At 44.8% G+C, this 57,671-nt stretch carries 44 protein-coding genes (2 of these 44 cut by a window edge); 27 read left to right on the plus strand and 17 right to left on the minus strand.

All coding sequences use genetic code 11. From position 1 onward, the window contains the following. Positions 1 to 205 carry the 5' portion of a sensor histidine kinase gene (locus OCV24_RS16110; RefSeq protein ID WP_150877752.1) on the minus strand. It extends 1,703 nt beyond the left edge of the window, so the window shows 205 of its 1,908 coding nt (coding positions 1-205); the start codon lies at positions 203 to 205; its stop codon lies off the left edge, out of view. A 190-nt stretch (positions 206 to 395) separates the two neighbouring features. Here OCV24_RS16110 and pdxH point away from each other — a divergent pair, with 190 nt between their 5' ends. Further along, the gene (gene pdxH, locus OCV24_RS16115; protein WP_017057710.1) at positions 396 to 1,031 is read left to right on the plus strand and encodes a pyridoxamine 5'-phosphate oxidase; all 636 of its coding nucleotides are present in this window, start codon (positions 396 to 398) and stop codon (positions 1,029 to 1,031) included. A 122-nt stretch (positions 1,032 to 1,153) separates the two neighbouring features. Here the strand turns inward: pdxH and OCV24_RS16120 are convergent, their stop codons facing one another. Both OCV24_RS16120 and OCV24_RS16125 read right to left on the minus strand, forming a co-directional pair. After that, positions 1,154 to 2,980: an SUMF1/EgtB/PvdO family nonheme iron enzyme gene (locus OCV24_RS16120; protein WP_150877574.1), complete on the minus strand. Its 1,827-nt coding sequence runs from the start codon at positions 2,978 to 2,980 to the stop codon at positions 1,154 to 1,156. Between the two features lie 189 nt (positions 2,981 to 3,169). Continuing rightward, positions 3,170 to 4,273 carry a PEGA domain-containing protein gene (locus tag OCV24_RS16125; protein WP_017057712.1) on the minus strand — a complete coding sequence of 368 codons (1,104 nt, stop codon included), beginning with the start codon at positions 4,271 to 4,273 and terminating at the stop codon, positions 3,170 to 3,172. A gap of 481 nt (positions 4,274 to 4,754) precedes the next feature. Between OCV24_RS16125 and OCV24_RS16130 the strand changes: the two genes are divergently transcribed. The 5 genes from OCV24_RS16130 to OCV24_RS16150 all read left to right on the plus strand — a co-directional run bounded on the left by OCV24_RS16130 (position 4,755) and on the right by OCV24_RS16150 (position 12,835). Continuing rightward, complete coding sequence (locus OCV24_RS16130; protein WP_017057713.1) at positions 4,755 to 5,579, plus strand: AraC family transcriptional regulator; 825 nt, start codon at positions 4,755 to 4,757, stop codon at positions 5,577 to 5,579. Positions 5,580 to 5,760: 181 nt separating this feature from the next. Next, complete coding sequence (gene putA / locus OCV24_RS16135) at positions 5,761 to 8,898, plus strand: bifunctional proline dehydrogenase/L-glutamate gamma-semialdehyde dehydrogenase PutA (protein WP_017057714.1); 3,138 nt, start codon at positions 5,761 to 5,763, stop codon at positions 8,896 to 8,898. 11 nt (positions 8,899 to 8,909) lie between these two features. After that, positions 8,910 to 9,614, plus strand: coding sequence for a 1-pyrroline-5-carboxylate dehydrogenase (locus tag OCV24_RS16140; protein WP_017057715.1), 705 nt, complete (start codon positions 8,910 to 8,912; stop codon positions 9,612 to 9,614). 100 nt (positions 9,615 to 9,714) lie between these two features. Continuing rightward, the gene (putP, locus tag OCV24_RS16145) at positions 9,715 to 11,241 is read left to right on the plus strand and encodes a sodium/proline symporter PutP (protein WP_017057716.1); all 1,527 of its coding nucleotides are present in this window, start codon (positions 9,715 to 9,717) and stop codon (positions 11,239 to 11,241) included. Positions 11,242 to 12,346: 1,105 nt separating this feature from the next. Continuing rightward, positions 12,347 to 12,835, plus strand: coding sequence for an Lrp/AsnC family transcriptional regulator (locus OCV24_RS16150; protein WP_017057717.1), 489 nt, complete (start codon positions 12,347 to 12,349; stop codon positions 12,833 to 12,835). A gap of 125 nt (positions 12,836 to 12,960) precedes the next feature. On the opposite strand, the gene OCV24_RS16155 is transcribed toward OCV24_RS16150, so the two are convergent. Both OCV24_RS16155 and OCV24_RS16160 read right to left on the minus strand, forming a co-directional pair. Next, entirely contained in the window at positions 12,961 to 13,665 is a 705-nt protein-coding gene (locus OCV24_RS16155) for a DUF445 domain-containing protein (protein ID WP_017057718.1), read from the minus strand. 288 nt (positions 13,666 to 13,953) lie between these two features. After that, positions 13,954 to 15,804 carry an ABC transporter ATP-binding protein gene (locus tag OCV24_RS16160; protein WP_136997455.1) on the minus strand — a complete coding sequence of 617 codons (1,851 nt, stop codon included), beginning with the start codon at positions 15,802 to 15,804 and terminating at the stop codon, positions 13,954 to 13,956. A 480-nt stretch (positions 15,805 to 16,284) separates the two neighbouring features. Here OCV24_RS16160 and OCV24_RS16165 point away from each other — a divergent pair, with 480 nt between their 5' ends. Beyond that, a complete protein-coding gene (locus tag OCV24_RS16165; RefSeq protein ID WP_029627169.1) occupies positions 16,285 to 17,259 on the plus strand; it encodes an arginine deiminase-related protein in 975 nt (324 codons plus the stop codon). Positions 17,260 to 17,347: 88 nt separating this feature from the next. Here OCV24_RS16165 and OCV24_RS16170 read toward each other — a convergent pair whose 3' ends face one another. The 4 genes from OCV24_RS16170 to OCV24_RS16185 all read right to left on the minus strand — a co-directional run bounded on the left by OCV24_RS16170 (position 17,348) and on the right by OCV24_RS16185 (position 20,851). Next, positions 17,348 to 17,977 carry an esterase/lipase family protein gene (locus tag OCV24_RS16170; protein WP_102506685.1) on the minus strand — a complete coding sequence of 210 codons (630 nt, stop codon included), beginning with the start codon at positions 17,975 to 17,977 and terminating at the stop codon, positions 17,348 to 17,350. Between the two features lie 214 nt (positions 17,978 to 18,191). Continuing rightward, entirely contained in the window at positions 18,192 to 18,767 is a 576-nt protein-coding gene (locus tag OCV24_RS16175; RefSeq protein ID WP_017057722.1) for a mechanosensitive ion channel family protein, read from the minus strand. Further along, on the minus strand, positions 18,767 to 19,702 hold the full coding sequence (locus tag OCV24_RS16180; protein ID WP_150877572.1) for a zinc transporter ZntB: 936 nt from the start codon (positions 19,700 to 19,702) through the stop codon (positions 18,767 to 18,769). The genes OCV24_RS16175 and OCV24_RS16180 overlap by 1 nt, the downstream gene beginning before the upstream one ends. Before the next feature lie 579 nt (positions 19,703 to 20,281). Beyond that, positions 20,282 to 20,851, minus strand: a complete 570-nt coding sequence (locus OCV24_RS16185; RefSeq protein WP_150877570.1) for a porin family protein — start codon at positions 20,849 to 20,851, stop codon at positions 20,282 to 20,284. Between the two features lie 215 nt (positions 20,852 to 21,066). Here OCV24_RS16185 and OCV24_RS16190 point away from each other — a divergent pair, with 215 nt between their 5' ends. The 5 genes from OCV24_RS16190 to OCV24_RS16210 all read left to right on the plus strand — a co-directional run bounded on the left by OCV24_RS16190 (position 21,067) and on the right by OCV24_RS16210 (position 25,342). Next, positions 21,067 to 21,606: a hydrolase gene (locus tag OCV24_RS16190; protein ID WP_136980079.1), complete on the plus strand. Its 540-nt coding sequence runs from the start codon at positions 21,067 to 21,069 to the stop codon at positions 21,604 to 21,606. Between the two features lie 283 nt (positions 21,607 to 21,889). Further along, the gene (gene slyA / locus OCV24_RS16195) at positions 21,890 to 22,363 is read left to right on the plus strand and encodes a transcriptional regulator SlyA (RefSeq protein ID WP_060469163.1); all 474 of its coding nucleotides are present in this window, start codon (positions 21,890 to 21,892) and stop codon (positions 22,361 to 22,363) included. A gap of 17 nt (positions 22,364 to 22,380) precedes the next feature. Then, entirely contained in the window at positions 22,381 to 23,439 is a 1,059-nt protein-coding gene (locus OCV24_RS16200; protein WP_077681195.1) for an HlyD family secretion protein, read from the plus strand. 12 nt (positions 23,440 to 23,451) lie between these two features. Then, entirely contained in the window at positions 23,452 to 24,495 is a 1,044-nt protein-coding gene (locus tag OCV24_RS16205) for a DUF2955 domain-containing protein (RefSeq protein WP_046222940.1), read from the plus strand. Between the two features lie 304 nt (positions 24,496 to 24,799). Next, positions 24,800 to 25,342 carry an AAA family ATPase gene (locus tag OCV24_RS16210; protein WP_137008004.1) on the plus strand — a complete coding sequence of 181 codons (543 nt, stop codon included), beginning with the start codon at positions 24,800 to 24,802 and terminating at the stop codon, positions 25,340 to 25,342. A 122-nt stretch (positions 25,343 to 25,464) separates the two neighbouring features. Here OCV24_RS16210 and OCV24_RS16215 read toward each other — a convergent pair whose 3' ends face one another. Both OCV24_RS16215 and OCV24_RS16220 read right to left on the minus strand, forming a co-directional pair. Next, positions 25,465 to 26,328 (minus strand): MurR/RpiR family transcriptional regulator, encoded by an 864-nt coding sequence (locus OCV24_RS16215; protein ID WP_146443290.1) that lies wholly within the window; start codon positions 26,326 to 26,328, stop codon positions 25,465 to 25,467. Positions 26,329 to 26,417: 89 nt separating this feature from the next. Next, positions 26,418 to 27,692 (minus strand): amino acid deaminase, encoded by a 1,275-nt coding sequence (locus OCV24_RS16220; protein ID WP_146443288.1) that lies wholly within the window; start codon positions 27,690 to 27,692, stop codon positions 26,418 to 26,420. 176 nt (positions 27,693 to 27,868) lie between these two features. Here OCV24_RS16220 and OCV24_RS16225 point away from each other — a divergent pair, with 176 nt between their 5' ends. The 9 genes from OCV24_RS16225 to galM all read left to right on the plus strand — a co-directional run bounded on the left by OCV24_RS16225 (position 27,869) and on the right by galM (position 39,605). After that, positions 27,869 to 29,302 carry an N-acyl-D-amino-acid deacylase family protein gene (locus OCV24_RS16225; protein ID WP_150877568.1) on the plus strand — a complete coding sequence of 478 codons (1,434 nt, stop codon included), beginning with the start codon at positions 27,869 to 27,871 and terminating at the stop codon, positions 29,300 to 29,302. 104 nt (positions 29,303 to 29,406) lie between these two features. Then, entirely contained in the window at positions 29,407 to 29,799 is a 393-nt protein-coding gene (locus tag OCV24_RS16230) for a RidA family protein (protein WP_017065166.1), read from the plus strand. A gap of 207 nt (positions 29,800 to 30,006) precedes the next feature. Next, complete coding sequence (locus OCV24_RS16235) at positions 30,007 to 31,521, plus strand: sodium:solute symporter family protein (RefSeq protein WP_136997443.1); 1,515 nt, start codon at positions 30,007 to 30,009, stop codon at positions 31,519 to 31,521. A 92-nt stretch (positions 31,522 to 31,613) separates the two neighbouring features. After that, positions 31,614 to 32,582 carry a sugar kinase gene (locus tag OCV24_RS16240; RefSeq protein WP_150877566.1) on the plus strand — a complete coding sequence of 323 codons (969 nt, stop codon included), beginning with the start codon at positions 31,614 to 31,616 and terminating at the stop codon, positions 32,580 to 32,582. A 14-nt stretch (positions 32,583 to 32,596) separates the two neighbouring features. Next, the gene (locus OCV24_RS16245) at positions 32,597 to 33,226 is read left to right on the plus strand and encodes a bifunctional 4-hydroxy-2-oxoglutarate aldolase/2-dehydro-3-deoxy-phosphogluconate aldolase (protein ID WP_017057736.1); all 630 of its coding nucleotides are present in this window, start codon (positions 32,597 to 32,599) and stop codon (positions 33,224 to 33,226) included. A 108-nt stretch (positions 33,227 to 33,334) separates the two neighbouring features. Next, positions 33,335 to 35,785: a family 20 glycosylhydrolase gene (locus tag OCV24_RS16250; protein WP_150877564.1), complete on the plus strand. Its 2,451-nt coding sequence runs from the start codon at positions 33,335 to 33,337 to the stop codon at positions 35,783 to 35,785. Positions 35,786 to 36,117: 332 nt separating this feature from the next. Then, positions 36,118 to 37,512 carry an MFS transporter gene (locus OCV24_RS16255; RefSeq protein WP_017057738.1) on the plus strand — a complete coding sequence of 465 codons (1,395 nt, stop codon included), beginning with the start codon at positions 36,118 to 36,120 and terminating at the stop codon, positions 37,510 to 37,512. 9 nt (positions 37,513 to 37,521) lie between these two features. After that, on the plus strand, positions 37,522 to 38,460 hold the full coding sequence (locus OCV24_RS16260; protein ID WP_150877562.1) for a glycoside hydrolase family 43 protein: 939 nt from the start codon (positions 37,522 to 37,524) through the stop codon (positions 38,458 to 38,460). Positions 38,461 to 38,516: 56 nt separating this feature from the next. After that, positions 38,517 to 39,605: a galactose-1-epimerase gene (galM, locus tag OCV24_RS16265; protein ID WP_150877560.1), complete on the plus strand. Its 1,089-nt coding sequence runs from the start codon at positions 38,517 to 38,519 to the stop codon at positions 39,603 to 39,605. Positions 39,606 to 39,801: 196 nt separating this feature from the next. On the opposite strand, the gene OCV24_RS16270 is transcribed toward galM, so the two are convergent. Then, positions 39,802 to 41,868: an ATP-binding protein gene (locus OCV24_RS16270; RefSeq protein ID WP_150877558.1), complete on the minus strand. Its 2,067-nt coding sequence runs from the start codon at positions 41,866 to 41,868 to the stop codon at positions 39,802 to 39,804. Between the two features lie 230 nt (positions 41,869 to 42,098). On the opposite strand from OCV24_RS16270, the gene OCV24_RS16275 reads away from it, so the two are divergent. The 4 genes from OCV24_RS16275 to lhgO all read left to right on the plus strand — a co-directional run bounded on the left by OCV24_RS16275 (position 42,099) and on the right by lhgO (position 48,388). After that, on the plus strand, positions 42,099 to 43,439 hold the full coding sequence (locus OCV24_RS16275; protein WP_150877556.1) for a sigma-54-dependent transcriptional regulator: 1,341 nt from the start codon (positions 42,099 to 42,101) through the stop codon (positions 43,437 to 43,439). A gap of 321 nt (positions 43,440 to 43,760) precedes the next feature. Beyond that, positions 43,761 to 44,774 (plus strand): TAXI family TRAP transporter solute-binding subunit, encoded by a 1,014-nt coding sequence (locus OCV24_RS16280; protein ID WP_017057743.1) that lies wholly within the window; start codon positions 43,761 to 43,763, stop codon positions 44,772 to 44,774. A gap of 195 nt (positions 44,775 to 44,969) precedes the next feature. After that, the gene (locus OCV24_RS16285; protein WP_150877553.1) at positions 44,970 to 47,147 is read left to right on the plus strand and encodes a TRAP transporter permease; all 2,178 of its coding nucleotides are present in this window, start codon (positions 44,970 to 44,972) and stop codon (positions 47,145 to 47,147) included. A gap of 26 nt (positions 47,148 to 47,173) precedes the next feature. Continuing rightward, positions 47,174 to 48,388 (plus strand): L-2-hydroxyglutarate oxidase, encoded by a 1,215-nt coding sequence (gene lhgO, locus OCV24_RS16290; protein WP_150877551.1) that lies wholly within the window; start codon positions 47,174 to 47,176, stop codon positions 48,386 to 48,388. Between the two features lie 183 nt (positions 48,389 to 48,571). On the opposite strand, the gene OCV24_RS16295 is transcribed toward lhgO, so the two are convergent. The 5 genes from OCV24_RS16295 to OCV24_RS16315 all read right to left on the minus strand — a co-directional run bounded on the left by OCV24_RS16295 (position 48,572) and on the right by OCV24_RS16315 (position 55,670). Further along, positions 48,572 to 50,107 (minus strand): M28 family metallopeptidase, encoded by a 1,536-nt coding sequence (locus OCV24_RS16295; protein WP_150877549.1) that lies wholly within the window; start codon positions 50,105 to 50,107, stop codon positions 48,572 to 48,574. A gap of 157 nt (positions 50,108 to 50,264) precedes the next feature. Continuing rightward, complete coding sequence (locus OCV24_RS16300) at positions 50,265 to 52,634, minus strand: M4 family metallopeptidase (RefSeq protein WP_150877547.1); 2,370 nt, start codon at positions 52,632 to 52,634, stop codon at positions 50,265 to 50,267. A 563-nt stretch (positions 52,635 to 53,197) separates the two neighbouring features. After that, positions 53,198 to 53,473, minus strand: a complete 276-nt coding sequence (locus tag OCV24_RS16305) for a hypothetical protein (RefSeq protein ID WP_017057749.1) — start codon at positions 53,471 to 53,473, stop codon at positions 53,198 to 53,200. Between the two features lie 136 nt (positions 53,474 to 53,609). Further along, positions 53,610 to 54,929 (minus strand): sensor histidine kinase, encoded by a 1,320-nt coding sequence (locus tag OCV24_RS16310; RefSeq protein WP_150877545.1) that lies wholly within the window; start codon positions 54,927 to 54,929, stop codon positions 53,610 to 53,612. 36 nt (positions 54,930 to 54,965) lie between these two features. Then, positions 54,966 to 55,670 carry a response regulator gene (locus tag OCV24_RS16315; RefSeq protein ID WP_150877543.1) on the minus strand — a complete coding sequence of 235 codons (705 nt, stop codon included), beginning with the start codon at positions 55,668 to 55,670 and terminating at the stop codon, positions 54,966 to 54,968. A gap of 623 nt (positions 55,671 to 56,293) precedes the next feature. Here OCV24_RS16315 and betI point away from each other — a divergent pair. Further along, positions 56,294 to 56,902, plus strand: coding sequence for a transcriptional regulator BetI (gene betI / locus OCV24_RS16320; RefSeq protein WP_017057752.1), 609 nt, complete (start codon positions 56,294 to 56,296; stop codon positions 56,900 to 56,902). A 74-nt stretch (positions 56,903 to 56,976) separates the two neighbouring features. Beyond that, positions 56,977 to 57,671: the 5' portion of a betaine-aldehyde dehydrogenase gene (gene betB, locus OCV24_RS16325; RefSeq protein WP_150877541.1), read on the plus strand. Its footprint extends 766 nt past the window's final position; only the first 695 of its 1,461 coding nucleotides appear in the window; its start codon is at positions 56,977 to 56,979; the stop codon falls past the right edge of the window.

Raw genomic sequence — 57,671 nt, forward strand, 5'->3', positions numbered from 1 at the left:
AAGAAAGTAGGCGTGGATCGTGACTGAGTAAATCTGGGATTTGTTTGAACTTATCCAACTCAGAATCGATTTGCAGATTGGCTTTATTGGCAGCTTCGTTAAGTTGCTGTGTAACGGCTTTTTCTTGAAATTGCACTGCTAAAAAGTGAGTGGCGGTGAGTCCTGCTGTTCCCAATAACAATGAGAGTAAAACAAAAGGGGTCATCAGGTTAGACAGTATATTAGTCACTAGGATCTCAGCTTATAATCGGTTTATATAAAGATTATCAATATGGTGTCTAGAGTACCGAGATCTCGTTAACACAGCGAACCTTCTTTGACACAAAACCAAGGCTGAGACTTGTGTTTCAAAGCATTACGGCGCAAAATCACAAAAAATTAAAAGGAGCAATCAAATGGAACTTACAGACATTCGTCGCGAATACGCTAAGGGTGGGTTGAGACGTAAAGACTTGGCCGCAGACCCGATTGAGCAGTTCAATCTATGGCTAGAGCAAGCCATTGAAGCTAAGTTGACTGACCCTACTGCCATGACAGTTGCTACGGTTGATGAAAATGGTCAGCCATTCCAACGAATTGTTTTGCTGAAGAATGTGGATAAAGATGGCTTCGTTTTTTATACCAACTTAGGTAGTCGTAAGGCGCACCAACTTGAGCACAACAGCAAGATCAGCCTGCACTTCCCTTGGCATCCGTTAGAACGACAGGTTCACATTACCGGCACGGCGGAAAAGTTGACTGCGATGGAAAACATGAAGTACTTCTCGTCTCGTCCGAAAGAGAGCCAGTTAGCCGCTATTGCCAGTAAACAAAGTAGCCGTATTTCTGCTCGTGGGATTCTAGAGGGTAAGTATCTAGAGTTAAAGCAGAAGTTTGCGAAAGGAGAGATCCCAGTCCCTTCTTTCTGGGGGGGATTTCGAGTGCGCGTTAATAGCATCGAGTTTTGGCAGGGTGGCGAACACCGTCTGCATGACCGCTTCTTGTTCTCACGTCAAGACAACCGCTGGGACATTGATCGCCTAGCGCCTTAGTCTCATTAACCTTAGTTTGCTTCATCGAAATAAAAATACCGTTGATTTTGTGTTTACTCACATCAACGGTATTTTTTCGATATAGAGACACTATTTGGCTACTTAAAGTAAACCCTGAGAGTTTACAGCTCTCGTAATACTCTGAATCCTAGATAGTTGGCTGCGGTTGAAGGTGCAACGTTCAGTTCGTTATACACTTTCGCCTCTTCTGGAGAGAAGCTCCATGCGCCACCTTTCGCTAAGCCTTTCTGAGTGGCTGTCCATTCCCATACGTTCCCCACCATGTCGTAGAAGCCCGTTGGTGTTGGTAAGAATGATTTAACCGGGGATGTACTGACGTTTGACCAAGGAGTACCAGCCCAGCCGGTATTGGCTTTACCTGAACGAAATTCATTGCCCCACCAGAAGTTGGTATTCTGACCTGCTCTTGCAGCAGCTTCCCATTCTTGTGGCGTTGGTAAGCGGTAGGTGAAACCTGTGTTGTCAGATAGCCAACGAGTGTAAGCCTTGGCATCGTTTTGGCTCACACAAACGACAGGAGAGTTATTTGCTTGCATAAAGCCAGGGCTCTGCCAGTCGTTGTCAGAAACCGTCGTGATCTCGGCATTGACGAACTTATCACAAGTATTCATCAGCTCTGCGTCAGTCTGGTAGCCAGTGCTTTCAACGAACGCTTTAAAATCTTGAACACGGGTTGGCGTTGCTGCTAAAGCAAATGGTTGTTTGATTGTGACTTGCTTGGCGTTGTGTTCGCCCAACAGGTAACGACCAGAGCCGACAACAATCATTTCTGGGCTCTGAATGTTGCTCCCCATTGGGTCGGCAAACTTAGTGCCAACGTTCAATGAGTTCTGTTTGGCTTGTAATACCGCTCTTAGGTTGTGATCGCGGGTTATCTTCAATTCTTGATTGAAAGGAAGGTATCCTTCTTTCACTATCGTGACTATGTGTGGGCCCGTTGGTAACATCACTTCAACCGGAGTACTGCCATAGTTCACGCCGTTGATAGAAACTTTGTCGTTGTACTTATTTGAGCGAACCACTAAGTTGACCCAAGCGACTTCTTTTTGTTGATCGTTGGTTTGTTGCTCACTTTGCGTGAAACAGTTGGACGATTGAATATCAAGTAGGCGGCAAGGTGTATTTTTGTCTGGACGCGTTTCTAGGTTTGCAGTAATAACCGCTCGGTAACGATTATTTTCAGAGAAGCCAGAGGATTTTACTTTGTGCTGCAGAACGTGAATGTTTAGTGAAGCAGATGCGAGATGTTCTCTCACCGCTTTTGATTCAGTCGCGTTGTCCACAAGGCTTTTCTGAAATTGTTTCACCGCTTTTTGAAGCGCTAAGGTCACGGTTTGCTCTGAACATTGTGCCAATGTCATGTCATGGCTACAACGGTTAGTAAAGCTGACCGTTTGTTCTACGGCTTGAGTTATCTCGTTTCTTAGTCGCTCAGCTCTTGCTCTTAACTTGTCTTGACCTAGATTTGCTATTGAAGCCTCTACAGCTGTTTTCTCTGCTTGAATAGCTTCTAACTCCATAGCTAAGCCTTGCTGTTTCTGTTCTGCGTCTGAAATCGCAAGCTTGCTCTCTTTTACGGCCTTCCAAGCGTCTTGGAATCGGTTTTGAGCTGGCGAAATATCGAAATCTGGCTCATCAATCATGCGCGAGTAATCTTGCTCTAGGTCAGTTTTTGCCTTTGCGAGTGCTTGCTCTGCTTGAGCTGATAACTTAGCGAGACGCGCGGTTTGCTGTGCCTGATTGTCGACTAGGTTTTGTTTCTCAGACATTTTCTTTTCAACAGACGTTAAATCGGCATGTTTTTCGAAAAGTAAGCTTTCAATATCGGTGACAGACGCTGCGATCGCTGGTGGCGTCTCAGCAAAAACAGCAGGCGTCATTAAGCAGGGAGCAAGTGCAAATAGTAGAGTGGGGAAACCTTGGCGCATGTTGGGCTACTTCAATCGTAAGTTAGGTTAATCGAATAATCTAAACTAACACGCCATTTCGTCTGTAGCTACTTTCTATAACTATCAACAAAATGGCGAGTCATCATTCAGCTTTGTGAAATAGGCACGGCTATTTATATCGACTGAGCTTTTTATGTCGGCTGAGCTCTCTCTCACTATAGAGAGGGTTTAACTTTCCTTGCTAGGAAGGAGTTTAACCCAAATAGTATCGCTGCCGCTGATGGTTACAGTGCGGTTGTAAGACTCATAACCTTCTTTTGAAATAGTTACTTGGTGACGACCGCTTGGTAGAGCAACCTCAATAGGTGTGCTGCCGTACTTAATGCCGTTGATGGTGACTGAGTCATTGTATTGATCAGAGCGCACTGTCACATTAGCCCACTGTTTGTCACTTTTTTTAACCACAGCTGCGTCACTGCCTGTTAAACAGTAGCGTGTTGAGACATTCAATAAGTTACACGCTGCAACCGCTTCAGGTTTAGCTTGAAGTTGAGCCTGCATCTGCATGAAGTAAGAATTATTACCGGAGAAGCCGCTCTTGATCGCTTGGCTATCTTGAACATGGATATTCAGTTGAACACCTTGTAAATTTTGCTTCGCGAGTGCACTTTCTGTGAGCTGATCAAGTAATTGAGACTTAAACGTCTGTACTGCTTTTTGGTTTGTTAAGTGCTTGCCTTGAGCAGTACACTCACCCAGTGTCATTGTTGATGAACATGTGGTGGTGTAGCTGGTTTCAAGAACAGCACTTTCACGAAGTTCTGTGGCGATACGTTTAACTCGAGCTGCAACTTTGGACTCTCTCAAGTTAGCCAACTCATTATTTAGACGAGCTTGTTTTTGCTTGATTTGAGAAAGGTGAATCTCGCTCTCGTTCATCGCTTGTTGGTTATCTAGCTGAGACGATTGGTTTTCTTTCACGGCTGCCCAAGCATCTTGGTAGCTTTTCTGAAAAGAAACCAAATCTGTTTCTGGATCTTCAAGTAAGCGGCTGTACTGTTTGTCTAGCACAGACTTAGCTCTGTTGCGTTTTGCCTTTAGTTCTTCACCTTCGCGTAACAACTTGCTGTTTTGGTTCTGTAGTTGTTTTAAGTTTTCAGTCGCCGATACTTTGGTTGCTGAAATACGCTCAATATCTGAGTTTTTCTCTGTTAGCTTTGCATCGATAGCTGAAACGGGATCGACTTGATTCAGTTCTTCAGCGGATAACGATGCAGATACCCAAAGAGGGGATAGCGCAAGTAAAAGCGCTGAAATTCGAAAGTTAGTCATAGGTCCCTGCAACTTATAGATTGAAATTGGCTCGTTAATAAAGTGTCAACTTTCTAGTTGTGAGTCACTAGTTATTATCAATTGACACAGTACCCATCTTTATACCGTTTTATTGCCATCCAATCTACTCAAAAGCCAAGTTTCGGTACTTCGGATACACTTTTTACGGGTTAAAGGTTAATTATTTGAGCTCTATAAGAAAATTCTGATGTGATTGTGCTGTTGTTACGTTCTCATCTATGAACCACTCTGATGGTCTGTGTGAGTGCTTTTAAGCCCCTAAAATTACCGGAACGATTGGTTCTACAATGGCCGTAGTTTATACACTCATGATCATCTTTCCGGAGGCATGATCACAACGATCACGGTCGTGATCTTTTCGTAAAGTGTGAAGAAATGACTCTCATGATCATTTACAAATTCATCTTAAGTAGATTTCAGAGTAGTATTATTAATATGTCGACTTCAGTATTTTGATGCCATGCCAAAACCTTTACCTTTGCCAAACCTAGATTTGTCTCCGATAGGCCTTACTGTGCCTCGTCCGGCTGAGATCATTACTTTGCCATCTCACATGGATTGCCACGATCACCATTATTCGCAGGTAGTCATTGGTTTAAAAGGACGGGCTGAGTTTGAGATCAACGGGAAAGGTAATCTTGTCGGGCCTGGGCAAGGTTGTGTGGTGACGGCTAGCTCTGATCATGCTTTCGGGGGAGTGGTCGGTCAATCGGATATTCTAGTGCTTAATATGCCAATGCCAACCGATGATGACCCTCTGATGCTAGAGAAAATTAACCAGTTAGCATCATCGAATGTCTACTTCCAATTAGACGCGCAAATTCAAAAGCTTATTCATATGCTAGTGCAAGAGATGCAGGCGAGCCCTGATGATCTCCTGTTGAGTCGTGCGTGTAATGATACGGTGATAGCGTTGATGCAAAGACATATTTCAGCATTTGAAACCTTAATAAAAGACTCGCGTTTTGATCTTGATGCATTGGATCGGTACATCGAGCAGCACCTAGTGAACAAGATCTCGGTCGCGCAACTTGCGGGTAGTGTGTTCTTAGGTGAAAGTCAGTTCCACATGCTATTTAAAGCTCAAATGGGTATTACTCCACATCAGTATGTTTTGGGTAAACGCATCGATCGCGCCCGCCGCTTAATCGAACAAGGTAATCTTAGCCTTGGTCAGGTAGCAGAACTTGCTGGTTTCTCCGGTCAATCCTCTTTTACTCACACCTTTTCGCGCCTTCAAGGCATGTCACCATCTCAATACAAAAAGCAAATTTCTGTTAAATAATGGAATGAAATACCAGGTTATATTAAAGTTTCATATGTGACGTTGTGTTTGTTTTGTTAATAAAGCGAGCTTTTGGCAAAAACCCCGGAGTTTTTGACAAGTAATCCTTATATACTCAAAATACACTGCTGCCATTGTAGAGAGCCCGAACTCTTTTCGGGTGTGAGATTAAGGAAAACGCATGTTTACAGCTACTGATGTGTTAAAACCAGAATTCAATGAGCAATCGCTTGATGATCTATGGTCGCTTATCTCACCATTGTATATGGTGGATGAAACCCAATGGCTAGAGCAGCTCCTGCCACTAGCTACCCCTTCTGAGTCTGAAAAGAAGCAAATCGCAGACAAAACGACATCATTGATCGAATCTATCCGCGCGGATAAGACTTCTATCCAGATGATCGATGCCTTGTTGCTTGAATACAGCTTAGATACTCAAGAAGGCATCTTGCTGATGTGTCTGGCGGAAGCTTTGATGCGTATTCCTGACTCAGCAACGGCTGATGCGCTGATTCGTGACAAACTCAGTGTTGCGGATTGGAAATCTCACCTGAAGAATTCTGACTCGGTTTTTGTTAACGCATCAACTTGGGGCCTAATGCTAACAGGCAAGGTGGTTGGACTTTCATCTAATGAGCAGAGTGCGGGTCAAGCCGTTAACCGTTTAGTCAACAAGCTTTCTGAGCCGGTAATTCGTAAAGCGATGCACCAAGCGATGAAGGTGATGGGTCACCAATTCGTTCTTGGCCGCAGCATTGCTGAAGCGCAAAAGAACGGTAAATCTATGCGTGACAAAGGTTTTACCTACTCATACGACATGCTAGGTGAAGCAGCGCTGACTACGGCAGACGCAAACAAATACTTCAAAGATTACCTCATGGCGATTGAAGCCGTGGGTCGAGATACCTACGTATCTTCAAAATCGAGTCCTGCTCCATCGGTTTCTATCAAGCTTTCTGCGCTTCACCCACGTTATGAAGTGGCGAACGAAGATCGCGTATTGACTGAACTTTGCGACACGCTAGAGCAGCTATTGCGCCGCGCCGTAGAGCTTGATGTTGCGATTACGATTGATGCTGAAGAAGCGGATCGCCTAGAGCTTTCTCTTAAATTATTCGAAAAACTGTACCGCACTGACCTTGTAAAAGGTTGGGGTAAATTTGGTCTGGTTATTCAAGCCTACTCAAAGCGTGCACTGCCTGTTTTAGTATGGCTAAATCGCTTGGCGAAAGAGCAGGGTGATTTAATCCCGCTTCGCTTGGTGAAAGGCGCTTACTGGGACAGCGAGATCAAATGGTCACAACAGGCTGGTTTCACTGATTACCCAGTTTATACACGCAAAGAAGCGACAGACGTAGCTTACCTTGCATGTGCGCGTTACCTATTGAGCCCAAGTGTTCGTGGCAATATCTTCCCGCAGTTTGCGAGCCACAATGCTCATACGGTTTCTGCTATCGCAGTGATGACTGAGCACAAAGATTTTGAATTCCAACGCTTACACGGCATGGGTGATTCTCTTTACAATCATGCGATGGAAGCTTACCAACAGTCAGTACGTATCTACGCACCGGTTGGCAGCCATAAAGACCTTCTGCCATACCTAGTACGTCGCTTGCTAGAAAACGGCGCAAACAGCTCGTTTGTACACCGTTTGGTTGATGCTCGCTGCCCAGTTGCTGAGTTGACACAACACCCTGTCGATATGCTTCTGGCATTTGATACGCTAAACAACACTAAGATTCCTCTGCCTCCAGCGGTATTCCCTGAGCGTAAGAACTCTTACGGTGTGAACATTGATATCGAAAGTGAAGCTCACCAGTTTGAAGAGCAGGTTAAGTCTTACCTTAACAATCAATGGACTGCAGGCCCTGTGATCAACGGTGAATCTCTTGCCGAAAGCATGATCAAGGCTGATCAGAACGTTGAGCAAGTAACCGCACCTTACGATCGTCGTATTAATGTGGGTCAGGTGGCTTTCGCTAACCTTGATCATGTTTCCGCAGCGATCACTGGCGCAGATGCGGCATTCGCTGATTGGAACGCAACATCGGTTGAAACCAAAGCGGCTGCGCTTGAGAAGTTGGCTGACCTGATGGAAGACAACCTTGCTGAGCTAGTGGCGATTTGTCATCAAGAAGCGGGTAAGACGATTCACGATAGCGTTGATGAAGTACGTGAAGCGGTCGACTTCTGTCGTTACTACGCAAAACAAGCAAACAACCTACAAGGTTTCGAACTAAAAGGTTTTGATGGCCAAACACGAATCGCTTCACGACAAGGTCGCGGTGTGTTCGTTTGTATCAGCCCTTGGAACTTCCCTCTCGCTATCTTCCTAGGCCAAATTACAGCGGCACTAGTCGCGGGTAACACGGTTGTGGCGAAACCTGCTGAGCAAACAAGTTTGATTGCAGCTCGCGCCGTTGAACTGATGAATGAAGCGGGTTTCCCTGCTGGCACCATTCAGTTACTTCCAGGTCGTGGTGCTGAGATCGGCAGTGCGCTAACTAGTCATGATGCGATTGCGGGTGTTGCCTTTACTGGTTCAACACCAACGGCACAACGAATCAACGTGTCTTTGGCAAGCCGTAACGCTAAGCCTGTTCCGTTTATCGCGGAAACCGGTGGCCAGAACGCGATGATCGTCGACAGTACCGCACTGCCTGAACAGGTGGTTCGTGATGTGATTCGTTCTGCATTTGCTTCGGCAGGTCAACGTTGTTCTGCACTGCGTGTGCTTTACATCCAAGAGGACATTGCAGACCGCGTGATTGCATTGATTCATGGCGCGATGGACGAGCTTAGTGTTGGCATCCCACATCTTCATAAAACGGATGTTGGTCCTGTTATCGACCAAAATGCGAAGCAGAAGTTGTTGGCGCACTTAGAAAACATGACCAATACCCAGAAGAAGGTGGCTCAACTTTCTCTAGGTACGGATTGTGAACATGGTGATTTTGTTCCACCAAGTGCATTTGAAATTGATGACATCAGCTGCTTAAAAGAAGAGCAATTTGGTCCTGTGCTGCATATTGTTCGCTTCAAAGCGAGTGAGTTAGCGCAAGTTGTAGATCAAATTAATCAAACAGGTTTTGGCCTAACTATGGGGATCCACAGCCGTAACGAGACTACTTACCGTTGGATCGAAAAACACGTTCGTGTGGGGAACTGCTACATCAACCGTGACCAAGTGGGTGCTGTTGTTGGTGTTCAACCATTTGGTGGCCAAGGTTTGTCGGGTACTGGCCCTAAAGCGGGTGGTCCTCACTACCTGTATCGCTTTACCGATGTTCATTTTTCTCAATCACAAGACAAGGCATAAGGAGCAGTATCATGGTTCATCAAGTGACAGGTTTTTCTGATGCTTTGCTAGCGTGGGAACAATGGAATCTTACTGACTTTGATTATAAGAGTGCTCAGGTACTTTCATTTAAATCAGAGATCGAAAGCCAATCTGCACCTTTGGCAGCAGTAGCGACTTATCATCTAGAGCAAGCGTCAGCATTACTTGCAGAACACCACCTCATGCCAGGTCCTACGGGCGAAACCAACGAGTTGTATGCTGCAGGTCGTGGTGTGGCTTTGGTGATTGTTGATGATTGCGAAGAGAAAGTGCCAGCACTGCAAACCGCAATGGCAATGATTATTGCGGCACTATTGGCTGGGAACAGCGTTCAGTTGTGCAGTGATGACGTGCAGTTCAACACCTTAATTGCCGATGCGGCGACACAAGCGAATCTGCCAACTAACTTGGTGCAAGTTGCCTCGTATGACGCTGCACAACAGCTGCTGTCTTGCGATGTACGAAGCGTAGGTTATGTAGGTAACTCAAAATCTGCACAAGCTATCAATTTACAGCTTGCTAAGCGTGACGGTGCAATCGTTGGTTTAGTAGCTGAAACGGATCTTACGGCAATGAATGTTGCTAACGATCCACACTTATCGCTGCGTTTTATTACTGAGCGTACGCGAACTATAAATATAACAGCCGTGGGTGGTAACGCGACCTTGCTCGAACTGGGAAGCGAAGCTCACTAACCTTCAGTAAAACGGGCTTTGAGGTTCCTCAAAGCCCTATATCTCCTAACTAAATGATTAACCTTTTCTCTCATGGCGAGATTAATCCATATAGTCAGGCATGGAAGGCATTCTACAAAATGAGGACTATCAAATGATAGAAAACAGCTTTGCAATAACGACGACGTTTATTGCGTATCTAATTATGATGCTAGCAATCGGTGTTATTGCTTACAAACGTACATCTAACTCAACTGACTACTTCCTAGGTGGTCGTTCGTTAGGCCCATGGCCTGCTGCACTTTCTGCTGGTGCATCAGACATGAGTGGTTGGTTGCTACTTGGCCTACCAGGTTACGCTTACGCTGCTGGCTTTGAAGCATTCTGGCTTGCTGGTGGACTACTTGTTGGTACTTGGGCGAACTGGTTAATCAGTGCTAAACGTCTACGTACTTACAGTATTACAACAGAATCACTGACGTTGCCTGAGTTCCTATCTCGTCGTTTCAATGATAATTCGAAGTTGATTCAAACGATCTCTGCTTTCTTTATCCTTTTATTCTTCCTTTTCTACACAAGTTCAGGACTAGTAGCGGGTGGTAAATTGTTTGAAACGGTATTCGGCCTAGATTATACAACAGCGGTTATTATCGGCACGGTATGTGTGGTTTCGTATACCCTGTTTGGTGGTTTCCTTGCGGTATCTTGGACTGACTTGGTTCAAGGTCTGTTGATGTCTGCTGCGCTATTGATTGTACCAATCGCAGCTATGAACGGTGGCCTTGGTCAGCTATCTACTGACCTTCATAACATCAACCCAGAGCTACTCACGCTATGGAATGATGCGAAAGGTGAGCCTCTTTCTGCTATCGCGATCATCTCGCTAGCTGCATGGGGTCTAGGTTACTTTGGTCAGCCACACATCCTTGCTCGTTTCAAAGCAACGCGTAGCAATAAAGACCTAACAACAGCGCGTCGTATCGCTGTGGTATGGACTGCACTGTCTATGATTGGTGCAATGTTGGTTGGTCTTGTTGGTTTAGTTTACGTGACTAACTCTGGCGCGCCTAAGCTAGAGGATGGCGAGAAGATCTTCATGCTTCTTGTGAACGCGATGTTCCACCCAGTAATCGCAGGTATCCTACTGGCGGCAATCCTAGCGGCAATCATGAGTACTGCGGATTCGCAACTTCTTGTTTCTTCATCTGCAATGGCAGAAGATCTGTACAAGCAAGTACTTAAGAAAGATGCGACGTCTGAAGAGATCGTTCGTGTAGGTCGCTTCGCGGTAATCCTAATCTCTCTTATTGCACTTGCTCTAGCAATGACACCAGACAGTTCAGTACTTGGCCTTGTGTCTTACGCATGGGCTGGTTTTGGTGCTGCATTCGGTCCTGCTATCGTATTGAGCCTGTATTGGTCTCGTATGAACCGCAACGGCGCTCTAGCGGGTATCGTGGTTGGTGGTGTAACGATTGTTCTTTGGAAACAGTTCACGGGCGGTTGGTTCGATGTTTACGAAATCGTACCGGGTATCATCCTATCGACTATCTCTATCGTTATCGTGAGTCTAATCACTGGCGAGCCAGAAGACCAAGTTAAGAAGCAACACGCTGAGTTCGAGAAAAACCTTGTTGAACTAGACTAATCGTCTGGACTGAGGTTTTCAGCTAAGTCATAGGGCTGGATGCTCACTAGCTCAATGATGACAAGAGTTTACAATGTAAACCCTAGAATAGAGTCACTTCGGTGGCTCTATTTTTTTTGTCTATTTTCTAATGCCTTGAGTTCTTACTGGTCAATATTAGATGGAGATAATACCTTTCATCGAGCTTAGCGTGATAAGAACGTGGTGAGAGCATTCAGCGCGTGGAGGACTGATATTAGTGACGTTTGATGTCAAAAATATAATAGAAAAATGATTGTTTTTTGAACTTGGCGCCCACTTTTGTATTTAGCTCCGTGAATTGTGGAACCTAATTAGACATGATGTGTCAATTGTCAGTAACTACTAAAGACCTATAGGACAAAGGTATGCCTGATCTCTATTGCAAAGGATGTAAAAAAACAACACCACATAAGTCGGTAATGAAACGTTGTGAATCAGAGCCTGAGACCGTTTCCGGTCGTATGATGCAATGGACGTCAAAACTATTTAGTGGCAACCTTCACTATAATATGGAAACTCAGCACTTCTGTCGCACGTGCAATTGCCGCAGTGAAACTGGAAGCACAGTTCCCCGAGTTGGTCTCGCTAACGTATAGTAAGTGTTTACTAACCTAGAGAAAAACCTCCGCTAGGGAGGTTTTTTGTTTTCGATGTCGTTTTGAATTCAAGTTCTGCTTCAATGCTATTGTCATCATTTTTCACTTTCCATCCACAATTTGAGTGCTCGATTTATTAGTGCTTGAGTAACATGCTTTGATTCTGCCCTTCAGCTAACACAGTACGGTTGGTACGCAATTTTTTGTGTTTTAATCATAGAATTATCCCTGACCTTTGCTCATTTTATTATTCACTTTGGTATTTTCCCTTCTTTCTTTTCTGGCTCAATTTATGTGTTAATCGGGTCATGGCTATAATAGTTTGTTAATAACTTAATATTGACAGGGGCTACTACCATTTTTCGGGTATTTACATTTTCTTTGAATGTTGTTGATGTATTTAGTTTTTAAATGTGTGAGCAGGGTTTTGCCCGATTGCTCTTAGTATGGAATATACTGAGCCGAATTTAGAATGTTTAAGGAATGTTATGTCTCAGCATCAACTTGATCGTATCGATAAAGAGATACTAAGAATTCTGCATATAAAAGGGCGCCTGCCAGTTGTTGAATTAGCGAAACAGGTAAACCTAACAACTTCTCCTTGCTCTGATAGACTGAAACGACTGGAAAAAGAGCGTTACATAACGGGTTATCACGCTGAATTGTGCTCAGAAAAGTTAGGGCTTGATGTGCAAGTCTTTATCCATATCCGTCTCGATCAAACCAGTTTTTCGATTTTTGATAAATTTGCTCAAGCGGTTGAGTTGATGCCTGAGGTGGAAGAGTGCTATTCATTGTCTGGTGACTTTGACACCATGATCAAGGTTCGAGTTAAAGATATGAAGGCATACCAAGCCTTTATGGCAACCAAACTAGGCACCTTGCCAGGCGTTATTCAGACGCGTAGTGAAGTCGTGATTGAAGAGCATAAAAAGGGTTTTGGTGTAAACCCTGAGTTGTTGGCAACCTTGAAGTAGAGCGACGTCTTCGCGGCTTCATAGCTAAAGTGGGTGTTGATTGGATATAAAAATGGAAGCTGATGAGCTTCCATTTTTTGTTGGGTGCCAGAAAAAAGCAATCAGATAAACTGAGAACGAGCAGACTAAAGGGTAATCGCCGCAGAAATTAAACCGATTATACCGCCGAACACACCACCCCAAACGACTAGCCAGCCAAGGTGTTTCTTGATCATGGTTTGAACCATCTCTTTAACGAGTTTTGGTGTTAGTTCATTCAAACGCTGATCGATTATCGCTTCAATGTTCTCTTTGATTTCATCCATCATTGCAGGCGACTCAAGTTCATCTTTAATGGCATTTTTTACAGAGTCACTCTTGCTGATTTCAATCACAGATTCTTGCATCTTCTCCACAAATGGCGCTTTCATCGGTTGTAGTGCTTCTGTGCCGCCAACCATTGCCAACATGCCACCAAACTGTGAGTTCTCGATTACATGAACCAGTGAATCGAACGCAGGATTAAAGTCGATCTTCTTAATCACTGGCTCTAGATTGAGCGATTTGCCAGTCATCTCACTGCTAAGGAAGCGGTCGATGTTACTTTCAGTAAAGAACTGTTCCATCATCAGTTGCTTAATGGCGGCCTTGAACTCTTCAAAACGCGCAGGAATGACGCCTGAGCCATATAGGCCGGGTACTTTTTCGAACAACATATGGATCGCAAGCCAGTTGGTGATGGCGCCTGAAAATGCAAATAGGCCAGCATAAAGCAAGTATTGGTTTGCTGTCGCATAGCCGCCAGCAAGCAGTGCTAACGCAAGCACGTTAGTTAAGACACTTTTATTCATGGTTGATCTCTAGAATGAGTATTGCGCGCATTTTAAGAAAAAAACGCCAAGAAAAAAACCCAAAGGATCAATCTAGTGATGGAAAGGGAAATACAGAGTGCCGAATGACGAATATAAAAAAGGCTAGCCTTCCCCCGAAGTCTAGCCTTATTCCAGAACGCGCAAGCGAAGCGCCTTTGATGTTAATCTCATTATATAGTTACGAAATAACATTCTGCTATGTGTAATTCACTCGTTAATTAACAAATTGATGTGAAACACGCCACATAATTTAAAATATCACATGAATTAAGCGTTTGATGTTTGGTCAAGATCATCGGCAATGAAGCCTCCTGTCTGGTGGCTCCACAACTGTGCATAGATACCATTGTGCAGAATGAGCTCTTGGTGAGTGCCTTCTTCAACGATCTTGCCTTCATCGAGTACGATTAGGCGATCCATCGCAGCGATGGTCGACAAACGGTGTGCAATCGCAATCACTGTCTTGCCTTCCATTAGTTCAATCAAACTTTCCTGAATGGCTGCTTCGACTTCTGAATCGAGTGCTGAAGTTGCTTCATCGAGAACAAGAAGTGGAGCATTCTTCAGCAGTACGCGAGAGATAGCGACACGTTGACGTTGACCACCAGAAAGCTTAACACCACGCTCACCCACTTGTGCATCGTAACCAACATTACCAAATGGGTCGGTTAGCGTTTCGATGAACTCATGTGCGTGCGCTTGCTCGGTTGCGGCATACACTTCTTCATCCGATGCTTCCGGACGACCGTAAAGAATGTTGTCTTTGATTGAGCGGTGGAGCAGTGAAGTATCTTGAGTCACCATACCAATGTTGCTACGTAGAGAGTCTTGCGTGACCGCTGATATCTCTTGGTCATCAATCAGAATGCGGCCGCTTTCTACATCATGGAAGCGTAATAGCAAATTAACTAAGGTCGACTTACCCGCGCCAGAACGGCCAACTAAGCCTACTTTTTCGCCTGGTTTGATATTAAGGTTCAGACGATTAATAACACCTTTATTTTCACCGTAGTTAAAGCTCACATTGTCGAAGTGAATGCCACCTTGTGTGACTACGAGAGGTTTCGCATCTTCTTTGTCTTCGATAGCGATGGATTTGGAGAGCGTTTTAATGCCATCAATCACGGTTCCTAGGTTTTCAAACAGGCCACCGATTTCCCACATGATCCATTTCGACATGCCATTAATACGCAAAGCTAAGCTGACTGCAATCGCAATGGCACCCACGGTGATCGCGTTATCTAGCCACAAGTAGATAGAGATCCCCGCAATGCTGAACACCAGTAAGTAGTTAGCAAACTCAACCAATATGTTGAAACCTGTTACCAAGCGCATCTGTCGATGTACGGTGTCTAAGAAGCTCTCCATGCCTTCTTCTGCGTATTCGGTTTCTCTTTTGCTGTGTGAGAACAGTTTGACGGTTGCGATATTGGTGTAGCTATCGACAATACGGCCCGTCATCAGCGATCGAGCATCGGCTTGTTCTGAAGATACGTCTTTAAGCTTTGGCACGAAATGCAGTTGAATGCCGACGTAAATAAATAACCAAATCAACATCGGTGCCATTAAGCGCCAATCTGATTCAGCAAGCATGAACAGCATCGCCGTGAAGTAAACTGTTACGTAAACAAACACATCGACCATCTTGGTCACGGTTTCACGCACCGCAAGCGAGGTTTGCATTACTTTGGTGGCTACACGCCCGGCGAAATCATCTTGATAAAAGGACAGGCTTTGCTTCAAAAGGTAGCGGTGCGCTAACCAACGAATCGACATTGGGTAGTTGCCCAGTAAAGTTTGGTGAAGCAATAGCGAGTAAACACTGATCAAGATTGGCATCACAACCAACAGCAGAATACCGAGCCCCATCAATGTCGACTCGTTGTCTGCTAAGAAAGTGTCTGGGTTACTTGTTGATAGCCAGTCAACCAGTTGCCCCATGTAACCGAACAGCGCAACTTCGATGATCGCGATGGTCATTGTCATCAACCCGAGTATTATCAACGGCTTTTCAAAGCCCCGAGTGTAATGGCGACAGAATGCTAGTATTCCAGTGGGAGGTTGTATTGGCTCTCCCTTTGGAAAGGCTTCGGTAAAGCCTTCAAATTTCTTGTACATAAATTTCCTTTTGTAAGCCACTGCATCACGATGTGCAGTTATGTTTTTATAAGTACGATTTGAGTTCTATAAGCATTAGCGTTACGTCGTTCGAGGGGGGTTGTTTGAAGAAAACGTAAAGAGTGTTTTTAAATACGTCTATTTTAGATTGAATTAGACAGGAAAAAATTAAGCTTATTTCAAACGTAATTGATTGTTATGCAACGGTGATAATCCTAACGTTAAATGGATTAAATTGTAATCAAAACTCGTGGTTAGCTAGAAAGTGAAGTCAGAATATTTATTCAACAAGTTCCTTAATTGATATGCACGCAGTTGGTTCTTTCTGATGTGATGTTATATCGCAGTAAAAATAACGGAATAATTAAACTTATGCAGTTATTGTGTGGGATAAATATTCAAATCATTATTATTTTCAGTGAATCTTGTTGTAACAAGTTGTTTACACTTCTGAGTAAATAAAAGATAGGGATGGTTGATATGTTAAACCTACACAAGAAATCACTGCGTATTACTAATGTTCAAAACGCCAATTGCGTTGTTATGGTTCCGCCAAAAGAATTTCGATTTAACGAAGAAACTGCACGTGATAATGAGTTCCAGCACAGAGTTAACTTGACCGAATCTGAGATTAAGCTAGAGACGATGGCTGAGTTTAAGGAGATGGTGGCCTCGTTGCGTAAAGAAGGTGTGCAAGTTGTAGAGTTTGATTACCCCGAGTTAGGAGTAGAAACACCTGATGCTGTTTTTCCTAATAATTGGTTTAGCACTTGTGGCGATGGTAGTTTGTTCACTTTCCCTATGGCGTGTGAAAACCGTCAGCATGAAGTAAAGCCACACGCCTTAATTGAAGCGCTAGAAGCCTCAGGTCGTATTGTTAATCATAATGAGTCGCTAGAGTCTTATGTTGCACAGGGCTCTTATCTAGAGAGTACTGGCGTTATGGTTATCGATCATATTAATAAGACGATCTACGCTGCGCTTTCTCAGCGTTGCGACCGTGAAGTGTTAGAAGATTACGCTAAGCGTATTGGTTACTCTCGCGTGGTCTCATTTCAAACGGCACTACCGTCTGGTCAGCCGATTTATCACACTAATGTGATGATGGCGATTGGTGATAATTTCTGCGTGATTTGCGATGAAGTGATTCCTGAATTTGAGCGTCGCTTTGTTGTGAAGTCACTTGCTAAAGATAAACAGGTTATCTCTATTTCCATAGATCAGATGAATCGGTTCTGTGGCAACATCCTGCAGTTGGAGACAGTGAATGGCGATAAGGTAATCGCAATGTCTCAATCGGCATATGATGCTTTTTCTCCAGCGCAATTAACTCAGCTTGCAACGCATGGAAAGCTGTTGCCATTTAACGTAAAAACCATCGAAGACATCGGTGGTGGTTCAGTTCGTTGTATGTTGGGTGAGGTGTTCTTACCAACGCGAATTAATCGCTTGTAACACGCCATCGGTCTTTGATAATAACCGGTTAATACCATTCTATTCGTAGAGTGGTATTTTTGTCTTTAGCCTTGAAGACAAGTGTTCATTAGGTGCTCGTGAAAGCTCTGTGCTCGATAAACTGAGCAGATAGCGTGACCACTTCCTTGGAATACACAAGTGCAGTGTGATTGAGCTTGAGGGCACAGGTGTCGGTAGCGCCTCTTAGGTTCGCGTCTTCAAGTGTGACCGTACCGTCACCTGGGTTTCTGCCTAATACAATACGTCCGACTCCGGTATCGTAGGTGCCAGTGATAACACCAATCGGTACTTCGATATCGTAATCACCCAAACCATCACTTAAGATTATTTCACTCGAACCAAAGATAAATCCAAGCCCATGATTCGACAGTGTCTTAGCGATGGTTGCTCCATTGTGCGGGGTGCCCGCAGTGATGATGCAGGTGTCAGAGAACTTGGGTTGATAGAATTTAAAGTAGTGGCGAATGAGTAACCCACCAAGTGAGTGACCAAAAAAGTAAACTTCATCGTGTTCATCAAAACGAGCGTTTACAAAGCGATTGAGGCGCTTAGCGGCAGAAGGAAAACGTAAAGAGTTGTAGGCAAACTTGTGCGTTATAAAGCCACGCTTTTTAAAACTCTTATCCAGATACTGCATGATCAACGCAGGCATATACAGACCATGAATTAAAACTATATGTTTGTTTTTATTATTCATTTTTGTCCTCCGTCTGATGATGCATTCCAGTATATTGAGTCACCAATTTAAACTCAATAAAACTTATTGTGAATGAGAGACAATTGACGGTCATAAAGCGTGAGTTCTTTTGAATGGTATAGCTAGCAGAAAGTGAATGATTTTTAATTGAAAGAGGGATAACTATTTTAGCCCTCTTTCTGAGCCTATTGATGATGCTCCACAAGAGGGAACTTTACTTTTGTGTGTCTTCAGTTTTCACAAGAGTAGTGTGGATAGTTTCATCTTTAAGTTCCGGTTCGACTAAAACCTTGATCACGCCTTTTTGTAGGATCAGGTTATTAGGGTAAGTGATGATGTTGCCCGAACTGTGTCGGAGAATCACGTGGAACATGGTGATATCGATGATCACGCCGCTGATGTCTTCGTCTTTCTCTGCGACTTTTACTTTGTCACCAATACGATACGGGAACACAAAGAATATCAGTACGCTGGCTGTGAGGTTACTTAAAATTGACCACTGTGCAAACAACGCGACACCGAGCACCGCAAATATGGAGGATAAAAACAGGGAGATGTCGCCAAAACCTAAGTTTAGGATAATAGTAAAAATAGCGGTGAAGAGTAGAAACAGAGTGATATTGAAACATTTAAGCACGGACTGTTTACGCTTCAATGCGACACGCTTATTTTTTGCTAGTGCTTCGATCCAATTCTGACCTAAGCGTTTTATCACCCAATACAAAACGATAAGAAGCAAGCCTAAACCTGCTTGTTTAAACCACATATTTGATTGTAAATACTCAACCATTAAATAAACCTCAATTTTCTCAAAATAACGACTTCTATCGCCACGATCATGATTAGCCCAACACAAAACAGTGGGAATGCCACTGGGTTCTCTGTTCCTGGAATACCGGCAATATTGACACCGAGTAAACCGGTGAAGAAACCAGCTGGTAGGAAAATACCTGCAATGATCGAAAATAGGTATGTATTTCTATTCATTTTTTCAGCTTGATGCTGACTTCGGGTAGCAAAAAATACATTAATCTGATCGATGTAAAATTCAATCGATTCATTAATTCTCAGCATGGTGTCGAGACTGTTTTTTATATGACTGTTGTGTTTGTTGAGAGGAGTCGGTAGTTCATTCATTAAATCTTCGAAGACGTATTTCTGTGGTTTCAAATAACGTCTTAATTTGAGTAGCCTTGAATGCAGAGCGTTGATGGATTTTATATCGATATGGGAGTCAGACTCCAGATCGTCAATCAGTTGTTCTACAGGCGTTAAGAAGTTCGAAATGTAGTGGTTTATTCCACGTATCATTCCAAGCAAAACATCTGGCAGTGATGTTGGGCCTTGGTTTTGTTTAAGGTCGGAGAGTAAATTGCTGACTGCTTTCGAAGGGACTTTGCGCGTTGATATTAAGGTGCCTTTGTACCATAAGATGCGTAGGCTCAGCATATCATCGGGATTAGCACCTTCGTTTAGGTTAATGCCTCGTAGGATAATTAGAAAACAATCATGGCCAAACTGTTCAAATCGAGGACGAGTGTCATCTGCGAGCAGAGAATCCACAATAGCGTTCGAAACTGTATTATTTTGAAGCCATTCTCGTAACCCTTCAGCATCTCTTTGGCAGTGATACCAAGTCGCTTGTTCGAATGGTTCTGGGGTGGTGTTGTGTTCATGTGCCACCCCCTCTGAAAATTGCCAGCTTGAAATTATGAAAGCGTCCATTCGTCGATCCTTAATGATATGAGGTATATCGAAATGACGGTGCCATTTAAGGCGCCATACTGAGCACGGTTTAATGAGGTTAGTTTGTTTTTGTGAGTAGTATGAACTCTCTTTGTTTTCTCGAACAAATGTAGCTCATTGTTTAGTCATTATAAATTAGCATTAGAGTACAGCGTTAGCGATGGATAAAAGAGAAAAGACCGAGGTATTTTATTTGTACGCAGGAGATAAATCGATGACAGTAAGTCGCTTTTTACCATCACTAACATAACGACAAGCACAAGCTTGACGACACGAGATATTCAGTCAGGCTAAATACACACTCTCTAACATTCAGTCTAGTCTGTTATGGCGAAAGCTCTAATTGGAGCTGTGTCACTTCAGAGCGTTAGAGTTTCAGAGTGTTGAAGTTAGTTTATTAGAGATGGCTGGTTATGCGATAGGTTGAGAGGTTTGAATGATGAAATTGACTATAGGGGTGAGAACGGTACAAATTCACTTTACTGAGTGACCTTCATGACAAGGTGGAACAGCAAAGTGAATGAGTATGTTTAGCTTATTCTATGTGACTCAATCACATTAGAAGTTGTATGAACCACCGAAGCTAATGCTGTTGAAGGCAAGTGTTTTGTCTTCTTTCTTAAAGCCGTAGTCGTTCTCAACACTAACTGCATCTGCTTGCGAAATTAGGCGCAGTGTTAAATGTTCAATCGGCGTGTATTCAACACCAACACCAAAGTGGAAGCCAGTACCACTGTCGTCATCGTAACCAGCACTCTTGTTTGCGTTTAGGTCAACAGAACTTAAACCAGCCAATACGAATGGGCGGATTGTGTTGTCGAATGTGTAACCGATGTTTGCGGATGCAGAGATAGATGTCGGTGACAATTTAGCCGCCCCCTTTTTGTAGTTTGCGTAATCGTTGTAGCCAAGTTCAACACCAACGATACGGTTGAATTGGTAACCGCCGTATAGGTTGTAGCCCATGCCGTTTGAATCTAAACTACCTTGACCATCTGTATCAGAATCTTGGTAGAGACTAAGTCCGCCACCAATGTACGCACCACTGTCAGTACCTGCTGCTAAAGCTGGAAGAGAAACCGCGCTGATTAACCCTAGTGCTAATGCTGATTTCGTTATCTTGTTCATCTTTGTTACTCACTCTGTCATGTTTTTCAATGTGATTGTCGGTCACTGTCAATTTTTAATACTTGTTGTTTTTGGCTACTCGGCCGTTGTTGAATATTATCCCTGAGTCTTTTGCTCATTACTGTATGGCTTTGTAAGTTGAATCGTTACATAGTGGGTGGATTACACATCGAGTTGCTTATATGAGTCAGCCAGATTATGACAAGGAGAAAAAGATGTTAACGAGACAGAAGACGGGTTTGGTGGTTGTGGATGTGCAAGGCAAACTCGCGCGCCTTGTTGATGAGAGCGATACCCTGATTTCTAATTGTGGAAAGCTGATTGAAGGAGCACAGGTTTTAGGTCTTCCTATTGTGAGCTTGGAGCAGAACCCAGAGAAGTTGGGGGCTACCGTTAGCGAGTTGAATGACTTGTTGGGCGAAGCTAAGCCGATACCAAAATTTACGTTCAACGCGTGTAACGAGCCCAAGTTTGTTGAGGCAGTGCAAGCCAAGGATGTGGATACGTGGTTGGTGTGTGGCATAGAGGCTCATATCTGTGTTTATCAAACTGCCATTGGTTTGCTGGATCTTGGGTACAAGGTTCAGGTAGTTGGTGACTGTGTTAGTTCACGAACCGCGCTTAATAAGAAGTTGGCTATCCGAAGATTGGCTGGCTCTGGTGTTCTAATCACAGGATTGGAAATGAGCTTATACGAGCTCGTGAAAGACTGCCGCGCCTCTGAGTTCAAGCAAGTCCTATCCTTGATTCGTTAATCATTCTCTTAAAGCCGCTGATTTGAATAATCTAATCATGTTTATCAGAGGAGCAAGTTAGACAACACATCGGTGATTGGGTATTTAAAAACTTAATGGCTGATGTGTGTCAGAAGTTGGGTGTCAAGTTATCAGTGCCAGCGGAACAACAAGCGAGTGCGCTCCCCGTCTCCTTATTACCGATCTATTAATAAAAATATTATGTGATTTACCTCTCACTTATTTACTTAGCGCGCTAAGTAAAGTAAAGTGGTTAGCACGCTAAGTAATTGAGGTTTTCATCATGGTTCAAGACACCCACAGTCTTAAAGATCTTTCTCTGGCCGAGCAACTTGCTCGCGTTTCTCGTCTATGGAAAATGGTCGCTGACCGTGAACTCGCACCGCTTGGTCTTACGCACCCACGTTGGACGGCGCTATGGAAACTGCAACGCCTCGGTGACAACGTGAGCCAGAAAAAGCTCTCGGAAGCGCTCGAGATTGAATTGCCATCATTAATGAGAACGTTGAATCAATTAGAACAGCAATCGCTCATCACTCGACACTGCTGTGCTAGTGACAAACGTGCTCGAATTGTGGGTCTTACCGATGACGGTAAGTCGTTAATCAAGAAAATGGAAGCTCGCATTATTCAAGTTCGTCGCCAGTTGCTCAATAGTATCGATGATGACGAGATGAAAAAGCTCTCTTTCATTCTTGAACAAATTACCCATAACGCCCTTGATGCTCTTAGCGAAAAGTCAGAAACCACACAATAAAAGAGAAGTTACTATCTATGACCCCCGACGAAAAATTCGCGCGCTGGATTAAATTTTCCTGTTTCGGATTTGTTCTTGTTTTTGCATATTTTCTTGTTGCTGATCTCACCATGCCATTAACGCCTCAAGCAATGGCAACCCGTGTCGTAACTAAAGTTGCACCTCAAGTCAGTGGACAAATCACCCACGTATATGTGAAAAACAACCAAGCTATCCATCAAGGAGATCTCCTATTTGAAATTAACCCAGCGTTTTATCAGCTTGCGGTTGAACAAGCTCAATTAAACCTTAAACAAGTTATCCAAAATAATGAGCAGCTTGACGCATCCATTGCTGCTGCCGAAGCGGATCTAAAAGCCAGTGGTATTCTTGCAAACCAAAAAAACCGTGAAGCAGAACGATTAAATGCGCTTTTCTCACGCCATGGTACTTCTCAAAAGTTACGCGATGACGCTCATAGCTCCGCCGTGGCGGCTAAAGCGAATGTTGCTGCTGCGAAGGCGCGTTTGAAAGAGTTACAAGTGAGTCGTGGTGAAATCGACGATAGTAATGTCAGTATTCGTGTAGCTCAAAATCAATTAGAAAAAGCCAAGCTCAATCTTTCTTATACACAAGTGATTTCAGATCACGATGGTGTGATAACGAACTTACAGTTGAAAGCCGGTACCTATGCCAGTGCGGGTAGCCCATTGATTGCGCTAGTTTCAGATAACGTTGATGTTATCGCAGATTTTCGCGAAAAAAGTCTGCGTCACTTTTCAATCGATAGTCACGCCTTGATCGCGTTCGACAGCAAACCTGGACATGTCTTTAACGCACAAGTGAGTACTCTGGATGCGGGGGTCAGTGCGGGTCAATTTGCAGCCGACGGTAGTCTTGCAACACCAACAGACTCTAATCGCTGGGTGCGGGATGCACAACGAATGCGTGTGCATTTAGACATCGACAATGAACTCGTTAAGCAACTTCCATCTGGAGCCCGAGCTACGGTTCAATTGATCCCTAACAATGCGGTATTCGCATGGCTTGCGAAAGTACAGATTCGTTTCCTCAGTGTTTTACACTACGTTTACTGATCAGGAGGTGGCATGAAATTATGGGATCACCCGTTATCTGGAAATGATTTTCGACAATGCCTACGTATTGCCACTGGTGCTACTTTAGGTTTTACCATCAGCAAACTGTTTGGTTGGGATAACGGCGTATTTTTTACCGTTACACCAATGTTGCTATTGGGTATGGTACCTGTGATGAGCGCACACGCTGCGCGTCAATTGTTTGCATCTGCCATCGTTTGTGGGCTGGAAGTTGGTATTATTGGTGGGTTATTAATCAGTCATCCCGGCATGATGACCATGGTGGCTTTTGTACTATTTCTGATAAAGTTTGCCTGCATGTCAAAAGGCAGCTTATTTTTGTTTGGTGCAAACAGCATCATCAGTTTGAGCATTATGCTGCACTTTGCCAGTTACCCAAGCATCGATTTAAACAACCTTATTTTTACCAACTTACTTGCCTGCGTGCTGTCCGTCATCATTGCTTATTTAATGATGTTTGTAATTCCAGATGTGGAATCCCGTCAGCCACCGCCGAGGCCAACCGAAGCGAAGAAAAGCCACCGCATGCGCCACGAAGCCTTAATGGGCGCCAGTATCGCTACGCTTTCGTTTATTGTGTTCCAAGTTTTTGATCTGCAGGATTCAATGTCAGCACAGGTCACGACGATATTGCTGCTTTTTCCAATGAACTGGAATGGGGCATTGGGTTATGCTCGCAAGCGTGCGATGGGGACATTGTTTGGTGTGACTTTTGGCTTAGCTAGTCAAATTCTTTTGTATGACTGGTCAGATTTACTGTTATTTGTGGTTCCACTTTTGTGGATAGGGGCAATGATTTTTGGCTACATGCATGTGAAGGAGTCGAGTGGTTCAGGAACAGGGTTTGGTGGGCTGACAACCATCGGCATTTTATTCGGCCAGTACCTCACGCCTGGCGGTGACCTTATCTATAGTGCCTTGTATCGTATCAGTAGTATCTTGTTTGCTATTGTCGTGACGTTATTGATTACTTATTGTATTCATCGCTTGTTGAACTGCTTTCCTGCGACTCGATTTAGCCATGAAACCGCTTAATTTATCTCAATATCTCATACTCTGCCTACCCTCTGTCGGGGCGTAATTTAACCTTCCTCACTGACACGTGACCTAACCATTCGTGCGACTGGTCTTAAGTTTTATGGCGGGAAAGTAAACAAACGATACAAATGGAAGTGTAGCGTCTGGTGAAAGCGGCATATATCAGTCGATACAAGCACTCATTCAATAATCGTGACAGAGCTGAGCTATCAAAGGTCATCGATGCAGAAGTGCTCATCACTGATTTATGTAAACATATCTAAGTATCATTGAGGAGTATCACTCCTTTAAAGAGGTTTATTTGAATAATCTAATCGTATTTACCGGTGGCCCGGGATCAGGTAAAACCTCGGTGATCGATGCGTTGAAAAGTCACGGCTATCGCTGCGCACCAGAAGTCGGCCGTAAAGTGATTCAACACCAAGTTGAGCAACAAGGTAGCGCCTTGCCATGGTTAGATAAAGTGGCCTTTCGTGACGAGATGGTGCGAGAAGAGTTAGCCAATTATCAAACGTTCGAATCGAGTGAACAGCTTGTCTTCTTTGATAGAAGCATCGTGGATTCATACGGTTACAGCTTGTTAGAAACGTTGTCTTTTCCTCAATCCTTGCTGAATAGCTGTAATGAGCTCGCATACAACAGCAAGGTATTTATCTTCCCGCCTTGGGATTCGATTTTCATCAATGACCAAGAGCGCAAGCAAGATTTCGATGAAGCGATCGCCACTTACGAAAAGATGGTGGCAGCCTATACCCAGTTTGGTTATCAGCTGGTGGAAGTGCCTAAATTATCTGTTGAGGAGCGAGTCGAGTTTATCTTAACTTCAATCAACTCAGGCGAGTGAGTTGCGGCAAAACAACAATGAAAAAAGCCCCACAATATCGACTCGAACGAGTGAATACTGCGGGGCTTTTCTATTCAGATTCAATTTTGATTTAGCTGCGACAAGATTGGCTTCGGTAACGTTTAGTCACCGAGAGGCTGTCGGTCGCCACCACCTCGGTAGGAGTCTAAAGCAACCTTCAAGCGGCGCAGTTTATCGCGCGAGCGGTTCTTGTGATTGACTGCCATGCCCATTGAAAGCACATCCACTAACGCCAACATGGCGTAGCGAGAAGCCGACGGTTTGTAGATGAAATCAGTTTCCATATGCTTGATGGGTAGCAAGATATCGGCAATCTTTGCCAGCGGTGTATCTTGTGGGGTAATTGCGATGATCTTAAGCCCGTATTGCTTAGCCAGCTCTGCGGTTTCAGTGATCACGGGTGTAAAACCGGTCGCTGAGATCATCACCATCACATCATTGGCATCTGCTGTCGCAGCAACCATGCGTGACATCAAACCATCGTTGTACGACACCACGGGATAGCCCAAACGAAACAGTCGATGTTGCAGCTCTTGAGAAGCGATGGTCGAGCCACCACCCATGCCGATAGCAATGATCTGTCTGGCGTTATGCAGCCAACTGACTGCGGTTTCAACGTCTTGCTCTTTGAACAAAGTGCGGTTGATGTCTAGGCTCTGCTTGATCGATTCGTAGATACCTTGATAGCCAGTTTGGTTTACCGGCTCGAGAATAAAGCGCTGGCCAACCGTTAGGGTTTGAGCTAGCTTGATCTTCATATCACGTACGTTGTTACAGCCAATCGCCTTAGCAAAACGAGTAATAGTAGCTTCACTGACTTGCGCGTTTTCTGCGAGTTCTGTAATGCTGGCTTTAGCGGCAAAATCAATGTCGTCCATGATCAGCTTAGCGACTTTTTTCTCTGCATCACGAAGAGCGGGAAAACGCTCGGTTATCTGTGAAATGATATCTACTTCTAAACTCAAGAATCCTGATCCTTTGTTGATGGGGCTAAGCCTTAGCCCCGTTAGTATATCTGAATGCTTCGCTGATTCTAGTTTATTGAAAAATCGAGCTAGAAGCAGGTCTCTACCCAGTTTGTTACCTGATGGTCGTCATCGCTGATAGCAATGTAACGCCACTTATCGAAAGTCAAACACGGGTGTGACGTTGAGAATGCAATCATGTCGCCCACTTCAATCTCGGAAGAACCGTCCGTTTCAACAAAGGTATGTTGATCCATCACGGCGGTAGCAGTCAGCCCTTTCACAGAGATAGCTTCGCCATTGCGATAGCCGCGCTCAGCAATTGGTAAGCCTGCATCGAACGCCACATCACGCTTGCCTAGCCCAACCACTAATTTGGTAGGCTCCGGACTAGAGATAACATACGCCCACACCTCAAGTGCTGATTCTAAATCCCCACCCAGTTCACACGCGTAACCTTGGTTTACTTGCGCACGTTGCAGCACCTTACTTTGAGCATCTAGGTAGATACCGGTATCGTGAATCGCGTAACAGCCCGGGCGGATGATCGCCAAGTAATCGGTTAGGTTCGCTAAACATTCTGCAACCACGTCATACCAAGCAGAGCCCGCACCCGTGATGATAGGTTGCCCTACAATTAGGCCATCTGATGCGAGGCTTTCGACCGAAGTCAGCGCCTGTTTCAAGAAGATGCGAATGTCTTGTTCTGCGTTGTCACCGTGAATCACACCTTCATACACCTCAATACCTGCCAGCGAAAGGGCTGGTGTGTCTTGGATGGTTTGAGCCAGTTCTAAAACTTCTTGTGGTGAACGACAACCACAACGACCGCCCGGTACACCAAATTCGATCAGTACTTTTAGCGTCTGCTTTGTATTAGCGAAATATTGGCTAAGTTGCTGCACGTTTACTGATGAATCCACACAACAGTAAAAGTCGACATCAAATTCACTGATCAGCTGTTCAACGATCGCCATGTTGGTTTTACCCACCAATTGGTTGGCCATGATGATTTTCTTCGCGCCAGCCATAGCGGCAATTTCTGCCTGTGCAGGCGTCGCTACTGTAATACCCCAAGCGCCATTTTCTAGCTGTTGACGGAAAAAAGCAGGGGTCATGGATGTTTTGCCATGTGGCGACAATTTAACCTGATGATGATCAGCGAATGATTGCATCCAATTCAGGTTATTGGTTAATGCCGATTGTTTGATAACTGCAACCGGAAGTGAAACATCTTCATCAACCAGTCGATAAATACCGTTCTCAGATTGTGATATTGCTCTCCCTTTTTGGCCTTTTTCAGTCAAGACAAAACTATCGTTTTGATACTTTATAACATCTTTTTGTTCCGAGTTATGTTTCATTGCTGATTCCTAACATGATTTAAGTTGTTGTTATTTAATGTTTAAATATATCCACAATCCGCTTTGTGGTAGAAACTATCACACAAATTAAAATATTATGTGTGTTTTGTCACTGAAAATAATCGGCTGGATTCTTAATATAGTTCCATCAACACAGTGGATTGAGAGAGTGAAAAATGTTGTTCGATACGATAATCAAAAATGTAGAGGTGTTTGATGGCACCGGCGAACAATCGTTTTGTGCCGATGTAGCAATCCTTGATGGAAAAATCGCCGAAATTGGTCAAATCGATCACGAAGATTGTGGTCAGTTGGTCGAGGGAGCAGGCTTAGCATTGGCTCCTGGATTTATCGATGTACATACACATGATGATACCAACGTAATTCGTTACCCAGACTGCCTACCTAAGATCAGCCAAGGTGTGACAACCGTGATTGTTGGCAACTGTGGCATCAGCGCATCGCCAACGGTTTTGGCTGGTGATCCACCTGACCCAATGAATCTGTTAGGCGCGCAGGCTGATTTTAAATACCCAACTTTTGCGGCGTATGCACAAGCGGTAGAGCAAGCTCAACCCGCAGTAAACGTAGCAGCGTTAGTTGGCCACACCACACTGCGTAACCAAGTGATGGACGACCTGCAACGCACCGCAAGCGAAGACGAAATCGCAGCGATGCAAAGCAACCTTGATTTGGCGATGGCGCAAGGTGCATTAGGTTTGAGTTCAGGTCTGGCTTACGCAAGTGCGAAACAAGCGAATGCCAACGAAGTGATGCAGTTAGCAAAGGTACTGTCTAGCCACGGCGGCATCTATACCACGCATATGCGTACCGAATTTGAAGAGATCTTAAGCGCGATGGAAGAGGCGTTTGAGACAGGACAATACGCGAAAGTGCCAGTTGTCATCTCTCACCTTAAATGTGCAGGTGCGGGCAACTGGGGCAGAACCGTTGAAGTACTTGATTTGATGGACAAGGTTTCTGAGCACCAAGATGTGTCTTGTGACTGCTACCCATATTCAGCGAGCTCTTCAACACTGGATTTGAAACAGGTGACGGATGATTTCGACATCTTCATCACTTGGTCTGAAGCAAAGCCAGAACATGCAGGAAAAACGCTTAAGCAGATTGCTGATCAAATGAATCTACCTCTGATGGATGCGGCGAAAGCACTTCAACCAGCAGGTGCGGTTTATCACTGTATGGATGAGAACGACGTAAAGCGCGTATTGAAATACAAGCTGACCATGGTCGGTTCTGATGGTTTACCAAATGACCCGCATCCACACCCAAGACTGTGGGGCACCTTCCCGAAAGTATTGGGTCACTACTGCAGAGATGAAAAACTGTTCTCGTTGCCAGAAGCGATTCACAAAATGACCGGAATGTCGGCTCAGCGTTACAACTTAGCGGGCCGAGGCGAAGTTCGCTGCGGTGCCTTTGCCGATTTAGTTTTATTTGATCCAAAGAATATTAAAGACACAGCAACATTTGAAAATCCTATTTCAGTTGCTGAGGGAATAGAAAGCGTATTTGTAAATGGTGAGTTAGCTTACCAGCAAGGAAAAGTGAAAAATAATCGTTCAGGCGTTTTTATTTACCGAAACTAGATTTTAATTATCAAATTAAATTTACGGTAAATATAAAAACGACGAATTAATTTAAATATATTGGAACAGAGCCAATATTATCTATAAAGAAGTGGAGTTAAAAAATGACTATTAAACGTTACGGTGTTGAAGGCGGTACAGGTACAGGCGGACAACATTTACCATTTGCACGCGCAACTGAAGCGGGTGGTTTCCTGTACGTTTCTGGCCAGACACCGATGACAGATGGTGAAGTGGTTGAGGGTGGCATTGTTGACCAGTCTCGCCTAGCGATCCAAAACTGTGTCGATATCATGACTGAAGCGGGCTACGGCCTTGAAGACGTAATGCACGTAAAGGTTGTGCTAACGGATTCTCGTTACTTCCAATCTTTTAATAAGGTATTCAAAGAGTTCTTCGGTGCTAACCCACCGGCACGTATCTGCATGGTCTGTGACTTAGTGGTAGACGTGAAAGTTGAAGTAGATGTGACTTGCTACCGCGCTGATCGCGTTTAGTTATAACCTAATCACAATAACCTACTTAGAGAGTATTAGGGGGTAAGCATCCCTGTTATTATCCTTTAATACTCTCACCCTACATTTATAAAAATTACTTTAATTAAAAAATATACTAAACCAATAAAGTAATTATATGAAATATAAAATGAATGAATCATAAATAAAGTTCAGGAATGAACTTAATATTTCACTGAGAGGTGTCAAATGAACAGCACACTTTTTCTTACAGGCTTCGGCGTGTACGTATTATTTTTAATTTGGTTAGGCTGGTTTGTCTCGCGTAATCAAAAATCTGGCGAAGATTTCTTATTAGGCGGCCGTGGCCTGCCATTATTCTTAGTACTGGGTACAACCGTCGCGACGATGGTCGGCACGGGTTCAAGTATGGGCGCGGTTGGCTTCGGTTACGCGAATGGTTGGGCTGGTGCTCTGTACGGAATTGGCGGTGCTGTGGGTATCCTATTGCTTGCACTTTGGTTTGCTCCGGTTCGTAAATTGAACTTCATGACCATGAGTGAAGAGCTAGCTTACTACGTAGGTGCTAACCGAATCGTGAAAAACGTAGTTGGTCTGCTTATCTTTATCGCGTCAATCGGTTGGTTAGGTGCGCACATTCTAGGTGGCGGCATGTACCTAGCGTGGATTGCTGACATCGACCTGAACCTTGCGAAAATCATTATTGCGGCGGCATTCACTATCTACGTTGTTATCGGTGGTTACACTGCGGTTGTATGGACCGATACGATCCAAGCTATCATCCTTTTTGCTGGCTTCATCTTGATGGCGGTTATGTCTGTGGATCACATCGGTGGCATGGATAACCTTTACGCTGCGATGGACCCTGCTGCTACGAGCTTTTTAGCAATCGATAAACTGGGCATTCTGCCTGCTGTTTCTTTGTCTGTGGTTATCGGTGTTGGTGTACTGGCGACGCCTTCATTCCGCCAACGCATCTACTCTGGTAAAGATGTTTCAACTATCCGTCGCTCATTTGTGGCATCGGGTGTGTTGTATCTTTTCTTCTCAATTATCCCTGCAATCATTGGTATGGCTGCTCACGCCATCGACCCATCATTGGATAACCCGAACTACTCGTTCCCTTACGTAGCAGCAACGGTTCTTCCAGTTGGCGTAGGTATGATTGTTCTTATCGCGGGCCTATCTGCAACCATGTCGAGCGCAAGCTCAGATGCGATTGCTGGCGTGTCTATCCTACTGCGTGACGTTTACGTGATGTTCACAGGCCGCGTGCCAAACAAAGAATCAATGGTGAACTACTCTCGCTTGGCACTGATTGTGGTGATTGGTTTTGCACTGCTGTTCGCGCTTACGTCTAACGACATCATTGGTTACATCACTAAGATGATTTCAACCGTAATGTCGGGCATGTTTGTGTGCGGTATGTTGGGTAAATTCTGGAAACGCTACAACTGGCAAGGTGCGCTTGCTACGCTAGCGGGTGCTTCTGTGGCTTCATTCGTAGTGATGCTAAACGCTGATTATACGGCTTTCTGGGGTAATCCTGTGATTCCTTCATGTCTGTTTGCTCTAGCAGCAGGTGTGGCTGTGAGTCTATGTACTCCGGCTAACCAAGTAACACCAGAAATGGCGAAAGCGATTCTTGATGACGAGCGTGCTCTGATGGAGATGGAAATGTCTGAGACTGGCGTACTTGAAGAAGAAGCGGCACCTCAACGCCCTGCAAATCAAACAAGCTAAACCTAGTCTCCACAACTGGTTTGCTTAATTCAGGCCCTGCTTAACGGTAGGGCCTTTTCTAAAGTCAATTATCTCTATTTTTAGGAACGGCTATGTCGGCATCTTCTCTGTTCAATATTGCTTTCTTCGGCGAATGTATGGTCGAAATCAGCGGCTCTCCATTAACCAAAAAATTTGGCGGCGACACGCTCAATACCGCGCTTTACCTTTCTCGTTTAACCCAACATCAAAACTTGTCCGTTCATTACGCGACGGGTTTAGGTAGCGATGAACTGTCTCAAAATATGATTGATAGCTGGCAGTTAGAGGGTATTCAAACCAATTTCGTTGAACGTATCCCAAACAAGTTGCCCGGCTTGTACATTGTAGAAACCGACGAAACGGGTGAGCGACATTTCCACTACTGGCGCAACGACGCGGCAGTAAAATCTTACTTTCAAATCGATAATTTAAATAAGCAAGCCGACAACCTAAACAAGCTTGAAATCGCCCTGACAGAGAAACAAGTCGATGCGATTTACATCAGCGGTATTAGTATCGCGATCTTGGATGATGCCTCTCGTGAGCGTTTATTCAAAGTCATTAGCGTGTTCTCAAACCAAGGCGGTAAGTTGATTTTCGATAACAACTATCGCCCACAGCTTTGGAGCACCGAGCAAGCTCAACACTGGTACGCTAAGTTACTGCCATTGGTAGACATCGCACTGATTACCGAAGACGACGACCTGCTTGTGTGGGGCAACTCAGAAAGCGTTCAACAACGCTGCCTTCGCTTGGGTTGCCAAGAGAGCGTCATCAAACGTGGCTGCGAGCCATGCAAAATTGTTCAAGTTGAACAAGGCAATGTCGTTGAGAGTTATGTGTCAGCGACTCGTGTTTCTAATGTGGTTGATACCTGCGCGGCGGGCGATTCATTTGCCGCGGGTTATTTGGCGGCGCGCCTTACTGGCGAGAGCGCCACCGACGCCGCTGAACTTGGCCACCAACTGGCTTCCACTGTTATCCAATACTCTGGCGCGATCATCCCCGTGAGCGCTATGAGCCAACTGATTAAAAAATAAAAAGCGGAATTATTATGTCTCAAGAAATGATCAACACACTTAAGCAATTCAAAGTTATTCCTGTAATCCAAATCAACAAGGTTGAACACGCGATTCCACTGGCAAAAGTTCTAGTAGAAAATGGCTTGCCCGTTGCTGAAGTGACATTCCGCACTGAAGCGGCAGCGGACGCGATTCGTGCGATGCGCGATGCGTATCCAGAGATGTGTATCGGTGCTGGCACAGTATTGACGCCAGCGCAGATTGACCTAGCGAAAGAGTCGGGCAGCGAATTCATCGTAGCTCCGGGCCTGAACCCAAACACCGTAAAACGTTGCCAAGAAATCGGCATGCCAATCGTTCCGGGCGTAAACAACCCAAGCCAAGTAGAGCAAGCGCTAGAGCTTGGTCTTAACTTCTTGAAGTTCTTCCCAGCGGAAGCGTCTGGCGGCATCAACATGGTGAAGTCTCTGCTAGCGCCATACGTTGATGTGTCACTAATGCCAACAGGCGGTATCGGCAAACACAACGTCAATGACTACCTAGCCGTGGAACGCGTGGTGTGCTGTGGTGGTACTTGGATGGTGTCGCCAAAGATGATCGAGAACGAACAGTGGGACGAGATCGCGGAGTTAGTTCGAGAAGCGGTCGCTCTTGTGAACTAACGAGAAGCGTTTGGAATAAAGATAAACAACAGCAGTGGTTGATGGTTCTGTTTTGTGAATTACCTCCGATAAACAAAACAGAACCATATTTATATAGGAAAACTAATAATGAAAAAAACTATATTATCCCTATTGATTTCAGGTTCAGTAGTGTCCCCAATGGCGTTAGCAATGGCTCCAAATACCGATCTAAATTTAATGCCGTACCCACAAACGGTCGAGCTGAAAGCTGGGCAAGTTAAGGTCGACGGTAACTTCAAGGTTTACATCAAAGGCTTTAATTCTGATCGCGTTGAGTACACGGCGAAACGCTTTATTGATCGCCTTGAGCGTCAGACGGGTGTGCCGATTCTAAATTGGCAGGTTGGTAGTGCAGACGAAGCGAACCTGATCATTGATATCGACGCGGCGCCAAAGTCTGAAGTACAGAACATCGACTCTGTAGAGTCCTACAAAATTACCACTCAGGGTGAACAAATCACGCTGAGCGCACCAAGCCCTTATGGCGCTATTCACGGCATCGAAACCCTTTTACAGCTCGTTGAAACCACGGCGAATGGCTACCATATTCCTGCCGTAACCATAGTTGATGAGCCTCGTTTCCGCTGGCGTGGTGTCTCTTACGATACGTCACGTCACTTCATTGAATTCGATGTGCTGATTCGTCAGTTAGATGCGATGGCGTCGGCGAAGATGAACGTGTTCCATTGGCACTTTTGGGACGACCAAGGTATCCGTATTCAAACGGAATCTTGGCCGCGTCTATGGTCTGAAACCGCCGATGGTAATTACTACACCAAAGACCAAGTTCGCTACCTAGTTGAATACGCCCGTAACCTCGGTATTCGTGTGATTCCTGAAGTTTCTCTTCCGGGTCACTCTTCTGCTGTAGCGCATGCTTACCCACGCTTGATGTCGGGTGGTGAAGGTCAAAGCTACGAACAAGAACGTGGCTGGGGCGTATTTGAGCCATTGATGGACCCACTTAACCCAGAGCTCTATGAAATGCTGGGCGACGTATTCGACGAAGTGACAGAACTATTCCCAGATGAGTACTTCCACATTGGTGGCGATGAGCCGAACTATGCGCAATGGAAAAACAGCGAAAAGCACCAAGAGTTCATTGAAGAGAACAATATCGATGGCGAGCGTGGTCTGCAGTCTTACCTCAATGTAAAAGTTGAGAAGATGCTGGAAGAGCGCGGTAAGAAGATGACGGGTTGGGATGAGATTTGGCATAAAGAACTGCCGACTTCAATCGTGATTCAAAGCTGGCAAGGGCACGACAGCATTGGTCGCGCGGCGAAAGAGGGCTACCCAGGTATTCTTTCTACGGGCTACTACCTAGATCAACCACAGCCGACGAGCTACCACTATCGCAATGACCCTATGCCAACGGGCATCACTGTTGACGATAAGCTGCACAGCGGCGAAAAGTTCGTGACGTATCAATGGGAGAAGCCACGTTCAAAAGGCGGCCCACGTAAGGGAACACTGGCTATTATTGAAGCTAAGGACGGCACTTTCCGCGCATTCAGTGATTACAACGGCAAGTCTCGCGAAGAGATCTTCATCCTTGATTATGTGCCGGGCAAAACCTTTGTTGGTCACTTCGATAACTTCATGTCGTACACCGAGTTCAACCTAAACCTCAATTCAAAGGGTTTTGCCGAAGGCAGTTACCAATTGGTCGGTAATGTGCGTTGGCCAACTACAGGTGAAGTGATTGCGAGCAGTGATGTTGAAGGTAGCGTGATTCCAGAGCCAAATGGCGGTTACCCTGCGGAATTAACCGACAAAGAAAAAGAACTGATCTTAGGCGGCGAGATCACCATGTGGCTAGAGAACAAAGACAGCCTCACTGTAGAAAACTACCTATGGCCGCGTAGTTATGCGATTGCAGAGCGTTTCTGGTCTGATGCAGAGCTGACTGACGAACGCAGCATGTACAAGCGCTTGAAGGCGATGGACATATGGTCTGAAGTGTCTGTGGGCTTACGTCACCATGCGGATGCTGACATGTTGTTAAAACGTATTGCGAAAGGGCAGGATATCCGCGATCTACGCGTGCTTGCCAAGTACACCGAGCCAGCACAGTACTACGCACGTAACTGGGAGAAGTGGAATTCTACTGAGCCTAAGGGCACTTTATACAGCCAATACGAGCGCTTAAACCGCTTCGTGGATGCACTGCCTGTGGAAAGCTACGCCGTGTATGAGATGCAAGACTTGGTCAATGAAGTGGCGACAGGCAATCAACAAGCGCTTGAGCAACTTACAGAGCATTATCAACAAGCAAAAGCGGCTGCACTCGTGGCTAAAAATGTCTTCGCTGGTAATGTGTCTTCGGTAGAGACTGTGGTTGTCGCAGAGAAAACGGCGGAAGTCGCAGACTTGGCGTTAACCTTGATTGCTAAAGCACAAGCGGGTGAAAAAGTTAGAGCATCAGATGCGAATGCCTACCAAGCGATACTGTCTGATTCTGCGAAAATCTACGACGAATCGATCATCGCGATTGTTCGCCCAACAGAGCTACTGTTAAAGCGTCTGACTGAATAGAGTGAATAACCTGCTAGTCGATTAGCTAACCGCTAAATAGATAAAAGCTGCATAGCTACTAATAAGTTACACGACAATAAGAGATTCAAAACGGCCCTCTGTGGGGAATAGTGATTAATTTGTCTCAATATTTTGGAGTCGTTACTAGATATTAAACTGAGACACGCCTTAAAGAGTAAAGAATATGAGTTTGTTTTATTCAACCTAGCATAAACAAATTAGCTGAAAGAATGAACAAAATGGCTGTCTATTCTTATATTTAAGGTAGGTTACATCCCCACAAATAATTTATGAGTAATATCTGGGCCTAATCTGAAAAAGGAATAGTCCCTATGTATAAGTACAAATTACCTGTCCTTGAAAAAGTCGGATTTGGCGCCGGAGATATGGCTGTCAATGTGGTGATTTCATCGATGATGTTAATCATTACATTCTTCTATACGGATATTTTTGGTATCAAACCCGAAGACTTAGCGATGTTATTCATTGTGGTCCGATTAATCGATGCGGTGACCGACCCGTTGATGGGCATGATTACCGATAAGTTTACCTCTCGCTGGGGTCGTTACCGTCAATACCTACTCTTTCTTGCGATTCCTTTTGGTGTCTCGGTCTACTTAGCTTTCAGCACACCAGACGGTGATTACAACACTAAACTGGTTTACGCTTACGCGACATATATCCTGATCACTGTCATGTTTACGGCAGTGACAATTCCATACATCTCTTTGATCAGTGTGATGACCGACGACCCGAAAGAACGCTTGTCTGCGAACGGTTACCGTTTGTTCTTCGCTAAGATCGCGGCTTTTCTTGTCACCATTATCGTTCCGCAGTTATCAACCGCTTGGGGTCAAGATAACATCCAATTGGGTTACCAATATTCGATGGGTTTGATGGGATTGATGGGTACGTTGCTGTTCTTGTTTTGTTTCGCGACCACCAAAGAGCGTATTGAACACGTGGTCGACAAAAAGTCATTCAAAGACCAAGTTAAATTGCTGATGAGAAACGACCAATGGTTAGTGCTGTGTGCGGTATGTGTGACAGGTACTATCGGCTACGTGATTCGTGGGTCAGTTGCAGCGTATTATGCCAAGTACTACCTCAGTGGTGACGCGGGTACTATCTCAGCCTTCCTTGCAACGGGTGTAGGTGCGGCGATTCTGGCGATGGTTGCGTCAACTTGGATCACTAAAAAGTACTGCAAAATTAAACTGTTCCGTTACAGCCAAGTATCGGTACTGTTATTAAGCTTGATGCTCTACGTATTTGTTGGTCGTGAAGATTTGGCTTTGGCTTTCGTGTTGTATTTCTTAGTTTCTTTCGTCGTAGATTTGCATGCACCTGTATTTTGGTCTGCGATTGCCGAAGCCGTAGACTACGGCGCATACAAAACAGGTCAACGTGTTTCTGGCCTAGCGTTTGGCGGTATCTCCTTTAGCCAAAAGCTAGGTATGGGTATCGGCGGTGCGGTGGTTGGTTGGCTACTTACCTATTTCAATTACGTGCCAAACGAAGCGCAATCAGACTACGCCCTTACCGGTATCGCACTGATGCTGACGGTTATCCCTGGCTTTTTCCACTTCCTAATGGGCTCACTAATGTCTAAATACAAAGTGACTGACAAGTACTACCAATCGATGACGGCCGCCAACATCCAAGGCGGAAAGAAAAACCTAAGTGAAGTTCAACCTTCAAAACCTCAAACAAGTTTCGAAAATTAAGGCGAGAGTATGACTGAATTCGTAAATCCTATTATAGAGCAGCGTGCTGATCCACACATCTTCAAACACTCGGACGGCTATTACTATTTTACCGCTTCGGTTCCGGAATATGATCGCATAGAGATTCGTCGAGCAAAGAGTATCTCTGAACTCGACACCACCAGCGAACTCGTCAACGCATGGTACAAACCAGATACGGGCCCATACAGTGACTTAATCTGGGCGCCAGAGCTTCACTTTATCGATAACGCTTGGTACGTCTACTTTGCTGCCGCGCCATCACGAGAAATCATCGATGGGCTGTTCCAGCACCGTATGTATGCGATTTCCAATTCGAATCCAAACCCGATCACATCAGAATGGACGTTCGAAGGGAAAGTCGATACTGGCATAGACACGTTCTGTTTAGATGCGACGTCTTTCACTCACAACGGAGTTAACTACTATGTTTGGGCGCAAAAAGACAACAACATCGGCGGTAACTCCAATATCTATATATCGGAGTTAGAAACACCGACTAAGCTACGTACCGCTCCCCGATGTTTGACCCTTCCAGAGTTTGAGTGGGAAAAAATTGGTTTTTGGGTCAATGAAGGACCGTCGGTTATCCACCGTCACGGAAAATTCTGGATGACTTACTCTGCCAGCGCGACCGACGAAAATTACTGTATGGGTCTGCTGTACGCGGATGAAAACAGTGACTTGCTTGACCCAAAAAGCTGGGTGAAATCGAAGCAGCCAGTGTTTAAAACTAACTGGGAGAAAAAGATCTACGGGCCTGGCCACAACAGTTTTACGGTCGATGAACAAGGCCATGATCTGTTGGTGTATCACGCACGTGCTTACACCGAAATTGAAGGTGACCCGCTTTGGGACCCGAATCGCCACACACGCATTAAACGCCTCATTTGGAAAGACGGCTTTCCCATCTTCGGTGAAGCGATTTAATCCAGTTACCTCAGTACCTGCAACTTGCAGGTACTGAGTTTTTGCAAGGAGTATCTATGCCTAACAGCATCATCCCACCCAGCTCGATCAAGGCTGCTATCGAGAGCGATCTTTTTACCGATGACAAGCCGGCCAAGGTTCATACCTTACGTAACCACCACGGCATGACAGCTACTTTCATGGATATTGGTGCAACATGGTTGAGCTGCCAAGTTCCAACGCCTTTTGGTCAGCGTGAAGTGTTGCTCGGCATGACATCAATGCACGATTACCAGTCTCACTCGGCGTTTTTAGGTGCGACCATAGGCCGTTTTGCCAACCGTATTGCCAAAGGGCAATTCAACTTAAACGGACAGGTTTATTCCATTACCCGTAATGATAATGGCAATAGCTTACACGGTGGTATTGAGGGTTTTGATAAGCGCCGCTGGTTGGTGAAAGACAAAAGTGATTTACACATTACTTACTGTTTGATGTCTCCCGACGGTGACCAAGGTTTCCCGGGAAACCTTTCCGCTGAAGTCGCGTATACGTTGACGGAAAACAACCAGCTGTGTATCGAATATTCGGCTATTTGCGACAAAGATTGCCCAGTCAACCTAACTAACCACGCCTACTTTAATTTAGACGGTGCGGAATCTGGCAAAACCATTCTCGATCATGAATTGCAACTGCGTGCCAACGAATATCTGCCCACTGATGATAAGCTCATTCCGACGGGTGAACTGAAAGCGGTGCAAGGGACCAATTTTGATTTTAGTACAGCTCAGAGAATCGGAGCCCGTTTACAACAAGATGAAGACCAAAAGTTGGCCAAAGGTTATGACCACGCTTTTACTTTGCCTGAAGAATTGACTGACGGTGTGAGTACTATCGCTCGCCTAACCAGTTCCGATAAACAGGTGGTGATGTCTGTGTTTACCGACAAACCAGCGATTCAATTCTACAGCGGGAACTTCTTGTCAGGAACGCCATCTCGTACTGGGGAGTATCAAAACTATCAAGGGCTTGCGCTTGAGACTCAGTTCCTACCTGACTGTCCAAACCATCCAACATGGCCGGAAGCGAACAAACGTTTTATTACCAAAAAGTCATTCTATCAGCATCAAACCAGTTATCAGTTTATGACCCATCATAGCCAGTGATCACAAACGATTTGGGCTGGTAGGGTTCCAGCCCAACATGGTGCTTACATCACTTTCTCACAATAAAGCTTCGGGCTTAAACCCACTTTATTCTTGAACCCGCGAGAAAAGTAGAGTGGTTCAGAGTGGGCCTTGACTTTCAACTGCTTGTGTTCAACTGCCTGCATTCATGATTACTTTCAACGGAGCGTACCGGTTATTCCTGACTATTTACATTGTGCAGCGTTAGGATGAAAGTCATGCCTTGGTCTGGGTTGTTTTTCGCTATCAAAGTACCTTGCATATCACGCACGTTGTTGGCGGTGATTGCCAACCCGAGCCCCAAACCTTCGCCCATCTTTTTATTGGTATGGAAGGGTTCGAAGATAGTTTCGAGTTGGTCTTCTGAGACGCCGCAGCCATTGTCTTGAACCTTGATCACCACGCGTTGTTGTTCGGTGTGTGCGCTGACAATAATGGTGGCAGGCGTTTGATGGTTTGTGGCGTCAACGGCGTTTCTGATCAGGTTACCCAGCACTTGGCGAAGTCGTGCCTCTTCTCCCATCACCATCGAAATATTGGACGCGATACGTACTCGCATATCAATGTTTTTTAACTCGGCTTGGTGAATTCTTAGGGTTTCTTGTAGCGCCTCTGTGAGAGAAACTGGGTAGGGGCTTTCCAGCCTTTTAAAGGCAAACGACTTCAACTGACTGGTCATGTTAGCCATTCGGTCGATGAGGCTCATTACTAAGTCCATGTTCGCTTTCAACAGTTTGGTCTCGCCTCTTTCCATCAGTAATTGATTGCTAGAAAGCAGAGTTTTTAGGCCGGTAAGCGGCTGATTAAGCTCATGAGTGATCGCACTCGACATGCGACCTAACGCTGCGAGCTTGCTTGATTCAACTAGCTCTTGCTGTGCATCTTTTAGATCTTGTGTTCGCTCTTCAACCCGCAGTTTTAGCGTTTTATTGGCGTTTTGCACCGCAATTTCCGCTTTCTTGCGTTTACTTATATCGATCACCGTACACAGGTAATAAGTAGTGTCATGCCAAGGGAAAGCGCTAATAGAGAACAACACAGGAAAGTAGCTACCATCACTGCGTCTTGCCATGGTTTCGACACTGGTGATCTCGGCCAGTTCTTGGTGTTGTTCTAAATTTTTGAGCAGTTGAAGTGTGGTTGAATTTGGATTGCCCGCCTCAAAAAGTTGCCACGCTTTGATGTTGCTGATCATTGAGTCGGACAGGGAAAAGTATTTCTTTGCCATCAGGTTGATATCGTGGATATGGCCGTATTTATCGATCAGTATTAACCCAACATGCGTCTTATTGATCATCCTAGACAGTCGTTTCTCCGACTCTTCGATGAGCTTTTGGATTCGCAAATTGCTGAGCTTTTTCTGTCGTCTTTGATAGAGGATAACCAACAATAACAGAACGAAAAGGCAGGCCACCGCCACGCTCCAACTTATCCAGTTAGTGGTTTGGTTGAGGCTAGTTAATGGGGTCAAATAGGTTAATCGCCAATTTAGATCGTCCAATTTGATCGATTGAATCAGGTAGTCCTTACCTTGTAGTTGCCATACTTGAATATGGGTTTGATCGTACAACTCGCGTTTTGTGGCTCTAGGCTGAGAATTGAAGGTGTCGTTGAACCAATCGGCACTCAATCGGTTATCACTAGAGAGGAAGAACTGATCTCGAGGGTTTTGAAACAGTATAGCTTCACCATCGGCAAACCATTGATCGATAAGAAGCGATAAGTCGATTTGTACCGCAACAATACCCACCACATCGGATGCTCGATAAACCGGTGCCGCAATGAAGTAATCGGGTGTCACGCCTTTATTTTTGGTGACCACTGAGATAGCGCCACCTTGCTGGTGGATCTTAGACACAATCGTATTGGCGTTCTTTTTACTCAGCTTGCTCCTTTCGACACTGGAAACCAACAACTCACCTTCAGCAGAAAGTAGATACCACCCCTTGGTGTTGGCCGCTTTGTCTAATTGAATTAGTTGTTTTTTAATGTGTTTTTGGAGGCGACTTTCTCCATCAATAAAACGAACGCTGGTTTCATCGTTCGTGACCAGATAAGGCAAATAGTAAAAACGTTTGAGTGTGCGTCTTGCTTCAGCAATGTACCCAAGAAAGCGTTGTTCTGCATAACGCTGAGCTTGCTCAAGCTTCCACTGGCTTATCCCATTTTTAGTGGCTAGCTGAACCAAACCAATTAACAAACAGGCGAACACGAACAGCCAATATCGATTATTTTTAACCATTCTTGATTAAATCCTTTTAATTAGTTAGCTGTCTGTGTCTTTAAATGAGTGAGTGCGAAGCTTCACGGTTTTATGACTTGGAAGATGAAGTGTGGGACAAATTGAAGCTAACAAACATTACAAAACGGTTAAAGGAGTGTTATCCAAAGTGGGAGCTAGCTCCTTTTAGTCTGCGGTGTTTTTACATACCGTGGGCGACATTATTCAGATGTAAGCAGCGGAACAAAATTATGCAGCGTATTGCTTTGATTGAAGATGATGCGATAGTGCGTCAAGCAACTAGCCAATGGCTACAGTTGGCGGGTTTTGATGTCACCGCATTTGAGATTGGACAAGATGCATTAAACGCAATAGAGCTTGGTGATTTCCAAACCATCATTAGTGATGTGCGCTTGCCTGATATTGATGGGGTTGAGCTATTAGGACGGTTCAAAAAGCTTGTGCCAGACGTGCCAGTTATCTTGATTACAGGTCACGGTGATGTCGATATGGCGGTTAAGGCTTTACAGCAAGGTGCCTATGACTTCATTGAGAAGCCGTTTGATCCAGAACGCCTCTCTCAAACGGTCTCTGAAGCGGTAGATAAATTCCAAAGTGGCCAAGACAGGATCAGTCGCCAAAGCTATTTAGATAATTTGAAGGGCATTGAACAGGTTCTGATTGGTCGCAGTAAAGTGATGTGTGGGTTGAGAGAGCAAATACACAAGGTAGCCTCGATTGATACCAACGTGATTATTTATGGTGAAACTGGTTGTGGTAAGGAATTGGTTGCTTCTTGTTTACATGAATTTAGTCAGCGAAAACCTCATCCTTTTGTGCCACTAAACTGTGGCGCGATTCCAGAAAACCTATTTGAAAGTGAGCTGTTTGGCCATGAAGCCGGTGCGTTTACTGGAGCCGCCAAACGACGTATTGGTAAGCTAGAGTTTGCCGACAAGGGGACGGTGTTTCTTGATGAAATAGAGAGTATGCCGCTATCTATGCAGGTCAAAGTACTGCGGACCTTGCAAGATAATGTCGTTGAGCGTGTTGGTGGTAATCAGCAACAACATGTTGACTTGCGTGTGGTATCTGCTTCGAAAAGCGATTTACTCAATCACCCCGACTTTCGCCAAGATCTTTTCTACCGTTTGAATGTCGCGCAGCTGCATTTACCGCCGCTCAGTGAGCGAGAAGAAGATGCTCTTATTCTTTTCGAACATTTCACCCAGGAAGCCAATACTGAAACACGAATTGCTAGTGAGGCTGATCGCTATGCTTTGTTGTCGTACTCGTGGCCAGGTAATGTGCGTGAGCTGCGCAATGTCGCGATTCGTTTTGCATTGGATGAAAGTCTGACAGTCGGTGATATTTTGGCGTATCGTCCTAACTCTGTTACGGAGTCCACCACTGCGGGTATCCCTTTGGCTGTCCAGGTTCAGAGCTTTGAGCGAAAAGTTATTCACGATGCGTTAGTGCGTTATCAAGGGCGTATCAATGATGTGATGCAAGACCTAGATTTACCACGCAGAACACTAAACCAAAAAATGGTCCGTTATGCATTGAACCGAAGTGACTATGTCGACTCTTAGTGAACCGTTTAACTGTCGTTATTAATGATGACTGATGAGCAAGAAATGGCTCATTGTTTATTTATCAATTTATTAACATTGATCACGCAAATGTAACGCAGTGTGATGTAACCCCTTTATGAGGGTGTTAATTACGGCTTTGGATAAGCAAAAAACAGCTCATGTAATCGCTGTCAAATAAGCAATATTTTGCCTATTCCAAATGGTTTTTTTATGTAATGTAAACCATATCAATAACTTACCTTGTTGGCATTGTGCTTGCTATCTAGCTTTTGTTGTTAACAAAAATATAACGTGAATAACTCTACATGGAGAGTAACAATGAAATACAACAAGTTAGTTAAAACTTTAGCGATCGCAATGGCCTCTATTGGCCTTATCGGCAACGCTTCAGCACAAGAAGAGCGCAGCTACATTTTAGCGACGGCCTCAACGGGTGGGACTTACTATCCGGTTGGTGTGGCCTTAGCAACTTTGAGTAAAGTTAAGCTTGCGCCTAAGCAGCACTTTTCTTTGGCGGCTATCAGCTCTGCTGGATCCGGTGAGAACGTAAAGTTGTTAAATGAGAACGAAGCTCAGTTTGCCATTTTACAAGGTTTGTATGGCGCGTGGGCGTGGCAAGGGCTTGGTCCATATGAGAAGTCAGGCAGTCAAAAGCAACTGCGTTCAGTCTCTATGCTATGGCAAAATGTTGAGCATTTCATTGTTCGTTCTGATCTGACAGAAACGGGCACCATGACTGATTTGAAGAACTTGAATGGTAAAAAGTTTTCTATTGGTAAGAAAAACTCAGGAACAGAGAATTCAGGTCGTCAAATTATGCGAGGCCTTTCCATAGACCCAGAACAATTTAAACTCGCCTTTATGGGTTATGGTGGCAGTGCGAGCGCATTACAAAATGGCACTATTGATGGCATGAATACGCCAGCTGGTGTACCAGTCGGGGCGGTTACTCAAGCATTTGCGGCCTTAGGTGAAGACATTCAAATCTTGTCGTTTACCGATGCGCAAATCAAACAAGCGAACGGCGATTACAATATCTGGACAAAATATGAGATCCCAGCAAACACTTATCCAGGTGTCGATCAGCCGATTACCACTATCGCACAACCTAACTTTCTAGCGGTTCGTGAAGACATCTCTGAAGAGGATGTGTATCAGCTCACCAAAGCTATCTATGAAAACCTACCTTTCTTACAAGGTATCCACAAAGCAACCAAAGCAATGGCACTTGAGAAAGGGATCGCAGGCCTTCCTGTTCCGCTTCACCCAGGCGCTGCACGTTACTACCAAGAAGTGGGCATCGAGATCCCTTCTGAGTTGATCGTCAACTAGCTTACCTGTTGTCAGGTAACTATTGGCTTATGAGCCATTGGTTTATGAACTATTGCTCTATGAACTAACGGTTTGCCATCAACTACCCCCTTCGTGACTTAATTGCTGGTGCACGTTCGCTCAAGAATGTGTTCGTGCGCCTCTTCACTTTATGGATATTCTCTTCGTGTTTGCTGCGGAGAGCAGGAGTTTTCTATGAGCGATTCGCTGCAGCAGGAACTGAAAAAATTTGAACTGCCGACCCGAACGGATTTCCCGTGGGTAGGCAAAGCGATAACGACAATGGGTGTGATACTCTCGCTGTTACACATTTGGTTTAATACCTTATCGACCTTGCCAGAGCTTTGGATCTCAGCGACTCACTTCGCGGGTTTTGCGATCATTTGTGCACTTTGGTATCCGGCTCATATCTCGCTTAAAAAGAGCAAAGTAGCTTTAGCGGTCGATATCGGAATCGCTTTAGCGGCTCTGGCTTGCCTTATCTATATTCCCTTTGCCGAAGATGCGCTTTATGAGCGAGGCGTGAAGTTTATCGCCAGTGATTGGTTCTTCTCTATCTTGGCGATTGCGATTGTTATTGAGCTGATTCGCCGTACTATGGGCTGGTTTATTCCGGTGCTTATCTTGGTGTGTTTGAGCTATGTGGTGCTTTGGGGGCAATGGACCAGTGGCATCTTCCACTTCCCGGGCTTGAGCCTTGAGACTTTGCTTTATCGAAGCTTTTATTCTTCAGAAGGGATGTTCGGTTCTATCTCGAGAATAAGTTGGACCTTCGTGTTCATGTTCATCCTATTTGGCGCATTTTTAGTGCGATCGGGTGTCGGTGATTACATCATTGATGTGTCTCGCGCGGCGGCGGGCAAAGTGATTGGTGGCCCCGGTTTCATTGCGGTGATTGGCTCTGGCTTGATGGGATCGGTGTCGGGCTCTAGCGTGGCAAATACGGTATCCACTGGCGTGATCAGTATTCCGTTGATGCAAAAAGCAGGCTTCCCTTCGCGTTTTGCGGCAGGTGTTGAAGCCGCTGCATCGACGGGCGGGCAGTTGATGCCACCTGTGATGGGGGCGGGCGCGTTTATCATGGCGTCTTACACGCAAATCCCTTATGTCGATATCATTGCGGTTTCCTTCTTACCTGCGCTTATCTACTTTTTGTCTGTGGCTTTTTTCGTGCGTATTGAAGCGAAGCGTAGTGGTGTACAGAAGGTGGTTTCAGGGTGTGAACCGTTGTTGAAGGTGCTACTTTCAGGATGGCACAACCTGATCCCACTAGCGGTGTTGGTAACCTTGTTGGTGAAAGGCTTTACGCCGACTTACGCGGCGGGTATCTCTATCCTGTCTGTAGTCGTGGCTTCATGGTTCTCTAAAAATCATAAAATGGGTCCAAAAGCGATCATTGAAGCGCTTTCTCAAGGAGCGAAAAACATGGCGACGACGGCAGTATTGTTGGTGGGTATTGGTCTCGTTATCAACGTGATCAGCACCACCGGAATTGGTAACACTTTCTCGTTGATGATCAACAGTTGGGCGAATGGCGACTTGCTCATCATGATTGCTTTGATCGCACTCGCTTCTTTGATTCTGGGTATGGGCTTACCAGTAACGGCGGCTTATATCGTGCTGGGCACTTTGTCGGCTCCGGCTTTATATAAACTGATTGCTGAAAGCCAGTTGCTTGACCTGTTGGTATCGGGCCAGTTACCTGAACAGGCGAAAGCCATCTTTATGTTGGCGGCACCAGACAAGTTAGATTTATTGAATGCACCAATGGCACTTGAAACAGCAAAAGAGATGATTGCTTTAGTGCCTGCTGATTTTGTGGAAACGCTGCTTGAGCAAAGCCTCGGCCTAGAAGCGATTAGCCTTGCACTGCTTTCTGCACACTTGATCATCTTCTGGCTATCGCAAGACAGCAACGTGACACCGCCAGTTTGTTTGACTGCATTTGCGGCAGCGACTATCGCTAAAACACCACCAATGAGAACAGGTTTAATGGCTTGGAAGATCGCCAAAGGTTTATACCTAGTACCGTTGCTGATTGCCTACACTAATTTAGTGAGCTGGGATATTGTCTCGGTACTGGTAACGGGTGGTTTTGCTATTGTTGGCACTTACGCGTTTATCGCGGCAATTGAGGGTTACCTAGAAAGTGAAATCAATGTGATGACTCGAGTCGTGTTAGTAGTGCTTGGCGTGGCCTTGGTGTGGCCTGATGTTTCAGTCGTAATTCGCTTAGTGTGTGTTGCTTTGTTTGTCGGTATTTTTATTCACAGTGGTCGCAAATACGATGCTAACAAAGTGAAAAGAGAATCGAAAAACGAGGAAGAAACTAAACCTCAAACCGAGTCTAGAACGGTCGCTTCTTCCCTATAATTAAAAGGATTGAATGTAGGAATATTATGAATTCAATATACGACTATATTATTGTTGGTGGCGGCATTGTTGGTGTATCGACCGCGTGGCAATTGCAACAAGCTCACCCCGATAAAAGTATTCTTTTAGTGGAAAAAGAGCGTGGCTTCGCGCAGCATCAAACTGGCCATAATAGTGGGGTGATTCATGCTGGCGTTTACTACGCTCCGGGCAGTTTAAAGGCGGATTTTTGTAAGCGTGGCGTCGAGCGCACCATCGCCTTTTGTGGCCAACACGATATTCCTGTCGAAAACTGCGGTAAGTTGTTGGTTGCAACCAATGAGCAGGAAGTAGAGCGAATGAACGCGCTCTATCAGCGTTGTCAGGACAACGATATTGATGTCGATCTCTTGGATCAAGCGCAGCTAAAACTTGCTGAGCCGAACATCACGGGCTTGGGCGCGATTTATGTCAAAACCACCAGTATTGTGGATTATAAAAAAGTGACTGAAGTGATGGCTCAAGAATTTGTTGAAGCGGGTGGCAAGCTCAGCCTTGGCACTGAAGTGGTCATGGCGGATGAACAAGCAGATGAGGTCCAGTTAACTTGCAAAGTAGATGGTCAGACTCTCCAACTCAATAGCCGGTTCTTGATCACGTGCTCAGGTTTGATGGCTGACAGAATGACCAGCATGCTAGGCATTGAAACTGACTTCCAGATTGTCCCATATCGAGGTGAGTACTATCAGTTGGACGTGAAACACAACCAAGTGGTGAATCATCTAATTTATCCTATTCCAGACCCTGAACTGCCTTTCTTGGGTGTGCACTTAACACGTATGATTGATGGCTCCGTAACAGTAGGGCCAAATGCAGTTCAAGGCTGGAAGAGAGAAGGTTATGGCAAGCTTAACTTTAGCTTTAAGGACACTTGTCAGATGCTGAGCTTTGCGGGTTTTTGGAAAGTGACTGCGAATAATCTAAAAACCGGTTTGGTCGAGTTTAAAAACTCGTGGTGGAAGCCGGGTTATCTAAAGTTAGTGAACAAATATTGCCCGAGCATTACGGTTGATGATTTTAAGCCTTACCCTGCGGGGATTCGTGCTCAAGCGGTGCTCAAAGATGGCACCTTAGTTCATGATTTTCTGTTTGCCGAAAGCCCAAGAAGTTTGCACGTGTGTAATGCACCATCGCCAGCTGCGACCTCTGCAATGCCGATTGGTGAATATATTTGCACCAAGGTGATGAAAAAGACGGCTTGATGATAACTTAAGAGCATTGATCGAATTTTTCTCCGCAGACAATAAAAAATCCGCGAGCTCTATTCTATTTAGGAGCGAACTCGTGGATTTTTTTAACTTTGTCTATTTAACCTAGAGAATATTTCTACCTAACAAACATGTCTGGTGCTCGGTGGCACTTGTATGAGTGATGGTTTACAAGGCTCATAGCGACTGAGGAACAAAGTTGGCGACGATAGATACATCGTTAAAGTTACGGTAACCGCGCACCATGATGTTGAATTCACCCGCAGGTTTATTCAATACACACTGTTCGTTACTGCCATTTGTGTATGGACGACAATCGTAGCTAGCTTTCGAAACCACACCGTTGTGTTTGACGTATAAGTCGGCATCACCACTGCGAGGTCCGGTCATTGTTACGGTTAACTGACCGGCATCTTGAGTCGTAAAAGTGAAGAATTGCTCTTCACCATACCCCGCCGTAAGGCCTTCAACAGGGACACCATTTTGCAGCTCTTTAGGGCCTGAAACTGGCGAGTCAAGGCTGGTTTCAACGAGGTAAGCAATCGCCAGTTTGGCGAATTTTGTCGCGTGTGTTGCCGTCGGGTCGGAGTTATTAAGTGTATCGTGTTCCGTATGGATGTTCGGGTTGTAATCGTTGAACATGCTCTCAAACGGCATTGCTGCTGGATAGCCAACATTGTGCCATGAGGCGTGGTCAGAACAGGCGTAGCCACAATCATCAAAGCCGTAGCTGATCTCACTGGCGTAAGTATCGATAAGTTCACTCAAATAGGCGGTTAGATTGCTGTCGGTATAATCCGTAATGAAGGTGATATCGTGCGCTGAACCGTTATAGTTCGTCATGTCTAATTGCAGTACCGAGACAACGTTTGCTTGCTCATCTCTTAAAGTGTTAGCGACATCTTGCGAACCGCGCAATCCCACTTCTTCTGCCGCATAGCCATAGAATTTGATGGTTTTATCGGGCTGAATCCCACTGGCAACCATAAGGCGCAGCGACTCTGTCACGGTAGCGATACCTGATGCGTCGTCATCCGCGCCCGGGGAGATGGTGCCTTCACTTGTCCAAGAACCGACTGTGGAATCAAGGTGCCCGCCAACAACGACGATCTCTTCTGGATATTTAGCGCCAAGTAGCGTCACTTCAACCGATTTTTGCGGGTATTCAGCGTGTGTGATTTGGCGCGCAGACGCGTAGGGTACATCTTTAATTTCCGCTTCCCAACGTTCTAAAAGCCAATCTGAAGCAGCAATACCAGTAGAAGTCGTATAAAAACGGTTGGTGAAAGTGGTCAGGTTTTCTATGGTTGTGACCATGTTATTGGGTTCAACCTGAGCGAGTAAGTCGTTTACTGTATCTTGGTGGCTGATCACTGGCTTTTCGAACGTGCTCATCGTCAGTGGCATAGCTGCCGCTTTGAGTGCACTTGCTTGGTCTTCATGCACCATGTAACCACCACAGCGGTGGGTTTCTTCGTGCATATGGCTAGAGAGTTTAGCCAGTTGTTTCTCGTTTATTTTAGCCGCAATGGAGTTCTTGTTCGCAACCAGCCCTGAATAAACTGTTGCGCCGTGTTGAGTCACAAGGTGCTGGGCATCAGCATCGGTTGTGATCCAAACGTCTGAGCCCTCTGGTGGTGTAATGCCGAGTGATGCGTAAGCCGAGACACTCCCGAATATAGCGAATGCCAGGATGCTTTTTTTTATAGCCATTTGTTGTCCTTTTTATGGTTAATATCGTTGTTCTGATTGGTATCGTTTCTATGTACCGCCGTTTGTCTAGCGTTGTCTTTCTGGTGCTGCTATTGGATATTTTCACTATCCAAATAGAGAAACAGGGCCCCTTTAGGAGCCCTGAATTTATTATCGATTATTGTGCTTTAATGAAACGGTAGTGCTTGGTTTCTGAACAAATATCGCTTGAGGTACACACTTGGTACTCCACATCAATCGTACCGTTGTGACGGAACTTGTCGACGTATGAGTTGTAGTCTGTCGCACCAACATTTTTGCCATTACGTTTAATCACAAAGTAGTCGTTGGTGTCGTAATCCCATGCCAGCTTAACGCGAGCTTTGCCGTTTGGATTTTTGTTACCAAACTTTAGCTTTAGTGGGAAGGCATCGTTTGAACTGCTTTCAATGTTGATGGATTTGCTGGTAGACGTAGTAACGCCAGCATCGTCTGTCACGGAAAGTGTTACCACATAATCGCCAGCTGCTGCGTAAGTATGACGAGTCATTTCACCATTCAGCATGTTGCCATCGCCTAGGTTCCATTGATAAGAGACTATTTGTCCGTCGCTGTCCGAACTTGTACTGCGTAGCTCTACTTCTTTACCAACAATGGTGTGTTCGAATGAAGAGGTTGGCGGTACGTTAGCATTGCTTGCTTCGTATGATGCTTTTAGGTTTGCATCTGCATAATCTGAGTAACCCAGAACGTTAATGGTATAGCGACCTGCTACTGGGCTTTCAATGACACAGACTTCATCGGTCACGGTTTCACTCTTACAGATATTCTCTTGAGAGCTTGGTGCATAGTCCAGGCCGACATACATATCTGGGTCACCAGTAGAGACAGCCAGATCAATCGTCAGTTTGTCTTGGCCTTCTGGTACTTCGATATCGAAGTAAGTTTTCGAACCTGTTTCGCCAGTCACGGTTTGAGCTTGGCCATTGGTTAGATTTTGATATTCCGGTTCTGGCGGCAATGGTGGCTCGCCACATGGGCTGACACCGACTAGGTTGAATGCAGCAACAACGTCATCGGCACTGTAGCCAAGGTCGGTTGCTGAGTTCTTCACGCCACAAGCACCTTGCCAGAAGTCACTGTTTTCTGACCAGTAGATTTGGTTGGCTAGCACGAACAATTCAAACGCTTTCTTCGTGTCCCAACCTTGTGTGGTTGCTAGGTGGTAGAATGCTTTGTTGAATACACCAGAGCTGTAGTGCACGTTCAAGCCATCGTAGTATTCGGAGGCGTTGTTTATTGATGAGCCATCGCGTGATGGATCGTCCATGTAACGCAAAGCTCCTTCTTCTTTAAAGATATCACGGCCGACCATCCAGTCATTGGTGCCTTTCATGTAGTATTCAGCGGCTTCACCAGCCATATCAGAGAAAGCCTCGTTCATACCACCAGATTGATTTGCATAGACTAAGCCTGAGTTTTGTTCCGTGAAGCCATGGCTCACTTCGTGCGCTGATACATCTAAGCTGACAAGCGGGTAAAAGAAGCTTTCACCATCACCAAAGGTCATTGCCTTGCCGTCCCAAAATGCATTCTCGTAGTTTTCACCGTAGTGAACACGCATCATGAGCTTGAAGGAGAGTGGTGCTGTGTCGAACCAGTTTTTGTACATGTCGAACACGATGTTGCCGAAGTAGTGTGCATCGTTGAGTGGTGAGAATGCACCATTTACGGCTTTGTGTTCGTTACGAGGGCATTCATAGCGGTAGGTGGTGTCGCCATCGGTAGCACCATTGAGGTCAACGGTGACAACATTTTCTGACTCCATCACACACTCTGTGCCATTTTCCAACACATCTAGGTAGTGGTAATCAGTACCGTATTCGTACATGCCTGTTTTTTCGTTACCACCGGGGCCAGTGCCAACCTGTGCGTGAGCAATACCTTCCCAGCGGTCAATAACTTCGCCCGTATGTGCGTCTAACATGGTGAATGGTCGAGTAGGGTGCTCGCTGCCTTCGACAAGGTAAGAGACAACGTACACTAGGCGTGTTTTATCCGCCCCTTGTGTGCTAATGCCTTGTTTCGATTTGCCCTGATAAATAAACAGCTCATGTTGGACATTGTCTAGAGATTGGCTGGTTAAGCCTTGAGTCTTGAGGTCTTTACTCGCAAGATCAACGGCTTGAGAGCTATTGATAGAGGGTTTCACAAACGATCGTTCTAGGGTTGTTGTTTTAAGGTAGAGGCCTTGAACCGACTTAAGCGCCCCACCTTTCACACTTTGGGTCGCATTTAGGTAATGCCCCCACACTGGTGTGCCCCAAATGTTCTGTTGAATCTTAACTTTGTAGGTACCACGCTTTTTGAGGCTAACTTCTTTTACCATTTTGAAGTTAGAGGCGTTACTGACACCTAACTGGGCGTTCAACCCTGAGAAGTTGGTAAAGTTGATCGGTTGATCGATTTTAACGGATTCATTTGCATGAACTGATAAAGACATAGCACTGGCTATAGCAACGGCAACTAAACGCTTTCTTATTTTCATTGTTATTTTCTCTTTCTATATAAATTCAAAGAAAAAGTAACAAAACTAATACAATGTATTTACATCATTCGATCTGATTATTTAGTAGCATGGCAGTGATCTCTTTTATTCATGAAATTTATATTTATCGTATTTACAGATAGTTATTGTTTCTGTTTATTTTTGAACGCACCCGTGTCTTTTATTTATACAATCATGATACTTTTATTAAGTGTTAATTTTCATTGATAATTAAGATCTTAGTGCAAATTGATCTGTGCCTCAATTAATGGGGTTTGGGTTGATAGAAGGATCAACGATTTCAAAGTGTGATTTTTAGCGGAAGGTTATTCAGCGAATTTACAGGCCATTTTGATAAGAAATTGAAGGTTCTTAGGCTTATTTCTCGAGTTATTAGTGACGAGAAGCTGGGGGAATTAACTACTTACTTGGCACAGAGCACAAAATCTGCTGGATGAAAAAAGCCAGCGACGGGTCACTGGCTTAAATTAACTTGGTTTGTACAGGCTACTGATTAAAGGTACGTAACTAGACGCTTAACCATGGTTTGTAACTAAAGTGAATTACTGCTTTTTACCGCCGACTTGAACGTAGTCGATACCGATAATACGGTTGATGATACCCAGAACAGAGCTTGTATCAGAGTTTGTTGAGCGAATAGTATCAACCGTTGCACCTTCAGGTACCAATTCCATTGCACGATCTTGTGTGTTACCTGGAACTTGGAAACCAACAATGTTGAAGCTTTCAGCGTGCGCTGTGTAAACTTCTTCGCTGTGGTTGATACCTGAACAACCTGCCAAAGAAACAATACCTAAAACAACTAATAACTTTTTCATAAAAATACCTTAAGAATGATTGGAATCTAGATGGCAAGCCACAAAGGCGGTGTCATGATTATCTAGACTCAATAAGTTCATAGGGAGACAGGATCTCCCGGCCGATGTTGAACATTATTCCAGAGGTGTTTTGTAGTTACTGTATGGTTTTGTCAGCTGAATCATTACATAGCTGAATGGTTATGGTGAATACCGCCCCCTTTAAGGTCTGGCTCTGACCAACCTCCACAGTCGCACTGTGTTGAGCACAGATCTTCTCGACGATAGAAAGCCCTAAACCATGGCCGCTCTTAGCTTTATTACGCGCTTTGTCGCCAACGTAAAAGGGTTCAAACAGGCGAGCTTGATGCTCTTTTGCCACGCCATCACCATCATCATGCACCGCGATCTGTAGCTTATCTTGATGCACGCTTGCTTCAATTGACACTTGCGAACGTGCGAACTTCATTGCGTTACGAACTAGGTTATCTAGTGCTCGGTTGAGTAGCGTTTCATCCGCCATTATTGAGCTAGGTTGCTCAGGTAATGATAGGTCGATGCTGAGCTGAGTGTCTTTGCTCCAACGCGTCATGGCGTGGTCGAGAAAGTCTCTTATCTCTAATGGCTGTTGTAGGTTTTCGAGGTTAATGCTATCGAGCTTGGCGTAGCACAACAGTTCATCGACCATCTTTTCCATCTCTTCCGTATCTTCGACAATACTTTCTACGGTGTCTTGTTGAGCTTCGTTGAGTGGCGTGTCTTTGAGCATCTCAGCTTGCCACTGGATACGAAATATTGGCGTACGTAGCTCATGAGCCACTGCGTTGGTGAGCGAGCGATTACTCTCAATTAAGCGATGAATACGGTCAGCCATCAGGTTGAAAGACTTATTCAGTGAGCCGATGGCAATGCCGCTTGAAGTCTCGGCTCGTGAAGAGAGATCCCCTTCAGAAAAACGCAGAGTGGCAGTCTCAAGCTTTTTAACTCGGCGGAAGATAATAAATAGATGACATAAGCCATATAAGATAAAGCTTGCTAAAAAGAACAACCAAATGAGGTCATCCTCCAACTCTATTTTTTGTCTAACGAACGCTTCACTGTTGGGGAGGTAGTGATAGGTATTGTCACTGCTTGCTAAGCGAAACCATAGATCACGTTCATCATCGTGAAAAACAAAGGTATTCGGGTTAGTGCTGAAGAACTCTGAAACGGGGCTTGGTATTTCATCGTCTGGGCTGAATGTAACCAATTTATTTCGTGTGGTTTCTACAAACTGGTTTATCGCTTGATGAGCAGCTTCAAGGCCTTGATTCTTAGCGATATTTTCGATCAATTGCTGGTGGGCTGCCGCTTCGTAATCTTCCAGTACATATTCGTAGTCGGTATTGAGCTGATAGACGCTGATCTCGTAGGCGACAAGGCCGGCCATAAAGCAAACTAACAGCCCTATTAAGGACTCCAAAAAGATACGTCGCATAATCGCTCTCTTTTATTACGCTCGTATTGAGCGAGGTTAACGCCAGGCGGTCGAAACAAACAAGTAACCTTTCCCGCGAATGGTCTGAATTTTCTCTGCTGGTGTGTGGTCGTCGCCAAGAATCTTTCTTAGGCGCACTATTTTATTATCAATCGTTCGATCGATTCCGTCGTACTCAATACCACGCAGCGTTTGTGTCAAATAGTCACGTGATAGCGGAGTATCAGGGTTACTTGCTAATAACCACAACAGGTCAAACTCGCTGTCGGTTAGTGATAAAACGGCACCTGAAAGTTCACACTTCTTATAGGTGTTTTTCAGAACCAGTTGATCAAACTGAAGGTTGTCTGAGTCATCGACTGAAGCCGTATTGGCCTCTTGGCGGCGTAATAGCGAACGAACTCTGGCCAGCAGAACTCTTGGTTTGATTGGCTTGGTGACATAGTCATCAGCGCCTGTCTCTAAGCCTGCAACGTGGTCGAAATCATCATCGCTGGCGGTGAGCATTAAAATCTTACCTTTAAAGAGAGTGCGCGTCTGTCGGCATATTGTCAGTCCATCGGTTACAGGGAGCATTAAATCCAACAACACGATATCAGGCTGTTCGGCAAGGATGGTCTGCGCGGCATTACTGCCATCATCGAGTGTGGAAACATCAAAGTCCTGCGTAACAAAGTAATCCTTTAGCATTCTCTGAAGTTTCAAATCGTCTTCTACGATGATCATTTTAGGTTTTGTCATTCCATTCTCAGCCTTATCGTGTGTTTAACTTATTGAGATTTTTTGAACGGGTTTGATTTTATGGTGAGCTATTGTTGCATATTGAATTCAAATGCTTCGCGAACAATATCTGACGTAAATGATTAAACACTTTCTACGGTAGTTCAATGCTGATTTTGAATTAGTGATCAAAATAAAAAACAATGTTCATAAAGCGTACTTATTCCATTACATTTGTCCGGCCGATAGTTACAGTATTAATCAATAGAGTTTACTTTTTTATACAGGAGTGAATAACGGTATGCACTACTATCGAAATGCATTACTGACATTACCGTTACGTCTAATTTTCAGCGTTAGAATCTGCTTTTAAGACGATCTGCCTAATTTTTACATAATATTAGTTTGATTGAATTTTGTACTTTTTAAGTGAAAACATTTGACCAATAACCATCACACCTCAAATCTTTAATTAATTTAATTAGGGGTCTAAATGATATTTAAGTGGTTGTTTATATTTAATTTATTTATGTATTGGTGGTTCTCTGTTATGGGTTTGTTTCAAATAATCATTTGAACCCTAACTAAATTTCTGTCATTTTATATTTAACTAAACGTTCAATAAAAAATAAAAGGACTAAAAAATGCCGAAGGTTGGGATGCCTGATATACGTAAACCACAGCTCGTACAAGCCACGATGACCGTGATTGATCGAGTGGGTTTACATGCCGCAAGTATTGCTTTGATCAGTAAGGAAGCGGGAGTTTCAACGGGCATCATTAATCACTATTTTGGTGGAAAGCATGGTCTGCTTGAAGAGACTATGCGTGAAATTCTTCGCCAATTATCCAACACCATTACCACGGCATTAAAAGCACTCCCTGTTGATGCTCACCAGCAGAGGATTAATGCAATCATTGAAGGTAACTTCGAAGGCTACCAAGCCGAAAACAAGGTCGCAAAAACGTGGTTGGCATTTTGGTCATATTCGATGCATGACCAACAATTGAAAAGACTTCAGCGCGTGAATGAAAGACGTTTACTTTCGCATTTACGCCTTGAGTTGAAAGGTATTCTTAATCATGAACAGGCGGAGCTCGTTGCTCACGGTATTGCTTCTTTGATTGATGGTTTATGGCTGAGAGGCACGTTAAACCCTGAAGGTATCGATGCCCAAAAGGCACGCGCTATTATCAATGACTACCTTGATAAGCAATTGACGTTTTACTCGTGTCACTCGAATAAAACCTAGTCATAGCATTCGAATTACAAACACTCACATATAGACCTGTAGAGTCTAAAACAATAATTAAGTCAGAATCTCAAATGGAAATGAACTCATTATATATCGATGGCGAAGCAGTTAAAGCAACGTCTGGTGAAACCTTTGATAGTATTAATCCGGCAAACGGTGAATCTATCGCAACTTTGGGTCAAGCATCTTCAGCGGATGTGGATAGTGCTATCGAATCGGCAAAACGTGGATTTGCGGTATGGTCAGCAATGTCAGCCGTTGAACGCAGCCGTATTCTTTTAAAAGCTGTAGAGATACTTAGAGCTCGAAATGATGAGCTTGCTAGCCTTGAGGTTGTTGATACGGGCAAACCGTTGCAAGAAGCAATTGAAGTGGATGTGGCGTCTGGCGCGGATGTTATTGAATATTTCGCAGGCCTTGCTCCTACTCTTCAAGGCGACCAACAACCGCTTAGTGAATCTCAATTCTTCTACACACGCCGTGAACCGTTAGGTATCTGTGCGGGTATCGGTGCGTGGAACTATCCAATTCAAATCGCAATGTGGAAATCAGCACCGGCACTCGCGGCGGGCAACGCCATGATTTTCAAGCCTTCAGAAGAAACGCCGCTAACGGCACTTAAACTCGCTGACATTTTTACCGAAGCGGGGCTTCCTGAAGGTGTGTTTAACGTGGTTCAGGGAGATTATCGCGTTGGCCAGATGCTGACCGCACACCCAGACATCGCAAAAGTGTCATTCACCGGTGAAATTGGTACAGGTAAAGC

The sequence above is a fragment of the Vibrio kanaloae genome (genome assembly GCF_024347535.1).
GTDB lineage: Bacteria > Pseudomonadota > Gammaproteobacteria > Enterobacterales > Vibrionaceae > Vibrio > Vibrio kanaloae.

Excerpts from the sequence above, each read along its gene's own strand:
- pdxH (WP_017057710.1), top strand. The coding sequence starts at position 396 with ATGGAACTTACAGACATTCGTCGCGAATACGCTAAGGGTGGGTTGAGA.
- OCV24_RS16120 (WP_150877574.1), bottom strand. The coding sequence starts at position 2,980 with ATGCGCCAAGGTTTCCCCACTCTACTATTTGCACTTGCTCCCTGCTTA.
- OCV24_RS16125 (WP_017057712.1), bottom strand. The coding sequence starts at position 4,273 with ATGACTAACTTTCGAATTTCAGCGCTTTTACTTGCGCTATCCCCTCTT.
- OCV24_RS16130 (WP_017057713.1), top strand. The coding sequence starts at position 4,755 with ATGCCAAAACCTTTACCTTTGCCAAACCTAGATTTGTCTCCGATAGGC.
- putA (WP_017057714.1), top strand. The coding sequence starts at position 5,761 with ATGTTTACAGCTACTGATGTGTTAAAACCAGAATTCAATGAGCAATCG.
- OCV24_RS16140 (WP_017057715.1), top strand. The coding sequence starts at position 8,910 with ATGGTTCATCAAGTGACAGGTTTTTCTGATGCTTTGCTAGCGTGGGAA.
- putP (WP_017057716.1), top strand. The coding sequence starts at position 9,715 with ATGGAAGGCATTCTACAAAATGAGGACTATCAAATGATAGAAAACAGC.
- OCV24_RS16150 (WP_017057717.1), top strand. The coding sequence starts at position 12,347 with ATGTCTCAGCATCAACTTGATCGTATCGATAAAGAGATACTAAGAATT.
- OCV24_RS16155 (WP_017057718.1), bottom strand. The coding sequence starts at position 13,665 with ATGAATAAAAGTGTCTTAACTAACGTGCTTGCGTTAGCACTGCTTGCT.
- OCV24_RS16160 (WP_136997455.1), bottom strand. The coding sequence starts at position 15,804 with ATGTACAAGAAATTTGAAGGCTTTACCGAAGCCTTTCCAAAGGGAGAG.
- OCV24_RS16165 (WP_029627169.1), top strand. The coding sequence starts at position 16,285 with ATGTTAAACCTACACAAGAAATCACTGCGTATTACTAATGTTCAAAAC.
- OCV24_RS16170 (WP_102506685.1), bottom strand. The coding sequence starts at position 17,977 with ATGAATAATAAAAACAAACATATAGTTTTAATTCATGGTCTGTATATG.
- OCV24_RS16175 (WP_017057722.1), bottom strand. The coding sequence starts at position 18,767 with ATGGTTGAGTATTTACAATCAAATATGTGGTTTAAACAAGCAGGTTTA.
- OCV24_RS16180 (WP_150877572.1), bottom strand. The coding sequence starts at position 19,702 with ATGGACGCTTTCATAATTTCAAGCTGGCAATTTTCAGAGGGGGTGGCA.
- OCV24_RS16185 (WP_150877570.1), bottom strand. The coding sequence starts at position 20,851 with ATGAACAAGATAACGAAATCAGCATTAGCACTAGGGTTAATCAGCGCG.
- OCV24_RS16190 (WP_136980079.1), top strand. The coding sequence starts at position 21,067 with ATGTTAACGAGACAGAAGACGGGTTTGGTGGTTGTGGATGTGCAAGGC.
- slyA (WP_060469163.1), top strand. The coding sequence starts at position 21,890 with ATGGTTCAAGACACCCACAGTCTTAAAGATCTTTCTCTGGCCGAGCAA.
- OCV24_RS16200 (WP_077681195.1), top strand. The coding sequence starts at position 22,381 with ATGACCCCCGACGAAAAATTCGCGCGCTGGATTAAATTTTCCTGTTTC.
- OCV24_RS16205 (WP_046222940.1), top strand. The coding sequence starts at position 23,452 with ATGAAATTATGGGATCACCCGTTATCTGGAAATGATTTTCGACAATGC.
- OCV24_RS16220 (WP_146443288.1), bottom strand. The coding sequence starts at position 27,692 with ATGAAACATAACTCGGAACAAAAAGATGTTATAAAGTATCAAAACGAT.
- OCV24_RS16225 (WP_150877568.1), top strand. The coding sequence starts at position 27,869 with ATGTTGTTCGATACGATAATCAAAAATGTAGAGGTGTTTGATGGCACC.
- OCV24_RS16230 (WP_017065166.1), top strand. The coding sequence starts at position 29,407 with ATGACTATTAAACGTTACGGTGTTGAAGGCGGTACAGGTACAGGCGGA.
- OCV24_RS16235 (WP_136997443.1), top strand. The coding sequence starts at position 30,007 with ATGAACAGCACACTTTTTCTTACAGGCTTCGGCGTGTACGTATTATTT.
- OCV24_RS16240 (WP_150877566.1), top strand. The coding sequence starts at position 31,614 with ATGTCGGCATCTTCTCTGTTCAATATTGCTTTCTTCGGCGAATGTATG.
- OCV24_RS16245 (WP_017057736.1), top strand. The coding sequence starts at position 32,597 with ATGTCTCAAGAAATGATCAACACACTTAAGCAATTCAAAGTTATTCCT.
- OCV24_RS16250 (WP_150877564.1), top strand. The coding sequence starts at position 33,335 with ATGAAAAAAACTATATTATCCCTATTGATTTCAGGTTCAGTAGTGTCC.
- OCV24_RS16255 (WP_017057738.1), top strand. The coding sequence starts at position 36,118 with ATGTATAAGTACAAATTACCTGTCCTTGAAAAAGTCGGATTTGGCGCC.
- OCV24_RS16260 (WP_150877562.1), top strand. The coding sequence starts at position 37,522 with ATGACTGAATTCGTAAATCCTATTATAGAGCAGCGTGCTGATCCACAC.
- galM (WP_150877560.1), top strand. The coding sequence starts at position 38,517 with ATGCCTAACAGCATCATCCCACCCAGCTCGATCAAGGCTGCTATCGAG.
- OCV24_RS16270 (WP_150877558.1), bottom strand. The coding sequence starts at position 41,868 with ATGGTTAAAAATAATCGATATTGGCTGTTCGTGTTCGCCTGTTTGTTA.
- OCV24_RS16275 (WP_150877556.1), top strand. The coding sequence starts at position 42,099 with ATGCAGCGTATTGCTTTGATTGAAGATGATGCGATAGTGCGTCAAGCA.
- OCV24_RS16280 (WP_017057743.1), top strand. The coding sequence starts at position 43,761 with ATGAAATACAACAAGTTAGTTAAAACTTTAGCGATCGCAATGGCCTCT.
- OCV24_RS16285 (WP_150877553.1), top strand. The coding sequence starts at position 44,970 with ATGAGCGATTCGCTGCAGCAGGAACTGAAAAAATTTGAACTGCCGACC.
- lhgO (WP_150877551.1), top strand. The coding sequence starts at position 47,174 with ATGAATTCAATATACGACTATATTATTGTTGGTGGCGGCATTGTTGGT.
- OCV24_RS16295 (WP_150877549.1), bottom strand. The coding sequence starts at position 50,107 with ATGGCTATAAAAAAAAGCATCCTGGCATTCGCTATATTCGGGAGTGTC.
- OCV24_RS16300 (WP_150877547.1), bottom strand. The coding sequence starts at position 52,634 with ATGAAAATAAGAAAGCGTTTAGTTGCCGTTGCTATAGCCAGTGCTATG.
- OCV24_RS16305 (WP_017057749.1), bottom strand. The coding sequence starts at position 53,473 with ATGAAAAAGTTATTAGTTGTTTTAGGTATTGTTTCTTTGGCAGGTTGT.
- OCV24_RS16310 (WP_150877545.1), bottom strand. The coding sequence starts at position 54,929 with ATGCGACGTATCTTTTTGGAGTCCTTAATAGGGCTGTTAGTTTGCTTT.
- OCV24_RS16315 (WP_150877543.1), bottom strand. The coding sequence starts at position 55,670 with ATGACAAAACCTAAAATGATCATCGTAGAAGACGATTTGAAACTTCAG.
- betI (WP_017057752.1), top strand. The coding sequence starts at position 56,294 with ATGCCGAAGGTTGGGATGCCTGATATACGTAAACCACAGCTCGTACAA.